The organism is Kineococcus sp. NPDC059986 (genome assembly GCF_040702905.1).
Classification (GTDB): Bacteria; Actinomycetota; Actinomycetes; order Actinomycetales; family Kineococcaceae; genus Kineococcus.
Map to the genome: position 1 here is coordinate 113548 of NZ_JBFBND010000009.1, position 44430 is coordinate 157977.

44 protein-coding genes (1 of these 44 only partly in view) are annotated in these 44430 nt (G+C 74.3%); 24 read left to right on the top strand and 20 right to left on the bottom strand.

The window, feature by feature from the left end:
* On the bottom strand, nucleotides 1-474 hold the 5' portion of the coding sequence (locus tag AB0637_RS09375) for a methyl-accepting chemotaxis protein (protein ID WP_366171587.1). The gene continues 1134 nt to the left of window position 1, outside the view; only the first 474 of its 1608 coding nucleotides appear in the window; it begins with the start codon at nucleotides 472-474; its stop codon lies beyond the left edge, outside the window.
* A 176-nt stretch (nucleotides 475-650) separates the two neighbouring features.
* On the opposite strand from AB0637_RS09375, the gene AB0637_RS09380 reads away from it, so the two are divergent.
* Genes AB0637_RS09380 through AB0637_RS09390 form a run of 3 tightly spaced genes read left to right on the top strand, consistent with a single transcriptional unit; the run spans nucleotide 651 to nucleotide 4835 of the window.
* Nucleotides 651-1844: a CoA transferase gene (locus tag AB0637_RS09380; protein WP_366171589.1), complete on the top strand. Its 1194-nt coding sequence runs from the start codon at nucleotides 651-653 to the stop codon at nucleotides 1842-1844.
* Nucleotides 1841-3025, top strand: coding sequence for an acyl-CoA dehydrogenase family protein (locus tag AB0637_RS09385; RefSeq protein WP_366171591.1), 1185 nt, complete (start codon nucleotides 1841-1843; stop codon nucleotides 3023-3025). Before AB0637_RS09380 ends, AB0637_RS09385 begins: the two co-directional genes overlap by 4 nt.
* 40 nt (nucleotides 3026-3065) lie before the next feature.
* Nucleotides 3066-4835 (top strand): DNA polymerase, encoded by a 1770-nt coding sequence (locus AB0637_RS09390; protein ID WP_366171593.1) that lies wholly within the window; start codon nucleotides 3066-3068, stop codon nucleotides 4833-4835.
* 126 nt (nucleotides 4836-4961) lie between these two features.
* On the opposite strand, the gene AB0637_RS09395 is transcribed toward AB0637_RS09390, so the two are convergent.
* The 3 genes from AB0637_RS09395 to AB0637_RS09405 form a co-directional block, all read right to left on the bottom strand.
* Nucleotides 4962-6359 carry an ATP-dependent 6-phosphofructokinase gene (locus tag AB0637_RS09395; RefSeq protein WP_366171595.1) on the bottom strand — a complete coding sequence of 466 codons (1398 nt, stop codon included), beginning with the start codon at nucleotides 6357-6359 and terminating at the stop codon, nucleotides 4962-4964.
* Nucleotides 6360-6487: 128 nt separating this feature from the next.
* Nucleotides 6488-8503 carry a bifunctional copper resistance protein CopD/cytochrome c oxidase assembly protein gene (locus AB0637_RS09400; RefSeq protein WP_366171597.1) on the bottom strand — a complete coding sequence of 672 codons (2016 nt, stop codon included), beginning with the start codon at nucleotides 8501-8503 and terminating at the stop codon, nucleotides 6488-6490.
* Between the two features lie 90 nt (nucleotides 8504-8593).
* Entirely contained in the window at nucleotides 8594-9013 is a 420-nt protein-coding gene (locus AB0637_RS09405) for an ATP-binding protein (RefSeq protein ID WP_366171599.1), read from the bottom strand.
* 323 nt (nucleotides 9014-9336) lie between these two features.
* Between AB0637_RS09405 and AB0637_RS09410 the strand changes: the two genes are divergently transcribed.
* The 6 genes from AB0637_RS09410 (at nucleotide 9337) to AB0637_RS09435 (ending at nucleotide 15428) form a co-directional block, all read left to right on the top strand.
* Nucleotides 9337-9894 (top strand): MarR family transcriptional regulator, encoded by a 558-nt coding sequence (locus AB0637_RS09410; protein ID WP_366171601.1) that lies wholly within the window; start codon nucleotides 9337-9339, stop codon nucleotides 9892-9894.
* Nucleotides 9891-11921 carry an MDR family MFS transporter gene (locus tag AB0637_RS09415; protein WP_366171603.1) on the top strand — a complete coding sequence of 677 codons (2031 nt, stop codon included), beginning with the start codon at nucleotides 9891-9893 and terminating at the stop codon, nucleotides 11919-11921. The genes AB0637_RS09410 and AB0637_RS09415 overlap by 4 nt, the downstream gene beginning before the upstream one ends.
* 185 nt (nucleotides 11922-12106) lie before the next feature.
* A complete protein-coding gene (locus AB0637_RS09420; protein WP_366171605.1) occupies nucleotides 12107-12595 on the top strand; it encodes a transcriptional repressor in 489 nt (162 codons plus the stop codon).
* On the top strand, nucleotides 12592-13107 hold the full coding sequence (locus AB0637_RS09425) for a DNA starvation/stationary phase protection protein (RefSeq protein ID WP_366171607.1): 516 nt from the start codon (nucleotides 12592-12594) through the stop codon (nucleotides 13105-13107). Before AB0637_RS09420 ends, AB0637_RS09425 begins: the two co-directional genes overlap by 4 nt.
* A 43-nt stretch (nucleotides 13108-13150) precedes the next feature.
* Nucleotides 13151-14506, top strand: a complete 1356-nt coding sequence (locus tag AB0637_RS09430) for an 8-oxoguanine deaminase (protein ID WP_366171609.1) — start codon at nucleotides 13151-13153, stop codon at nucleotides 14504-14506.
* 70 nt (nucleotides 14507-14576) lie between these two features.
* Nucleotides 14577-15428: an aldolase/citrate lyase family protein gene (locus AB0637_RS09435; RefSeq protein WP_366171611.1), complete on the top strand. Its 852-nt coding sequence runs from the start codon at nucleotides 14577-14579 to the stop codon at nucleotides 15426-15428.
* A 56-nt stretch (nucleotides 15429-15484) separates the two neighbouring features.
* On the opposite strand, the gene AB0637_RS09440 is transcribed toward AB0637_RS09435, so the two are convergent.
* The 4 genes from AB0637_RS09440 to pdhA form a co-directional block, all read right to left on the bottom strand.
* Nucleotides 15485-16573: a ScyD/ScyE family protein gene (locus tag AB0637_RS09440; protein WP_366171613.1), complete on the bottom strand. Its 1089-nt coding sequence runs from the start codon at nucleotides 16571-16573 to the stop codon at nucleotides 15485-15487.
* A 115-nt stretch (nucleotides 16574-16688) separates the two neighbouring features.
* Nucleotides 16689-17978 carry a dihydrolipoamide acetyltransferase family protein gene (locus AB0637_RS09445; protein ID WP_366171615.1) on the bottom strand — a complete coding sequence of 430 codons (1290 nt, stop codon included), beginning with the start codon at nucleotides 17976-17978 and terminating at the stop codon, nucleotides 16689-16691.
* 30 nt (nucleotides 17979-18008) lie between these two features.
* Nucleotides 18009-18992, bottom strand: a complete 984-nt coding sequence (locus AB0637_RS09450; RefSeq protein WP_366171617.1) for an alpha-ketoacid dehydrogenase subunit beta — start codon at nucleotides 18990-18992, stop codon at nucleotides 18009-18011.
* The gene (gene pdhA / locus AB0637_RS09455) at nucleotides 18992-20098 is read right to left on the bottom strand and encodes a pyruvate dehydrogenase (acetyl-transferring) E1 component subunit alpha (RefSeq protein ID WP_366171681.1); all 1107 of its coding nucleotides are present in this window, start codon (nucleotides 20096-20098) and stop codon (nucleotides 18992-18994) included. Before pdhA ends, AB0637_RS09450 begins: the two co-directional genes overlap by 1 nt.
* Nucleotides 20099-20438: 340 nt before the next feature.
* On the opposite strand from pdhA, the gene AB0637_RS09460 reads away from it, so the two are divergent.
* Entirely contained in the window at nucleotides 20439-21275 is an 837-nt protein-coding gene (locus tag AB0637_RS09460; RefSeq protein ID WP_366171619.1) for an NmrA family NAD(P)-binding protein, read from the top strand.
* A gap of 4 nt (nucleotides 21276-21279) precedes the next feature.
* A complete protein-coding gene (locus AB0637_RS09465) occupies nucleotides 21280-22209 on the top strand; it encodes an AraC family transcriptional regulator (RefSeq protein WP_366171621.1) in 930 nt (309 codons plus the stop codon).
* On the opposite strand, the gene hisC is transcribed toward AB0637_RS09465, so the two are convergent.
* Nucleotides 22190-23293 (bottom strand): histidinol-phosphate transaminase, encoded by a 1104-nt coding sequence (hisC, locus tag AB0637_RS09470; RefSeq protein WP_366171623.1) that lies wholly within the window; start codon nucleotides 23291-23293, stop codon nucleotides 22190-22192. The genes AB0637_RS09465 and hisC overlap by 20 nt on opposite strands.
* Before the next feature lie 180 nt (nucleotides 23294-23473).
* Between hisC and AB0637_RS09475 the strand changes: the two genes are divergently transcribed.
* Nucleotides 23474-23962, top strand: coding sequence for a flavin reductase family protein (locus tag AB0637_RS09475; protein ID WP_366171683.1), 489 nt, complete (start codon nucleotides 23474-23476; stop codon nucleotides 23960-23962).
* Entirely contained in the window at nucleotides 23959-24495 is a 537-nt protein-coding gene (locus AB0637_RS09480; RefSeq protein WP_366171625.1) for an NAD(P)H-dependent oxidoreductase, read from the top strand. The genes AB0637_RS09475 and AB0637_RS09480 overlap by 4 nt, the downstream gene beginning before the upstream one ends.
* On the opposite strand, the gene AB0637_RS09485 is transcribed toward AB0637_RS09480, so the two are convergent.
* The 4 genes from AB0637_RS09485 to AB0637_RS09500 are packed head-to-tail and all read right to left on the bottom strand — an operon-like array spanning nucleotide 24492 to nucleotide 26918.
* Nucleotides 24492-24866 (bottom strand): type II toxin-antitoxin system VapC family toxin, encoded by a 375-nt coding sequence (locus AB0637_RS09485; protein ID WP_366171627.1) that lies wholly within the window; start codon nucleotides 24864-24866, stop codon nucleotides 24492-24494. The genes AB0637_RS09480 and AB0637_RS09485 overlap by 4 nt on opposite strands.
* Entirely contained in the window at nucleotides 24863-25108 is a 246-nt protein-coding gene (locus AB0637_RS09490; RefSeq protein WP_366171629.1) for a type II toxin-antitoxin system Phd/YefM family antitoxin, read from the bottom strand. Before AB0637_RS09490 ends, AB0637_RS09485 begins: the two co-directional genes overlap by 4 nt.
* A gap of 32 nt (nucleotides 25109-25140) precedes the next feature.
* Nucleotides 25141-26676, bottom strand: coding sequence for a hypothetical protein (locus AB0637_RS09495; RefSeq protein WP_366171631.1), 1536 nt, complete (start codon nucleotides 26674-26676; stop codon nucleotides 25141-25143).
* On the bottom strand, nucleotides 26673-26918 hold the full coding sequence (locus AB0637_RS09500) for a hypothetical protein (protein WP_366171633.1): 246 nt from the start codon (nucleotides 26916-26918) through the stop codon (nucleotides 26673-26675). Before AB0637_RS09500 ends, AB0637_RS09495 begins: the two co-directional genes overlap by 4 nt.
* A 174-nt stretch (nucleotides 26919-27092) precedes the next feature.
* Between AB0637_RS09500 and AB0637_RS09505 the strand changes: the two genes are divergently transcribed.
* The 8 genes from AB0637_RS09505 to AB0637_RS09540 all read left to right on the top strand — a co-directional run bounded on the left by AB0637_RS09505 (nucleotide 27093) and on the right by AB0637_RS09540 (nucleotide 35357).
* A complete protein-coding gene (locus AB0637_RS09505) occupies nucleotides 27093-27869 on the top strand; it encodes a fructosamine kinase family protein (protein ID WP_366171635.1) in 777 nt (258 codons plus the stop codon).
* Nucleotides 27866-28435, top strand: a complete 570-nt coding sequence (locus AB0637_RS09510; RefSeq protein WP_366171637.1) for a molybdenum cofactor biosysynthesis protein — start codon at nucleotides 27866-27868, stop codon at nucleotides 28433-28435. Before AB0637_RS09505 ends, AB0637_RS09510 begins: the two co-directional genes overlap by 4 nt.
* Nucleotides 28436-28471: 36 nt before the next feature.
* Nucleotides 28472-28672 (top strand): DUF2945 domain-containing protein, encoded by a 201-nt coding sequence (locus AB0637_RS09515; protein WP_366171639.1) that lies wholly within the window; start codon nucleotides 28472-28474, stop codon nucleotides 28670-28672.
* A gap of 61 nt (nucleotides 28673-28733) precedes the next feature.
* Nucleotides 28734-30143, top strand: coding sequence for an adenylosuccinate lyase (gene purB / locus AB0637_RS09520; RefSeq protein WP_366171641.1), 1410 nt, complete (start codon nucleotides 28734-28736; stop codon nucleotides 30141-30143).
* A gap of 3 nt (nucleotides 30144-30146) precedes the next feature.
* Nucleotides 30147-31175, top strand: coding sequence for a zinc-binding dehydrogenase (locus tag AB0637_RS09525; protein ID WP_366171643.1), 1029 nt, complete (start codon nucleotides 30147-30149; stop codon nucleotides 31173-31175).
* A 93-nt stretch (nucleotides 31176-31268) separates the two neighbouring features.
* Nucleotides 31269-32732 (top strand): aldehyde dehydrogenase family protein, encoded by a 1464-nt coding sequence (locus tag AB0637_RS09530; RefSeq protein ID WP_366171645.1) that lies wholly within the window; start codon nucleotides 31269-31271, stop codon nucleotides 32730-32732.
* 92 nt (nucleotides 32733-32824) lie between these two features.
* On the top strand, nucleotides 32825-34708 hold the full coding sequence (locus AB0637_RS09535) for a cation:proton antiporter (RefSeq protein WP_366171647.1): 1884 nt from the start codon (nucleotides 32825-32827) through the stop codon (nucleotides 34706-34708).
* A 28-nt stretch (nucleotides 34709-34736) separates the two neighbouring features.
* Nucleotides 34737-35357 (top strand): hypothetical protein, encoded by a 621-nt coding sequence (locus tag AB0637_RS09540; protein ID WP_366171649.1) that lies wholly within the window; start codon nucleotides 34737-34739, stop codon nucleotides 35355-35357.
* On the opposite strand, the gene cls is transcribed toward AB0637_RS09540, so the two are convergent.
* The 4 genes from cls to AB0637_RS09560 are packed head-to-tail and all read right to left on the bottom strand — an operon-like array spanning nucleotide 35338 to nucleotide 38954.
* Nucleotides 35338-36810, bottom strand: coding sequence for a cardiolipin synthase (gene cls, locus AB0637_RS09545; RefSeq protein ID WP_366171651.1), 1473 nt, complete (start codon nucleotides 36808-36810; stop codon nucleotides 35338-35340). The genes AB0637_RS09540 and cls overlap by 20 nt on opposite strands.
* Before the next feature lie 12 nt (nucleotides 36811-36822).
* Complete coding sequence (locus AB0637_RS09550; RefSeq protein ID WP_366171653.1) at nucleotides 36823-37473, bottom strand: VOC family protein; 651 nt, start codon at nucleotides 37471-37473, stop codon at nucleotides 36823-36825.
* A gap of 13 nt (nucleotides 37474-37486) precedes the next feature.
* On the bottom strand, nucleotides 37487-38512 hold the full coding sequence (locus AB0637_RS09555; protein WP_366171655.1) for a 2-dehydropantoate 2-reductase N-terminal domain-containing protein: 1026 nt from the start codon (nucleotides 38510-38512) through the stop codon (nucleotides 37487-37489).
* Nucleotides 38513-38555: 43 nt separating this feature from the next.
* Nucleotides 38556-38954 carry a pyridoxamine 5'-phosphate oxidase family protein gene (locus AB0637_RS09560; RefSeq protein ID WP_366171657.1) on the bottom strand — a complete coding sequence of 133 codons (399 nt, stop codon included), beginning with the start codon at nucleotides 38952-38954 and terminating at the stop codon, nucleotides 38556-38558.
* A 54-nt stretch (nucleotides 38955-39008) separates the two neighbouring features.
* Here AB0637_RS09560 and AB0637_RS09565 point away from each other — a divergent pair, with 54 nt between their 5' ends.
* A complete protein-coding gene (locus AB0637_RS09565) occupies nucleotides 39009-41153 on the top strand; it encodes a RecQ family ATP-dependent DNA helicase (RefSeq protein ID WP_366171659.1) in 2145 nt (714 codons plus the stop codon).
* A gap of 19 nt (nucleotides 41154-41172) precedes the next feature.
* Here AB0637_RS09565 and AB0637_RS09570 read toward each other — a convergent pair whose 3' ends face one another.
* Nucleotides 41173-42351 (bottom strand): alpha/beta hydrolase, encoded by a 1179-nt coding sequence (locus AB0637_RS09570; protein WP_366171661.1) that lies wholly within the window; start codon nucleotides 42349-42351, stop codon nucleotides 41173-41175.
* Nucleotides 42352-42505: 154 nt separating this feature from the next.
* Between AB0637_RS09570 and AB0637_RS09575 the strand changes: the two genes are divergently transcribed.
* The gene (locus AB0637_RS09575) at nucleotides 42506-42892 is read left to right on the top strand and encodes a hypothetical protein (RefSeq protein WP_366171663.1); all 387 of its coding nucleotides are present in this window, start codon (nucleotides 42506-42508) and stop codon (nucleotides 42890-42892) included.
* 26 nt (nucleotides 42893-42918) lie between these two features.
* On the opposite strand, the gene AB0637_RS09580 is transcribed toward AB0637_RS09575, so the two are convergent.
* On the bottom strand, nucleotides 42919-43383 hold the full coding sequence (locus tag AB0637_RS09580) for a hypothetical protein (RefSeq protein ID WP_366171665.1): 465 nt from the start codon (nucleotides 43381-43383) through the stop codon (nucleotides 42919-42921).
* A complete protein-coding gene (locus AB0637_RS09585) occupies nucleotides 43380-43949 on the bottom strand; it encodes a sigma-70 family RNA polymerase sigma factor (protein WP_366171667.1) in 570 nt (189 codons plus the stop codon). Before AB0637_RS09585 ends, AB0637_RS09580 begins: the two co-directional genes overlap by 4 nt.
* Before the next feature lie 290 nt (nucleotides 43950-44239).
* Between AB0637_RS09585 and AB0637_RS09590 the strand changes: the two genes are divergently transcribed.
* A partial coding sequence (locus AB0637_RS09590; protein ID WP_366171669.1) for an Asp23/Gls24 family envelope stress response protein occupies nucleotides 44240-44430 on the top strand: 191 nt, incomplete at its 3' end.

Here is a 44430-nt window from a genome sequence, read left to right on the forward strand (position 1 = left end):
GTTCTGGATCGTGTTCTCGGCCCCGGCCAGATCCCCGGCGCCGTACTGGGCGACGGCGCGGTCGTCGGAGGCGAAGTAGTCCGTCCACTTCTGCGCGATCTGGGCGTTGACGGCCTTCTCGTCGGCCGTCATGGACTGCACGGGTGCGGCCTGCAGGGCGGCCAGCAGCTTGGCCTTGTCGGCGAGGAACCCGGCGCGGTTGGCGGAGTCGGGCTTCACGGCCGCCGCTGGGCCCACCCGGTAGGTGTCCCAGGCGTAGGCGGCCTGCCAGCCGGAGACGTCGGCGTCGTAGTACTTCTGGTCCGCCACGTAGGCCGTCAGGACAGCGAGGTCGGCCGTGCGGTCCGCGGCGCGGCTCTGGGCCCGCCCACCGAGCAGGGCCGCCGTCCCGGTCAGTCCGAGCAGGACCAGCACGACCCCGAAGGCCACCGCGAGGCGAGCCCCCACTCCCATGCGTCGAAGCACCGCGGTCATGTCCGTCTCTCCCTGTTCCGATCGGTCGGCCTGGTGCACCGGTCTGCCACCCCTGATGTCGGCGGATGCGCGGCCGGTGTGGACGGACAGCGCACCGACGTCCCTCGTTCGGAGCAACGCGGCGTGCTCGAGGCCGGACCGTTGCCACGCAGCACAGGAGAGGGCACGATGCGCCCGTGGGGTCCCGCAGCGACGCGCCCCCCTCGGACGTCGGCCGCCGGCCGCTCGAGGGGGTCCTCGTCGCGGACTTCTCCCGGGTCCTCGCCGGACCGCTCGCCACCCTCCACCTCGCCGACCTCGGCGCCCGCGTCGTCAAGGTCGAGCGCCCCGGCGCGGGCGACGAGACCCGGCGGTGGGGACCGCCGTTCAGCCCCACGGGCACGACGTACTTCGACAGCGTGAACCGCAACAAGGAGTCCGTCTGCCTGGACCTCGCCGATCCGGGCGACCGGGACCTGGCCCGTGAGCTCGTCCGGCGCGCCGACGTCCTCGTCGGCAACTTCCGGGCCTCCTCGTCGGCGGGGTTCGGCCCCGACGAACTCGCCACGCTCAACCCGCGGCTCGTGACGGTGTCCATCACCGGGTTCGGCAGCGACGGCGGTGCGGACCGCCCCGGCTACGACTTCGTCGTCCAGGCCCTCGGCGGACTCATGAGCATCACCGGACCGCCCGGGCACCCGACGAAGGTGGGGGTCGCGCTCGTGGACGTCCTGTGCGGCAAGGACGCGACCATCGGGATCCTCGCGGCGTTGGCCCGCCGCGCGGTCGACGGCCGCGGCAGCCACGTCGAGGTCGACCTGCTCTCCAGCCTGCAGGCCGGTCTCGTCAACCAGGTCCAGGCCTACCTCGGCACGGGCGTGGACCCCGAGCCGCTCGACGACGCGCACCCCTCGATCGCGCCCTACGAGCTGCTGACCTGCGCCGACGGTCCCGTCGCCGTCGCCTGCGGCACCGACGGCATGTTCGCGCGGCTGGTCACCGCCCTCGGCGCCCCGACGCTCGCACAGGACCCGCGGTTCGCCACGAACGCCGACCGCGTCCGGCACCGGGCCGCCCTGCGGACCGCGCTGGAGGACCTGCTGCGGACGACCTCGGCGGCCGGCGCCGAGACCCTGCTCGTGCGGCACGGGGTCCCCGCCGGCCGCGTCGGGACGATCGGCGACGGCCTGCGCCTCGCCGCCTCCCTCGGCCTGGAACCGCTGCTCGACGTCGTCGACGCGGACGGACGGACCGTCGGGCGGCAGGTGCGCAGCCCCGTGCGCATCGACGGGACCGGCCCACCCCGGCGGGACGCCCCGCCCCGGCTCGGCGAGCACGACGAGGCCGTCCGCCACTGGCTCAGCACCCCCACCGACGAGGAGACCCCGTGACCGACCTGCCGGACGTGCCCGACCTGCCGGACCAGGACCTGCTCGCCCTCGACACCCTGCTGTCGGAGGACGAACGCGCCGTCCGCGACCGCGTCCGCGCCTTCGTCGACGAGCACGTCCGCCCGCACGTCGCCCGCTGGTACGAGGACGCCCACTTCCCCCGCGAGCTCATGCCCGAACTCGGCCGCCTCGGCGTCCTCGGGATGCACCTGCACGACGCGGGCTGCCCCGGGCGCAGCGCCGTCGAGTACGGCATCGCCGCGCTGGAGCTGGAGGCCGGCGACTCCGGGCTCCGCACGGCCGTCAGCGTCCAGGGGTCGCTGGCCATGAGCGCGATCTCGAAGCACGGCTCGGACGAGCAGAAGGCGCGGTGGCTGCCGGAAATGGCCGCGGGACGGGCAGTCGGCTGCTTCGGCCTCACCGAACCCGGCGCCGGCTCCGACCCCGGCAGCATGACAACGACGGCGCGGCGGGACGGCACGGACTGGGTCCTCGACGGTCGCAAGCGGTGGATCGGCTTGGCCAGCCTCGCCGACGTCGCCGTCGTGTGGGCCCGCACCGAGGAGGGCGTCCGGGGTTTCCTCGTCCCCACGGACTCCCCCGGCTTCGCCGCCCGACCCATCACGCCGAAGCTGTCGATGCGCGCCTCCGTCCAGTGCGACGTCGACCTCGACGGCGTGCGGCTGCCCGCCGACGCGCAGTTGCCGGGTGCCCGTGGGCTCAGCGGTCCGTTCGCCTGCCTCAACGAGGCGCGCTACGGGATCGTCTGGGGCGTGCTCGGCGCCGCCCGCGACAGCTACCTCGACGCCCTGCGGTGGTCGTTGACCCGGCGGCAGTTCGACCGGCCGCTGGCGGGTTTCCAGCTGACCCAGCGCAAGCTCGCCGACATGGCCGTGGCGATCGGCAAGGGGCAGCTGCTCGCGCTGCACCTCGGGCGGCTCAAGGACGCGGGGCGGCTCGAACCCCACCAGATCTCCGTCGGCAAGCTCGACAACACCCGTGTCGCCCTCGACGTCTGCCGGGAGGCGCGCACGGTCCTCGGCGGGAACGGGGTGACGCTGGAGCACTCGCCGCTGCGGCACGCCTCGAACCTGGAGAGCGTGCGGACGTACGAGGGCACCGACGAGGTGCACACCCTCGTCATCGGCCAGCGGCTCACCGGGATCGCCGCGTTCCGCTGACAGGTTCGGTCGTGTCCGAACCCTCGGCCAGACTGACCCGGTGCACGTCGTCGACCAGCCCCTCCTCACCGCGCTCCGCGGTCTGCCCGCGGTGCCCCGGCTCGGACTGGCCGTCGTCCCCGGCGGAGTGGGACTGGCTGTGCCGCAGGGGCACTGGGGCGTGCCCACCGACGACCCGGCCGGTCTGGTATACGCGCTCGAGGCGGAGTTCGCGCCGCGCTGGACGTGGTGGTCGGCCGCGTCGACGCTCGGCCGGACCGCACCCGTCCACCTGGCCCGCTGCCACGACCTCGCGGCCGTGCACCGCGTCGTCGAGGGCGGCCACCGCGAGGACCCGGGGGCGGTCTGGGCCGCCGCGCACGGGCGGCCCGTCCCGCCGCCGCCGTCGCGCCGGCCCGCGCCCACCCACGGCACGGGGTTGCTCGACCTCGACGGTGCGGGCACGGCCGACGACCCGGTCACGGACGGCGGGCTGTCCCCCGCGTGGGCCGACGGCCGGGCGTTCGACCCGGGTGAGACCGGAACCGCCGAACGCCTCGACCGCGCCGGCCGGTGGGCCGCGCTCGCGCTCGACGTGGCCGACGCCCAGGACGCCCGGCTCGCGGCCCTGCCGGACCGGCGCGCCGAACCCACCGGTCCCGCGTTGCCCGTGCAGACGGGGTTCGCCGAGTCCGCGGCCGCGGCGCTGGCGGTCGAACTGTCCCGCACCGGGTTGCCCCTGGACCGCGCGACGGCGGAGGAGATCGTGGGGGCCGCCGTCGGACCGCGCCCCGTCGACGCGGCGGCCGAGCGGCAGGCCCGCGCCGACCGGGACGCCCTCGTGCGCGAGCACCTCGGACCGGGCGGCGCCGGCGTCGACCTGCGCAACCCCGCCCACGTCCTCGCGGCCCTGCGCGGTCTGGGTTTCGACCTGCCCGACACCCGCGCGCACCGGCTGGAACGGCTGCGCGACGCGCACCCGGCGGTCGCCGCCCTCCTGCTGTGGCGCAAGGCCGAACGCCTCGCGACGACGTACGGGTACCCGTGGCTGGACGAGCACGTCGGCCCCGACGGCCGGTTGCGCGGCGCGTGGTCGTCGGCCGACGCGGCCGCGGGCCGGATGACGGCGCAGGCGGGGTTGCACAACCTGCCCGCGGAACTGCGGCCCGCGGTGGCCGCCGAACCCGGGCACGTCCTCGTCCGGGCCGACCTCGGGCAGGTCGAACCCCGCGTCCTCGCCGCAGTCTCCCGCGATCCCGGTCTCGTCGCCGCGACCCGCGACGAGGACCTCTACGCCCCCGTCGCCGCCGCCCTCGGCGCCGACCGCCCCACGGCGAAGATCGCCGTGCTCGCCGCGATGTACGGCCAGACCTCGGGAGCGGCCGGAGAGGCGTTGCGGCGCATGGAACGTGCCTACCCGCGGGCCCTGGCGTACCTGCGCGCGGCGGAGGAGGCCGGCAAGGAGGGCCGCGACGTCCGGACGTACGGCGGCCGGCTCGTGCGGATCTCCGACCTCGCCCCGGTCGAACCCGGAGCGGCGACCGCCGCCCGCGGCCGCTTCGCGCGCAACGCCGTCGTCCAGGGCGCCGCCGCGGAACTGTTCAAGGCGTGGGCCGCGACCGTGCGCGCCGGTCTCGCGGGGACGGACGGCCGGATCGTCCTGTGCCTGCACGACGAACTCCTGCTGCACGTCCCGGAACCCGACGCCGACCGCGCGGCCGCGCTGCTGGACTCGGCGTTGCAGCAGACCGCGGCGCGGTGGGCGGCGGGGTCGGGCGTGCGGTTCGTCGCGGACGTCTCCGTCGTGCGGCGGTGGTCGGAGGCGAAGTAGCCCCGGCCCACGGCTGGGTGCGCGCCGCCTCCCCGGGGCCGATCACCGGCCGCGTGGAGGCGACGAGGCCGAACCCCCGGACGTGCGCAGTGCCGGACGGTCAGCGGGGCGGCACCGGGAGCGACGTCACTGTCCGCCGAAGGCCGTGACCTGCTCGGCGGAGAACTCCCCGAACGACCACGGCTGCCCCGTCGCCTCGAGCACCGACCACCAGAGGTCGCCGTGCGGGTCGACCTGGTTGCGGGCCGAGACGGCGAGGGCGATCGGGATGTGCACGAACCGGCGGCGCCAGCGGCCGACGACCATGTTCGTCCGTCCGGCCATCGCCGCGTGCACCGCGGCGTGCGCCAACCGGATGCAGTACACGGCGTCGTACGGGTTCGCCGGAACGCTGCGGATGACGTAGCTCGGGTCGATGTACCGCATGTTGAGTTCGAGGTCGTGCTTGGCGAAGTCCTCGGTGATGGCGTGCCGCAGCAGGCTCCCGACGTCCTGGAGCCGCTTGTTGCCCGACGCGTCCTTGAGCGTGGCCGCGGCGTCGGCCGGGTCGAACAACTCCTGGCCCGCCCCCTCGGCCGCCACGACGAGCGCGTGCCCCTGGGAGGCCACCTTCTCGCGCAACCGCTCCAGGAAACCCCCCGGTCCTTCGAGCATGAAGGGCACCTCGGGGATGAGGACGAAGTCGGCGTCGTTCTGGGCCAGGGCCGCGTAGCACGCGATGAACCCCGAGTGCCGTCCCATGAGCTTGACGACGCTCACGCCGTTCGGCGCCGTCCGCGCCTCGACCTTGGCCGAACGGATCGAGCGGGAGGCCTCGCTGAAGGCGGACTGGAACCCGAAGCTCTGGTCGATGAAGGGGATGTCGTTGTCGATCGTCTTCGGGATGCCGACGACGGCGATCTTGAGGTCGCGCGCCTTGATCTCCGCGGAGATCTTCTGCGCCCCGCGCATCGTGCCGTCCCCGCCGACGACGAAGAGGATCGAGATGCCCATGCGCTCGAGGCAGTCGACGACCTCGACGAAGTCCTGCTGACCGCGGGAGGTCCCCAGGATCGTGCCGCCCTCGCCGTCGATGTTCTCCACGACCTGCGGCGTGAGGTCGATGACGTCGTGCCCGTAGCGCGGGATGAAACCCTGGTACCCGTTCTTGAAGCCGTGGATGCGGCGGACCCCGTAGTGGGTCGTCAGCTCCGAGACCAGGCCGCGGATGACGTTGTTGATGCCGGGGCACAGCCCACCGCAGGTGACGATGCCGACGCGCGTCTTGGACGGGTCGAAGAAGATCTTCTTGCGGGGACCGGTCGGCTCCAGGCTGGGCAGGTCCGTGAGGTCGCCGTCGCGCCGGGACACCTTCGACAGCGTGTCGTCGAACAGCACGCGGTCGTTCTCGTCGATGTAGTGGTGGGTGGTGCGGCGCGCCTGCAGCCGCGGCGAGAGGGGCGAGTCGACGGTGCACGGACCGAGCGTCTCAACGGTGAAGTCGATGGGCTCACGGCTCGTGGGACGGTCGGTGGGCTCGGCCATGAGCGCGCGGTCCTTTCCTGACGGGGGAGGGCGAGCCCCCATCATCGGGCAGACCCGTGACGGGGATCACCCCGGGGTCCGGGCCGGCCTTTCCGGTCCGCGGTCCTGAGCCGCGGGCCGGCGACCCGTCAGCTCCGGGGACCCTCGCGGTCCGCGATCCGCTGGAGCATCGCGTTGTACTCGGCCAGGTCGGCGTCGCCGTCGCGCGCGGCCTGGCGGTCGCGGCGCTTGTTCTCCCGGTCGTCCGAGCGCGACCAGCCGATGGCCGTCCCGAGGACGAGGATCAACGTCGGCACCTCACCGATGCCCCACGCGATGTCGCCGCCCTCCTGCTGGTTGGCGAGGAGGTTGGCCCCGGGGGTCATGGCCTCGAACCACGTCGGGGCCAGCAGGGTCTGGCCCTGCATGAGGGCGACGCCGAAGAAGGCGTGGAACGCCATCGTCGCGAGGAGCAGGAGCAGGCGCAGCGGGTAGGGCGGTCGCACGCCGCCGGGGTCGACCCCGATGAACACCGAGGCGAACAGATACCCGGTCCCGAGGAAGTGGACCATCATCAGCTCGTGCCCGACGTGGGTGCGCAGCGCCAGCTCGAACAACGGCGAGTAGTAGAAGACGATGAGGGAGCCGGCGAAGAGGGCGGCCGCCACGAGCGGGTGCCCGACCACGGCGAGGTAGCGCGAGTGGACCACCGTGAGCAGCCACTCGCGGGCGCCGCGGGAGTGGTCCCGGCGAGCCGGCAGCACCCGTAGGGCGAGCGTCACGGGGGCGCCGAGGACGAGCAGCGGCGGCACGGCCATCGTCAGCAGCATGTGCTGGAGCATGTGCGCGCTGAAGGTGATGCGGCCGTAGGCGGCCGGACCACCGCTGGTGACGAACAGCAGCGCCACGCAGCCCGCGACCCACCAGATCGTGCGGCCCACGGGCCAGGAGTCCCCGCGCGCCCGCAGCCGGCGGACGCCGACCAGGTAGGCGACGAGGGCCACCCCGCCGACGGCCAGCCACAACAGGTCCGGGCTCAGCTGGGTGAAGTAGCGGCCCCAGGTCAGGGGCGGCGGCAGCGGTTCCCCGAGCAGGGCCTCGGCGCGGCCCGTCCCGGGCACGTCGTCGGGCACCGGCGTGGGACTGCGGCTGAGCGCGACCCCCAGACCCGTCGCGGCCCCCATGAGGACGAGCTCGCCGGCGGCGATGCGGACGAAGGCCGCGGGGCGGCTCGCGAGCAGCGGGATCGTCCGGCGGCGGTGCCAGAACCCGAAGGCGCCGAGGGCCACGAGGGCCACGACCTTGCCGACGACGAGCGCGCCGTAGGCCGTCGCGAGGCCGGACCAGCTGCCGAGGCGGACGGAGGCGTTGAGGACGCCGGACAGGGCCACGGCCGCGAAGCACCACAGCGCGACCGTCGAGTACCGCGAGGCCAGCGTCGTGAGGTCGACGGGCCGCTGGCCCTTGGCCGTCCCCGCCCCGCGGCCCGTCAGGGGCGCGACCAGCAGGACGGCCGCGAGACCGCCCACCCACACGGTGACGCCGACGAGGTGCATGGCCAGTGAGCTGACGGCCGTCTCGTGCGAGGAGGACCCGGAGGCGTGCCCCGACAGCGACAGCGGCATGAGTGCGAGGACGCCGAGGGCGAAGCCCCACGCGGCCCCGGCGGGGGTGGCGGCCGCCGCCCCGACGGTCGCGACGACGGCCGCGAGGACCGTCGTGACGAGCAGGGCCCGCCCGAGGTCGATCGACTGGGCGAACTGGGCGAACTGGGCCCCGAAGCCGGGCGCACCGGGGGCGGCGCCGATGACGTCCATCGCCGTGAGGACGAGGACGAGCAGCGCGGTGACCGCCCAGACGCCTCCGGCGACACCGGCCACGCGCACGGCGCGGTTCCAGGCGGCGCTGGGGTGCGGCAGCAGGAAGGTCGCGACGGCGAAGCCGCCGACGGCGAGCGCGGCCGACAGGTCGTGGACCGTGCGGGCGACGGGCAGGCCGTAGCGGACGAGGGCGCCGGGGTCGCCGAGGACGGACGGGTCCAGTCCGCCGGCGAGGGCGAGGGCGGTGAGCAGGACCGCGAGCGCGGCGAGGAGGACGGCCGAGCTGGTGAGCAGGACGCCGCCCGTGCCGGATGCGCTGCGGGCCGTGCGGGTAGGTGCGGCCACGGCTCCAGGGTAGGTCGCCGGGCTGGGAGGACGGTCCGTCGGGAGGGGGTCCTCTGCCGGGAAGGCCAGGGGGAGGGTCGGGCGGAAGGTTCAGGCGGAGGCGCGGGCGGAGCGCACGGGGGCCAGCGCGGTCGCGACGTCGAACCAGACCGTCTTGCCGAGGGGGTCCACCTCGACGCCGTGGGCGTCGGCGAGGGCCTCGACGAGCGCGATGCCGCGACCGTTGAGGGCCTCGGGGTCGGATTCGCGGCGCATCGGCAACCGGGTGTTCTCGTCCCCCACGGCGATGCGCACCCGGGAGCCGACACGTCCGACGCGCAGGCTGACGTCGCTGCGGCCGTGCAGCACGGCGTTGGTGACGACCTCCGCGGTCAGCAGCAGGAGGGTGTCGACGACGTCGCCGATGACGCCCTCGGCGATGCACCAGTCGGCCACGAAGTGGCGGGCCGCCCGCGAGGACAGCGGCACGGGTGCCAGCGTCGTCTCGCGCGACCAGTCCGTGAACGACACAGAGTGACTCTCCCGATACGTAGGGTTGTCAAGCACGGTAGCGCAGCGTCCCTCGGACGGCGCATTCCACGACGGGACGACCCGGGGCCGGGGCTGGCCCGCCGGGCGGCGTCCCCGTACTGCGCGATCCGACCCCACGTTCGACCCCCCGGTCCGTGCTTGCGCCTGGTAACTTCTTCCATGTCGTTGCATGTAGCACTCAAGGATCGTCCCGACCGGGCCGATGTCCCGGGGAGTACTTCGGCGGACGACCTTGCACCGTTACAGCACGCGACGGCCGATCGGCTGAGCGACACACCAGACAGACCCGTGGGAGAACCCGGATGACCCCCAGCACGACCCTCGAGGAGCCGGCCGGCTCCTCGACCGGCCCCCTCGAGGAGCCGCCCGTGGGCGCCCCCCAGGACGACCTCGTGGCGGCCGTGGCCGACCAGGTCAGTCGTCAGATGCGCGCCCTGCACTCCTTCAAGGCGCAGATCGCGCGCGGTGAGAACGACGTCGAGCGCGCCATGCACGTCGTCCTCTACGTCCTCGCCGACACCGGTCCGTTGCGCGTCAGCGCCCTCGCGGAGCGGCTCGGCACCGACCCCTCGACGACGAGCCGGCAGACGGGCGAGCTCGTCCGCCGCGAGCTCCTGCGCAAGCTGCCCGACCCCGACGACCGCCGCGCGAGCCTGCTGGACGTCACCGAGACCGGCCACCAGGTCGTCGCCCAGATGAAGCAGCGGCGGCACGAGCACCTCGCCCGCGCCGTCGACGACTTCGCCGCCGACGAGCTGGTCGCCTTCACCACCCTGCTGTCCCGCTTCGCCGACGGGCTCGAACGAGCCCGCACCGACTGCCTCCGGACCACCACGCCCGCCCCTGGGGAGAACGCATGAGCAGCTCGACCGCCGGCACCGCGCCGGCACCGGAGGCCCCGGTCTTCAGCCACCGCCAGATCATGGCGATCCTGTCCGGCCTGCTGCTGGGGATGTTCCTCGGCGCCCTGGACCAGACGATCGTCTCCACGGCGATCCGCACGATCGCCGACGACCTGGACGGGTTCTCGCTGCAGGCCTGGGCGACGACCGCCTTCCTCATCACGTCGACGATCTCGACGCCGCTCTACGGCAAGTTGTCCGACATGTACGGCCGGCGGAAGTTCTTCATCGCCGCCATCCTCATCTTCATCATCGGGTCGGCCCTCTGCGGGATCTCGACGTCGATGTACGAGCTCGCCGGGTTCCGCGCCCTGCAGGGCCTCGGCGCCGGCGGACTGATGTCGCTGGCCCTGACGATCATCGGCGACATCGTCCCGCCGCGGGAACGCGCCAAGTACCAGGCCTACTTCATGATGGTCTTCGGCACCTCGAGCGTCCTCGGCCCCGTCGCGGGCGGGTTCTTCTCGGGCCTGGACTCCCTGCTGGGCCTGGCCGGCTGGCGCTGGATCTTCTGGCTCAACGTGCCCATCGGGATCTTCGCCCTGTTCGTGGTCTCCAAGAACCTGCACCTGCCCAAGCGCTCCAGCCACCACCGGATCGACTGGCCCGGTGCGCTGACCCTCATCACGACCCTCGTCCCGCTGCTCATCGTGGCCGAGCAGGGCCGCGAGTGGGGCTGGGACGACACGAAGTCGATCGCCTGCTACGTCATCGGGGCCGTCGGCCTCGTCGGGTTCATCCTCGCCGAGCGCGCCTACGGCGACGAGGCGCTGCTGCCGCTGCGGATGTTCCGCGGCCGCACCTTCGTCGTCGGGTCCCTGGGCTCGTTCATCCTCGGGATGGGGATGTTCGGCGTGTTCGCCGTCCTGCCGCAGTACCTGCAGGTCGTGAAGGACCTGAGCCCGACCCGCGGCGGTCTGGCGATGCTCCCCGTCGTCGTCGGGATCATGTCCGGCAGCATGTTCTCCGGGCGGTTCATCGCCCGCACCGGCAAGTACAAGGTCCTGCCCGTCGTCGGGACCGCCTTCATGGTGATCGCACTGTTCTTCTTCTCGCGGGTGAACGCCGACACCCCGATCTGGCAGACGATGATCATCATGCTCGTCATGGGCTGGGGCCTCGGCGGCAACATGCAGCCGGTCATCCTCGCCGTGCAGAACGCCGCCAAGCGCAGCGAACTCGGTGTCGCGACGAGCTCGGTCACGTTCTTCCGCCAGATGGGCGGCACGCTCGGCACGGCCGTGTTCCTCTCCATCCTGTTCTCCACCCTGGGCGACAAGGTCTCCAGCTCCTACGAGTCCGCGGGGCGCACCCCGGAGTTCGGCCAGGCGCTGCAGACGTGGGGCGGGAACCTGCAGTCCACGCTGGCCCGCGCCACCGACGACACCTCGGTCCTCAAGGAGCTGCCGAGCGTCCTGGCGCACCCGTTCAAGGTCGGGTTCACCGAGTCGACGAGCACGATCTACCTCGTCGCGACGTTCGTCATGCTGGCCGGTCTGGTCACCATGCTCTTCCTGCCCTCCCTGCCCCTGAAGGGCCCGGGCGCGCCCGCCGCGCAGGCCCCCGAGGGCACGGACGGGACGACCGCCGGCACCGCGGTGGCCGCCGCCGCGGCACCCGCCGAGGCCGCGGGGGCACCCCTCGTCGGCAGCGGTGGCGGGAGCGGCACCGGGGTGGCTACCGTCGATCCCGTGAACGGATCGATGGCGCCCGGGGAACTGGCCGAACGCCTCCGCAGCGGGGTGCAGCAGGCGAAGGCCGCGCAGCAGGCCATGGCCGACCTGGCCCTGGAGGCCGAGCGCCGCGAGGCGGCGTTCGACGCGGCCGTGGAGAACCTGCGCGACCTCGGTCTGGACGAGGCCTCCATCGAGGCCGCGCTCGGCGAGGACGCGGCCGCCCCGCGCGGCCGGCACGCCGGTGCCGCAGATGCGGCCGACGCGCCGGACGAGGCGCGCGTGGGCGAGGAGCTCGGCGCGCAGAACTGACGCCGCCGGCCGACGCGTGACCCGATGGGCCCCGGAGCGACCGCTCCGGGGCCCATCGACGTTCCCCGCCGTGGTTCCGACGCCCTGTGCCGCAACGCCTCCGGCGGTCGTGTGGTGAGGCTGTCCGAACGAAAGCGAGGCTCACCTTCTTTTGACAGAGTCCAAAGAAGGCGTACTCTCGGATCATGACCTCGACCGACCGGACCTCCCCCGAGGAGGTGCTGCACGACGTGGGACTGCGCAGCACCGCCCCGCGGCGGACGGTCCTGGAAGTCGTGGCCGACCACCCGCACGTGACCGCCGCGGGACTGGCCGAACTGCTCGGGACGGCGGGTCACCGCATGTCCCGGCAGAGCCTCTACAACGTGCTCGAGGACCTCACCCGGACGGGCCTCCTGCGCAGCATCCAGCCGACGGGTTCGGCACCCCGGTACGAGACGGCGGTGGCGGGCGACCACCACCACCTCGTGTGCCGCGGGTGCGGGACCGTCGTCGACGTCCCGTGCGCCGTCGGGACGAGCCCCTGCCTGACCCCCGCGCAGGCACCGGGTTTCCCGGTGCTCGACCGCGCCGAAGTCACCTGGTGGGGGTTGTGCACCGACTGCAGCGCCCCGTCCGGAACCAGCCCAGCCACAGCACCCCACCCAGCATCCGACTCATGGAGGACACCGTGACCACGATCGACGACATCACCACCGCCGGCCTGACCCAGACCGCCGTCGCCGGCTTCGACGCCAGCTCGCGCCTGAACTCGGGTCTGCAGGAGGTCCTCGTCGACCTCACCGCGCTGCACCTGCAGGGCAAGCAGGCCCACTGGAACATCGTCGGGGCGAACTTCCGCGACCTGCACCTGCAGCTCGACGCCCTCATCGACGACGCCCGCACCTACGCCGACGACGCCGCCGAGCGCATGCGCGCCGTCGGCGGTGTCCCCGACGCCCGCCCGGCGACCGTCGCGGCGAGCACGACGATCGGCGACTTCGGCGCCGAGGAGATCGACACCAAGGCCGCCGTCGAGGCGATCGTCGCGATGACCCGCCGCACCGTCGACACCATCCGCCGCGTGCACGACCCGATCGACGCCGAGGACCCCTCGACCGCCGACCTGCTGCACGGCTTCGTCCTCGGCCTGGAGAAGCACGCCTGGCTGATCGGTGCGGAGAACCGCGCGCCTCGTCGTCGCTGACGAACCCGCACCACCCGCGGCCCCGGTCGGGCAGGATCAGCGCATGCCGACCCTGCTGATCACCGGGGCCGCCGTGGCCACCGTCGACCCCTCCGGTACCGAGCACCGGAGGGGTTTCGTCGTCGTGGACGACGGCGTCGTCACCGCCGTCGGCGCCGGCGACCCACCCGAGGGCGCCACGGCCGACCGTGTCGTCGACGGCCGCGGGCACCTGCTGACGCCGGGGTTCGTCAACACCCACCACCACCTCTACCAGTGGGCCACCCGCGGTTTCGCCGTCGACGCCGGCCTCTTCGAGTGGCTCACGACGCTGTACCCGGTGTGGGCGCGGCTCGACGCGACCGACGTCGAGGCCGCCGCCCGGGCGGGTCTGGCGCGGCTCGCGCTCACGGGCTGCACGACGACGACCGACCACCACTACCTGCACCCGCGGGGCGGCGGCGACCAGCTGGCCGCGACCGTCGAGGCCGCGCGCACGGTGGGCCTGCGCTTCGCCCCCACCCGCGGCTCGATGGACCTCGGCGCCTCCGCGGGCGGACTGCCGCCGGACTCGGTCGTCGAGACGGTCGACGCGGTCCTGGCCGCGACGGCCGACGCCGTCACCCGCTTCCACGACCCCTCCCCCGGGTCGATGGTCCGCATCGGCGCCGCGCCCTGCTCGCCGTTCTCCGTCTCGCCCGACCTGCTGCGGCAGACCGCCGCGCAGGCCGCCGAGCTCGGCATCCGCCGGCACACCCACCTCGCCGAGACCGACGACGAGGAGGAGTTCTGCGCGCGCACCTTCGGCCGCCGGCCCGTCGAGGTGCTCGAGGACCTCGGCTGGCTCGGCCCCGACGTGTGGCTCGCGCACTGCGTCCACCTGTCCGACTCCGACATCGCGACCCTGGCCCGCACCGGGACGTCGGTGGCGCACTGCCCCAGCTCGAACGCGCGCCTCGGCGCGGGCATCGCCCGCACCCGCGACCTCCTCGCGGCCGGCGTCCCGGTCGGGCTCGGCGTCGACGGCGCCGCCTCCAGCGAACAGGGCAGCCTCGCCGACGAGCTGCGGCAGATGCTCTACGTCGCCCGCGCCGTCGGCGGGGCCGGCGCCGTCTCCGCCCGCGACGCGCTGCGCGCCGCGACCGCCGGCGGGGCGCACTGCCTGGGCCGGGCCGACGAGATCGGCTCGATCGAGGTCGGCAAGCGGGCCGACCTCGCGCTGTGGGACCTCACCGGTCTGGGCCACGCCGACCTCGACGACCCGGTCGTCGCGCTCGTCGTCGGACCGACCCCGCCGCTGGCCCTGTCGACCGTCGAGGGCCGGGTCGTCGTGGAGGACGGGCAGCTGCGCACCACCGACGTGGACCGGGCGGTGGCCGACCTCGTCGCGACGCGCGGACGGGTGCTGGCCCGGGAGTGATGCACGACTCCCCGGCCGGACCGGGTCCTGGGACCGGAGCACCCACCCGGCGGCGCTACGGTCGGGTGCCATGACCGCAGAACCCGCCGAACGCCAGGTGCACATCGTCGAGCCCAAGTACGCGCGGACGTGGCTGCTCGTGAACGCGACCCGCACGGACCTCTTCGACGTGGCCGCGCGCTCGCGGGCCGACCAGGTCGTGCTCGACATCGAGGACGCGGTGGACCCCAGCCGCAAGGACTCCGCCCGCGCCGATTCCATCGAGTGGCTCGCCGCCGGCGGCCAGGCGTTCGTCCGCATCAACGACGTCACGACCCCGCACTGGCGCGACGACGTCGACGCGCTCAAGGGCGTCCCGAACCTGCTGGGCGTCATGCTCGCCAAGACGGAGGCCGGTGAGCAGGTCGAGGCGACGTGGCACGCGCTCGGCGGGTCCGTCCCCGTCGTCGCGCTGTGCGAGTCGGCGCTCGGCATCGAGGCCGCCCGCGAGATCGCGTGCGCCAAGGGCACCTTCCGGCTCGCGTTCGGTTCCGGTGACTACCGCCGCGACACCGGCGCCAGCGCCGAGGACATGGCGATGGCCTACCCCCGCACCAAGCTCGTCGTGGCCAGCGCCATCGGCAAGCTGCCCGGCCCGATCGACGGCCCGACCACGGGTGGTGGTCACCCCGCGCTGCGCGAGGCCTCCGGCGTCGGCGTCGCGATGGGCATGATGGGCAAGCTGTGCCTGGACGCCGAGCAGGCCTACGTGATCAACGAGGTCATGAGCCCGAACGTCTCCGACGCCACGTGGGCGCGCGACTTCATCGCCGACTTCGAGCGTTCCGGCGGCGTCGTCCGCGACGGGTCGGACCTGCCGCGCCTGGGCCGCGCCCGCCGCATCCAGGAACTCGCCGACGCCTACGGCATCCGGCCGCTCTGACGTGACGGTGACGTGACGGGGGCGGGTCCGACCGGACCCGCCCCCCGCACCACTCGTCAGTCCAGCGGCTCGAACGCCCCGGCGTCGACGCGGACGACCTGGCCGAGCCCGGGCTGACCCAGGATCGACCCCGCCACGCTGAACGCGGTGGAGTACAGGTGGCCCTGGGCGAACCGCAGCCCCAGCGGCATCGTCACCTGCGCCGCCGAGCGGTCCCCGTCCGGCGCGACCGCGACGATCCGGCCGACCGTCGTCGGGTCGAAGCCCGTCGGCGGCGGACCCTCACCGGCCGGGGCACCATCGAGGAGTTCGGAGACGTAGAGGGTCCCGTCGTCGCCGACGGCCACCCCCGTCGGAGCGGTGAACCCGCTCGTCACGTCGAGGACCTTCCCGTCGCGCGGGTCGAGTTCGTAGACCCGGCCCTCGTCGGGCGCCTCGCCCGACAACGTCGAGACGTACAGGTGACCGTCCGGTCCCCACGCCAACCCGGTCGGCACCGGGTCGCACCCGGTGTGCTGCGGGTCGTTGTTCGGGGCGCCCTCGCACGCCCCGGTCGTGACGACCGGCGGTACGAAGAACGTGCTGACCTTCCCCGACGGGCTGACGGCCAGGACGTCGTTCGCTCCGGCGTCGGCGACGAACACGCGCTGGTCCGACCCCTTGCCCGCGAGCACCGCGAAGGGGTTGCTCAACGCGTCGAGCGGGGCTCCGTCCGGGCCGAACTGGGTCTGCCCGTCCGGGTTGTTCGCGAGCTCGTAGGCCATGAGGTCCGCCAGCACGCGACGGGGTTCTCCACGCCGGGACGACCACAGGGTCGACCCCCCGGTGGTGCCGGGGCCCTGCGCCTCCCCCGTGACGACGTACAACGTCCCCGCCCGCCGGTCGACGCCGGCCGGGGCGGCGAAGTCGGCGAGCCGGACGGTGGGTCTGCCGCCCGGGACGAAACCGCTGATCTCGCCGGCCGAACTCTCGGCGACGTAGAACTTGCCGCCCTCGGCCGCGAGGCCGAAGGGGTCGTCGAGCCCCTGCGCGACGACCGTGACGGGCCCGCCCGGCGGTGCCGCGGCGTGGGCGGGGGCGGCCACGACGGCCGTGGTCGTGGTGGCGGCGAGGACGAGTGCTGCGGTGCGGAGCCGGTGCGCCATGGCGTTCTCCTCCGAACAGGGAAACCTCAGCGTTCCCCGAGGCGCCGCACAGTAGTCCCGCGGCGACCGGGTCGGAAGTCCCCCGGACGGTGGTTGCGCCACCACGCTCGGTCGGTCAGCTCCAGGTGAGAGCGCGCGCCGGGTCCTCGAGCACGGCCGCGATGTCGGCCAGGGCCCGCGACCCGCTCTCCCCGTCCAGCATGCGGTGGTCGAACGACAGGCTGAGCTGGGCGAGGTACCGGGGCTTGATCTTGCCCTTGTGCACCCACGGCCGCTGGGAGATCTTGCCGACCGCGAGGATCGCCGCCTCACCGGGGTTGAGGATCGGGGTCCCGGTGTCGATCCCGAACGTCCCCACGTTCGTGATGGTGATCGTGCCCTCGGCCAGGTCTCGGGGTTTCGCCTTCCCCTCCCGCGCCGTCGCGGTCAGCTCCCCGAGCTGGACGGCGAGGTCCTTCAGCGTCAGGTCGTCGGCGTCCTTGACGTTCGGGACGAGCAGCCCGCGCGGGGTCGCCACGGCGATGCCGAGGTTGACGTAGTTCTTCACGACGATGACCTGGTTGGCCTCGTCCCACGTCGCGTTGATGTCGGGGTTGCGCTTGCAGGCGACGATGAGCGCCTTCGCCACGAGCAGCAGCGGCGAGACGCGGACACCCGCGTACTCGGGGTCGGTCTTGAGGCGCTGCACCAGTTTCATGGTGCGCGTCGCGTCGACGGTCGTGAACACCGTGACGTGCGGGGCGGAGAACGCGCTCTCGACCATGGCCGCGGCCGTCGCCTTGCGGACCCCGCGGATCGGGACGTGCCGCTCCCGCTCGTGGTCGACGAACCGGCGCTCGGGTTCGGCGGGCGGGGCGGGCACGAGGGCGAGGACGTCGGCGCGGCTGACCGTGCCCCCCGGACCCGTGGGCGTCGCCGCGGTGAGGTCGACCCCGAGGTCGCGGGCGAGCTTGCGGACCGGGGGTTTGGCCAGGACGTGCACCTCGGCGGGGGTGGTCGCCGCGACCGGCGCGGGGGCCGTTGCCGGGGCGGGTGCTGCCCCGCGGCGGCGACGGGGCGCGCTGTCCTTCGTGCCGTACCCGACGAGCGTCGCGCCGGACCCGCTGTCGGCCGGAGGCTCCGCGGGCTCGGGGGCCGTGGGTTCGGCGGTGGCGGGTTGCGCCGGCGAACCGTCGCTGACGACGACGATGTCGGCACCGACCTCGACGGTGTCCCCCTCGGCCACGAGGAGTTCGGCCACCGTCCCGGCCCACGGGCTGGGCAGTTCGACGAGCGACTTCGCCGTCTCGATCTCGACGAGGACGTCGTTCACGGCGACGGTGTCACCGGGTTTGACCTTCCAGGAGACGATCTCGGCCTCGGTGAGGCCTTCACCGACGTCGGGCAGGGCGAACCGCTGGTTCAACGGAGTCCTTCGGGGTGTGGGGAGGGTTTCTCAGGCGGCCAGCGACTGCTCGACGGCGTCCAGGACGCGGTCGAGCGACGGCAGGTAGTGCTCCTCGACCCGGGCGGCCGGGTACGGCAGGTGCCACCCGCCGACGCGCTTGACGGGAGCCTCCAGGGAGTAGAAGCACGACTCCTGGATCCGGGCGGCGAGCTCGGCCATCGGTCCGTGGAACGTCGGGGCCTCGGAGACGGTGACGAGGCGCCCGGTGCGGCGCACCGACTCCGCGACCGTCTGCACGTCGAGCGGGGAGATCGACCGCAGGTCGACGACCTCGAGCTCGGTGCCCTCCTGAGCGGCGGTCTCGGCGGCGTCGAGGGCGAGCTTGGTCGTCGGCCCGTAGGCGACGAGGGTCGCGTCCGTGCCCGGCCGCAGGACGCGGGCCTTGTGCAGCGGCGTCACCTGGCCCGGCGCGAGCTCGGTGTCGACCTCGCCCTTCTGCCAGTAGCGGCGCTCGGGTTCGAGGAACAGCACCGGGTCGGCCGAGGCGATGGCCTGCTGGATCATCCAGTAGGCGTCGTGGGGCGAACTCGGGGCGACGACGCGCAGCCCGGCGGTGTGGGCGAAGAGGACCTCGGGGCTCTCGGAGTGGTGCTCGACCGACCCGATGCCACCGCCGCTGGGGATGCGCAGCACGACGGGCACGGACAGCCGCCCGCGCGAGCGCGCCCGCAGCTTGGCCAGCTGCGTCGTGATCTGGTTGAAGGCCGGGTACACGAACCCGTTGAACTGGATCTCGCAGACGGGCCGGAACCCGCGCAGCGCCATCCCGATCGCCGTGCCGACGATGCCGGCCTCCGCGAGGGGGGTGTCGACGACGCGGTCCTCGCCGAAGTCCTTCTGCAGACCGTCGGTGACGCGGAAGACCCCGCCGAGGGCGCCGATGTCCTCGCCCATGAGCAGCACCCGCGGGTCGCGGTCCATCGCCGCGCGCAGGCCGGCGTTGATCGCGCGGCCGATCGCCATGGTCTCCATCAGGCGTCCCCTCCGTGAGGTCCAGCGTGCAGATCGGCGTCGTGCTGCTCCCACGCGGCGAGGAACTCGTCGCGCTCGGCGGTGACCTGGGGGTGGGGTTCGGCGTAGGCGTGCTCGAACATCGAGACCGGATCGGGGTCCTGCATCGCCGAGACCCCCTCCCGCAACCGCACGGCGAGCGCCTCGCTCTCGGCCGCGAGCTCCGCCTCGAACTCCTCGTCGAGCAGACCCTCGGCGGTCAGGTACGTGCGCAGCCGGTCGATCGGGTCCTTCTCGCGCCAGGCGTCGACCTCGGCGGCGAGCCGGTAGCGCGTCGGGTCGTCGGACGTGGTGTGCGCGCCCATGCGGAAGGTGAACGATTCGACGAAGGTCGGACCGCCGCCGGCCCGGGCCCGGTCCAGCGCGCTGCGGACGACCGACAGGACGGCCAGGACGTCGTTGCCGTCGACGAGGACACCGGGCATCCCGGCACCCTCGGCCCGGCGGTGCAGCGGCACCGGGGACTGGCGGGACACCGGCTCGGAGATGGCCCACTGGTTGTTCTGGCAGAAGAAGACGACGGGTGCGTTGAAGACGGCCGCCCAGTTGAGGGCTTCGGCCGCCTCGCCCTGGGAGGTCGCCCCGTCGCCGAAGAAGGCGACGACCGCGGTGTCGCGGTCGGGGTCGCCCGTGCCGACGGCACCGTCGCGCTGCACGCCCATGCCGTACCCGACGGCGGGCAGCATCTGCGCGGCGATGACGAGCGTGTAGGGGTGCACGTTCATCTCGACCGGGTCCCAGCCGCCGTGGTCGATGCCGCGGAAGATGCTGAGGATGTGCAGCGGGTCGACCCCGCGGGCCAGCAGCGCGCCGTGGTCGCGGTAGCTGGGGAAGAGCTGGTCCTGGCGGCGGGCCGCGCGGCCGGCACCGACCTGGGAGGCCTCCTGGCCGCGGCTGCCGGCCCACAGGCCGAGCTGGCCCTTGCGCTGCAGCGCCTCGGCCTCGCTGTCGAAGCGGCGCATGAGGACCATCTCGCGGTAGAGCCCGCGCAGCTCCTCGGGCGTCAGGTCCAGGTCGTGCTCGGGGTCGTGGTGGCGCACCCCGTGCTCGTCGAGGAGCTGGACCATCCCGGGCTGCCGGGTGGTCGGGTGCTGCTCGTCGGCCCGTGCCGGGCCGTCCGCGTGGGCCCGTACCGGGCCGACCGCCGTGTCGGTCACGTGCGTTCCTCCGTGGGTCGTCGGGTGCGGGCGCTCTGACGATCGTCGCCAACCTACGGTTCCGTAGGCGACGCGAGCGTACGTTACGCAACCGTAGGTTGGGAACCGCCACGCGGGGGGATCCGCCGTCGACGGCCGGACGCGCATGCCCTCGGGTCGGCGGGACATGGTCCCGGCGGGTGTGGGCGGGTGGACTGGCACCACAGCCGAGGGGCACAGACACCCCACCGCGGACCACCTGGAGGACATCGTGATCGTCGTCATCGGAGGAACCGGCAAGACCGGCCGGCGCGTGGCGCAGCGCCTGGCCGAACGCGGGGAGCAGGTCCGGGCCGTGTCCCGCTCCACGTCCCCCCGCTTCGACTGGGACGACGCGGGCACGTGGGAGGCCGCCCTCGCGGGTGCCGACGCGGCCTACGTCACGTACCACCCCGACCTCGCCTTCCCCGGCGTCCCCGAACTCATCGCCCGGTTCTCGGCCACCGCCCGCGCCGCGGGCGTGCGCAAGGCCGTCCTCCTCTCCGGCCGCGGCGAGGAGGGGGCCCTGGCCAGTGAGCGTGCGCTGCAGGAGTCCGGGCTCGCCTGGACCGTCGTGCGCTGCAACTGGTTCGACCAGAACTTCTCCGAGAGCTTCTTCCTCGGGCCCGTGCTGGCCGGCGTCCTGTCGATCCCCGCGGGCGAGGCCCGCGAACCCTTCGTGGACGCCGACGACATCGCCGACGTCGCGACGGCGGCGCTGCTGGACGCCCGCCACGACGGCGAGGTGTACGAACTGTCCGGCCCGCGCCTGCTGAGCTTCACCGAGGTCGCGCACGAGCTGTCCGCGGCGACGGGCCGCGAGGTCCGGTACGCCCCCGTGAGCCACCGGGACTACGTCACCGAGCTCGAGCGCGAGGGACTGCCGGCCGAGTTCGCCGACCTCTTCGCGCTGGTCCTCGACGGCCGCAACGCCTCGGTCACCGACGGCGTCCAGCGCGCCCTCGGCCGCCCGCCGCGCGACTTCACCGACTACGCCCGCCGCGCGGCGGCCACGGGGGTCTGGACCCCGGCACCCGCCGACCGGCCGGTCGCGACCTCGCTACGGTGAGCGGGTGGACGCGTGGCTGGGCGCCGTCGACGGCCCCCGCGCCCGCGACGCCTTCCTCCTGCAGGTGGTGATGTCCCCGCCGTGGTCGGTGCACGTCGCCGACGAGGCCCCGCTCACCGTCGTGGCCGTCCTCGACGGCGGGGCCTGCGCCACGACCGCCACCGGCGTCCACGCGCTGGCCCGGGGTGACGTGCTGCTCGTGCGGGACACGGCGCCCTACGTCCTGGCCGACGACCCGGCCACGACCACCGGCGCCGTCGTGGGTCCCGGTCAGCGGTGCGCCGGACCCGACGGCCACGACCTGTCGGAGCGCTGGGACGCGGGTGTCCGGTCGTGGGGCAACGACCCGTCCGGACCGGACCGCCTGCTCGTGGGCACCTACGCGGGGCGCGGACACGTCGGGCGCCTCCTGCTCGAGGCGCTGCCCGCAGCCCTCGTCGTGCGCGGACCCGACCCGGCCCTGCTGGGCCTGCTCGCCCGCGAGGTGACCGTCGAGGCCCCCGCCCAGCCGCTCGTCCTCGACCGGCTGCTCGACCTCCTGCTGCTGGCGTCGTTGCGGGCGTGGGAGGCGGGGGAGGCCGGGGTCGGGCACGTGGTCCTGGACCCCGTCGTCCGGGAGGCGCTGCGGCTGCTGCGGAGCGCCCCCGAGGCTCCGTGGACGCTCGACGTGCTCGCCCGCCGGACCGGGTCGTCCCGGTCCGCGCTCACCCAGCGCTTCGCGGCCGCGACGGGCACGTCCCCCATGGCCTACCTCACCGACTGGCGGCTGGCCCTGGCCGCGGACCTCCTCGCCGACCCGCGCCTCACGCTCGCGGCCGTCGCCGGACGTGTCGGGTACGCCTCCCCCTTCAGCCTGTCGGCCGCCTTCAAGCGGCGGTACGGCGTCAGCCCGGCCCGCTACCGGCAGCAGCCGGTCAGGACCGCCCGGCCCTGAGCGCGCCGGCGACCTCGAGGAAGCGCGCGCCGCCCGCCTCCTCGGCGACCGTCACGCGCACCCCGGCGCCGGCGAAGGCCCGCACGACGAGGCCCTCCGCGGCGAACGCCTCCGCGAGCGCGACGGCGTCGTCCCCGACCGGCAGCCAGAGGAAGTTGCCCTGCGCGTCGGGGACGTCCCAGCCCTGGGCGCGGAGCCCGTCGACGAGCACGCGGCGCTGCGCGACGAGCGCGCGGACGCGCTCCATCAACTCCGCCTCGGCGGCCGTCTGGAGGGAGGCGACGACCGCGGCCTGCGCGATGGCCGAGACGCCGAACGGGGTCGAGGCCTTGCGCAGCGTCCCCGCGACCTCGGGGTGCGCCACGGCGACCCCGGCACGCAGACCGGCCAGGCCGTACGCCTTGGAGAACGTGCGCAGGACGACGACGTTCGGGTGGTCCCGGAAGACGTCGATCCCGTCGGGCACGTCGGGGTCGTCGACGAACTCGCGGTAGGCCTCGTCGAGCACGACGAGGACGTCACCGGGCACCTGCGCCAGGAACCCGGTCAGCTCGTCGCGGCGCAGCGCCGGACCCGTCGGGTTGTTCGGGGAGCACAGGACGACGAGGCGCGTCCGCTCGGTGATCGCGGCGAGCATGGCGGGCAGGTCGTGGCGGGCGTCGGCCGTGAGCGGCACCTCGACGGGGACGGCGTCGGAGATCGCGGCGGTGATCGGGTACGCCTCGAAGGACCGCCAGGCGTAGACGACCTCGTCGCCGGGGGCGCAGGTGATCTCGGCCAGCTGGGCCAGCAACCGGACGCTGCCCGTGGCCGCGGCGAGGTTCTCGGGCTCGACGCCCCACTTCTGCGCGATGGTCGCGACCATCTGCGTCGCCATCGGGTCGGGGTAGCGGTTGACCGTGGCCGCGGCCCGCGTGATCGCCGTCAGGACGCTGGGCAGGGGCGGGTACGGGTTCTCGTTCGAGGACAGCTTGAAGACCTCCAGACCCTCACGGGCCACGGCCGGCTTCCCCGCGACGTACGCCGGGACCTTGGCCATGTTCGCCCGCAGCCGCGGGGCCAGGGGGGTGCTGGGAGTCGTCATGCGCGCCAGCGTACGGACCCGTGCGCTGCGACATCCGTCACGTCCCCGGAAGGCGCGACGGGGGTGTGCGGTTGACTCTGACGCCACTGACTCCGACGCCCCGTCCCGTCCGCTGGAGGCCCGACCGTGTCCGAACTCCCCACCGCCGCACCCGACCTGGTGGCCGTCGACGCCGATCCCATGGCGCTGCGCACCACCTTCGCCCTCTTCCCCACCGGCGTCGCGGCCCTGTCCGCGGTGGTCGACTCCGGCGAGGGCCCCGAACCCGTCGTCCTCGTCGCCTCCTCCTTCCAGGTGGGCATCTCCCTCGACCCGCCGCTGGTGCTGTTCGCCGTCCAGCACACCTCCACCAGCTGGCCCAAGCTCAAGACCGCCCCGCGCATCGGCGTCTCCGTCCTCGGTGAGGCCCACGACCTCGCCGCCCGGCAGCTGGCGAGCAAGGCCGCCGACCGCTTCGCCGGCATCCAGACGACGACCACCGACAGCGGCGCCCACTTCATCCACGGCGCCCCCGTCTGGATCGAGGCCTCGATCCACTCGCAGTTCCCCGCCGGGGACCACGACGTCGTCCTCCTGCAGGTCCACGCCGCCGGGACCGCCCCGGACACCGAACCCCTCGTGTGGCACTCCTCGGGGTTCCGCACCCTCACCCCCAAGGCCGACGCGTGACCGCACTCCGCACCGTCGTCGTCGTCGGCAACCCCAAACCCGCCTCCAGGACGCTGACCGCCGCCGTCACCGCCGCCGAACTCCTCGCCCAAGGCCCCGTCGACCACGTCCTGGACGTCACCACCCTGGGCCCCGGACTCCTCGGCTGGGGCGACCCCACCGTCCAGCAAGCCGTCACCGACGTCGCCACCGCCGACCTCCTCGTCGTCGCCTCCCCCACCTACAAAGCCACCTACACCGGACTGCTCAAACTCTTCCTCGACCAGTTCGCCGGCGGCGAAGGCCTGCGCGGCGTCACCGCCGTCCCCCTCATGCTCGGCGCCGCCCCCACCCACGCCCTGGCCCCCGACCTGACCCTCAAACCCGTCCTGGCCGAACTCGGCGCCGCCTGCCCCGCCCCCGGGCTCTACCTCATCGACAAGGACGCCGAGGCGAACGGCGCCGACACCCCCGCCCTGGCGGCGTACGTCGAACGCTGGGGCGCCACGGTGCGCGCGACGGCGAGCGCTGGCCGCGAGACCCGGTCGGCCTAGGCGAACAGCCGGACGTCGTAGGCGCCGAACCGGTGGTCGACCGTGAGCAGGGTGAGGTCACGCCGGACGGCCTGGGCGATGAGCATCCGGTCGAAGGGGTCGGCGTGGTGGCGCGGGAGGGCTCCCGCGACGAGAGCGTCCTCCGCGGTGACCGGGAGCTCGGTCAACCGTTGCTCCCGGACGTGCTCCCACCACCGGTCCGGCAGGGTCAGCTTGCCCACCGCGCTCTTGATCGACGCCTCCCACGCGGAGGCCGTCGAGACGTGCACCTCGACGTCCGCGTCCCGGACCGCGGCACGCATGCGGTCCGGGAGTCGCTCGTCGTCGGTGAGCCACCACAGCAGGACGTGGGTGTCGAGGAGGAGGCTCACGACGGTTCGAGGTCGTCGTAGAACCCGGCGACGACGTCCGCGGGGGTCTCGTCGAAGTCGTCGGCGATGACCACCTGTCCCTTCAACGTTCCCGGGACCCGCGCCACCCGCGCGGCGACGGGCACCAGGCGGGCGACCGGCTTGCCCGCCCGCGCGATGACCACGTCCTCGCCCCGCTCGACCGCTTCGAGGAGACGCGACAGGTGCGTCTTGGCCTCGTGCACGTTCACCGTCCGGGTCACCGGACCAAGTTTAGCTAAGTCCACCGAGCTGCTCACGGGACACGCTCCGCCGTGAAGTCGAAGGCCTCCACGCGCGCGCCGGGGGCGTCGAAGAACGCGCTGCCGCTCTCCCGGAAGTCGCGCACGGCGGGGTCCCCCGAGGCGTCGGCGACCGCCGCCGTCTCCAGGTACTGCGACCAGCCGTGGGCGGCCACGGGGTCCTCCCGCACCTCCCGGTCGTCGGAGACGTCCCGCCGCACGACCGTCCGGTCCGGGGACCCCTGCGCGTCGCTGCCGTCGAGGGCGGGGACGAGGTCGCCGGTGTGCTCCAGGGAGAGCGTGCGGACCCCCGGGGCCGCGGGCAGGCCGTCCGTGGGCGACCCCGCCGTCAGCACGTGCGTGACGTGGAACTCCGCGACGACGTCGGGGTCGGCGGCCATCGCGGCGGCGGTCAGACCGCCCTGGCTGTGGCCGGCCAGCAGCACGGGTTCGTCCGGCCGCACCCCCGCCTGCCGCAGGGCGTCGACGACGGCGGTCCCGGTCGCCGTGGGCTCCCCCGCGACGGCGCGCAGGTTCGTCGTGAGGTCCATCGGGGTGCGGGTGCTGCCCGGCAGCGGCGTCCAGTCCTGGGTGCCGGGGACCTCGACGATCCAGGCGACCCGACCGTCGGCCTGCGTGACGCGTTCGAGGCGGAGACCACCGGGTGCGGGTTGGCCGGCCGGGGCGAGCCGCCCACCCACCGACCCCGCTGAGGCCGTGTAGCCCGTGGACTGGTGCGCGACCCCGTCCAGGACCTCGGCCAGCCCGCGGGGCGGGCGGGCGGGGACGGCCCGGGGCACATTTTGGGGTGCGACGCGGACCGCGGTCTCGCGGAACAGCGGGGTCACCGCGCCGGCGGAGGTCAGGAGCCCGGCGACGTCGGCCACGTCGTGCACGCCCGGGACGCCCGCCGCGCTCGCGACGTACGGGGTCGTCGCGGCCAGTTCGCGGACGACGTCCGGGTGCGCCGCCAGCAGGGTCCCCGCACCGCGCAGGTCGCCCAGGACGCGGTCGTCGACCGCGCCGACCTCCTCGGCCGCCGTGGCCGCCAGCGCCCCGAGGTCGACGTCCCCCTCGACGGCCTGCGCGACGGCCGCGACGAGCACGCGGAGCTCGACCTCCCGCAGCCGGAGGAGGACGTCGGCCGCGACGAGCGTCCCGGCCACCCCGGCCAGCACGGGGGCGGCCCGCACGACAGCCCCCGCCACCGTCCGCCGCGCCAGGGCCACGACGGCGTCGGCGGCCTCGTCACCCACCCGGTAGCGCAGGGACGCGACCTCGAGCCGTCCCGCCAGGGCGAGCACCTGCGCGGCGACCGCGGGAGCCGAGGCCCCGCCGGCGACGATCCGGCCGAGATCACCGGCCACCCGGGCCGCCGTCGCCGGGGCCAGCGGCGCGCTGAGGGGCAGGACGGGGTCGGCGGCCGTCCGGACGGCGGCGGCCCCCACCCCGGCCACGGTCGCGGCCACCCCCGCCAGCTGCGCCGCGACCGCGTCGAGCTGGTCGGGGTCCACCGCCAGCCCGACGTCGACGGTGATCGCGCCGCTCACGCCGGGCCGGCCATCGCCGCGGCGTGGGCCCGCAGGCTGCCCGCGGCCTCCTCGACCGTCCGCGCCAGCCGGTCGACCTGCTGCCCCGTGCGCCCGAGCTCGGCGCGGAACCGGGCCGCCGCCAGTCCGCTCCAGGCCACGTCCGCGGACGCGAGCAGGTGACGCTGCACCGAGCGGACGTCCTCGGCCTCCGCGGCGAGGCGGCGGGCCAGGGTGTCGACGTGGGCCTGACCGGGATCCATGTTCAGCTCCTGCCGTGACGGGACACGTCGTGGTCGACGCCGGGCGACCGTAGGTCGCACGGGGCGGAGCCGGCCGGGCCGATGGACCGGGCTGTGGACCGGCGGGAGTCGTGAGGCCCTGTGGAGACCGCGGCGTCGTCTGCGCGCCGTCGTCCCCAGGGCGAGGATGGCGCCGTGAGCGAGACCTTCCTCAAACGCCACGACCACCCGGGACCGCGGGACGCGGAGGCGGCGGGCCTGCGCTGGCTGGCCGCGACGGACGGTGCGGCGGTGTGCCCGGTCCTCGCCGTCCGGGACGACGGCCTCCTGCTGCAGCGCATCGAGGAGGTCCCGCCGACCGCGCAGGCCGCGGAGGCGTTCGGGCGCGACCTCGTCCGCACCCACACCGCCGGGGCGGACCGCTTCGGCGCCCCGCCGCCCGGTGTCGACGGCGACACCTGGATCGCCGCCCTGGTGCTGCCCGGCACGACGACCACCGCGACGACGGGCCCCACGACGTGGTCCACGTTCTACGCCGAGCTGCGCGTGCGGCCCTACCTGCGCGCCGCGCGGGACGCGGGGCACCTGTCCGCCGCCGACGCGGCCGTCGTCGAGGCCGTGTGCGACCGTCTCGTCGCCGGGGACCTGCCCGGTGGACCGTCCGCGCCGGCCCGCCTGCACGGGGACCTGTGGTCGGGCAACGTGCTCTGGTCCCGGGACGGTGCGGTGCTCGTCGACCCCGCTGCGCACGGCGGCCACCCCGAGACGGACCTGGCGATGCTCGCGCTGTTCGGGCTCCCGCACCTGGACCGGGTGCTCGCCGCCTACACCGAGGCCGCGGCCACACCACCCGGCTGGCGGCGGCGCGTCCCGCTGCACCAGCTGCACCCGCTGCTCGTGCACACCGTCCTCTTCGGCGGTGGGTACGCCGGGCAGGCGGTCCGCGCCGCGCGCGAGACGCTGGCCCTGTGACGCACCACGAGTACCCGGTCGAGGTCGTGCACCTCCTCGTCTCCCCCGAGCACGCCTACTTCGGCCGGCCCCGTGAGGGCGCCGCCGACGTCCCCACGCACACGCCCGACGTCGTGGAGGTCGTGGCCGGCAAAGGCCTGCGCGGGGACCGGTTCTTCGGCAAGGCCGCGCACATGGACGCGGCCGTCACGTTCCTGGCCCTCGAGGCGTGGGAGGCCGTGGCCCGCGACCTGGAGCTGCCCGCCGTCCCGGACCCGTTGCTGGCCCGGCGCAACGTCGTCGTCCGCGGGGTCGAGCTGGACCCGTTGCGCGGCCACGACTTCGACGTGGTGACGTCCGCCGGCTCGGTGACGTTCCACGGCGGCCGGCCGGCGAACCCGTGCGCCTGGATGGACCGCGTCGCGGCGCCGGGGGCGCACCGGGCGCTGCGCGGGCGGGGCGGTCTGCGGTGCACCCCGGTGACGGACGGCCGGATCGCGCTGGGGGCGGGCGTGCTCCGCTCGCCGGTCCCGCTCGACCCCGCGCGGGCGGGCGAACCCGTGCTGCGCCGGCACCCGCTCCCCTGACGTGCGGGACCCCGGGACCGACCCGACGCTGGACCCATGGTGAAGAAGGGCGATCACGTCGAGTGGAACACCCCGCAGGGCACGACCGAGGGGACGGTCACGGAGAAGAAGACCGACGACTTCGAGCTGTACGGGAAGGAGCGGAAGGCGTCGAAGGACGACCCGCAGCTCGTCGTCGAGAGCGAGAAGTCCGGCAAGAAGGCCGCGCACAAGGAGTCCTCGGTCGAGAAGGCCTGACGCGCTCGGCCCGACGCACGGCGCACGGGAGCGGTGGTGACGGCGTGGGACCATGTGGCCCGTGACCGACGAGCTGGACGCCGCCACCACCCTCACCCCCGCCGACCTGGGCGACCCCGCGCTGGGCCCCCTCGACGGGCGGTACCGCCGTTCCGTCGCGCCCCTGGCCGCGCACCTGTCGGAGGCCGCGCTGAACCGCCGGCGCATCCACGTCGAGGTCGAGTGGCTGGTGTTCCTCGGCACGCACGACGTCGTCCCCGGCGTCCGCCGCCTCACCGCCGACGAGACCGCGTTCCTGCGAGAGCTGCCCCTGCGGTTCGACGCCGCGGCCGTCGCGGAACTCGGTGAGATCGAGCGCGTCACGGTGCACGACGTCAAGGCCGTCGAGTACTGGATCAAGCGGCGCCTCGAGGGCACCTCGATGGCGGACGTCGCCGAACTCACCCACCTGTTCTGCACGAGCGAGGACGTCAACAACCTCTCGTACGCGCTCATGGTGCGTGACGCCGTGCAGCAGGTGTGGCTGCCCGCCGCCACGAGCCTGGTGGACGACGTGGTGACCATGGCGCACGACCTGCGCGACGTGCCGATGCTCTCGCGCACGCACGGCCAGCCCGCGACCCCGACGACCCTGGGCAAGGAACTCGCCGTCCTCGCCCACCGGATGCGCCGCCAGCTCCGGCGCGTCGCGGCCGCGGAGTTCCTCGGCAAGTTCAACGGCGCCACCGGGACCTACGCCGCGCACCGCGCGGCCGTCCCGACGACGGACTGGCCCGCCGTCTCCCGCGAGTTCGTCACGGGCCTCGGCCTCACCTGGAACCCGCTGACGACGCAGATCGAGTCGCACGACTGGCAGGCCGAGCTGTACGCCGACGTCTCGCGCTTCGGCCGGGTGCTGCACAACCTGTGCACCGACGTCTGGACGTACATCTCCTACGGGTTCTTCGCCCAGGTCCGAGGCCAGGGCACCGTCGGGTCGTCCACCATGCCGCACAAGGTGAACCCCATCCGCTTCGAGAACGCCGAGGCGAACCTCGAGGTCTCCGGCGGGTTGTTCCGGGTGCTGGAGGAGACGCTGACGACGTCGCGGATGCAGCGCGACCTCACCGACTCCTCGATGCAGCGCAACATCGGTGTCGCGTTCGGGCACTCGCTGCTGGCGATCGAGAACGCCCAGCGCGGGCTCGCCGGCCTCGACGCCGTCCCCGCGAACCTCGCGGCCGACCTGGACCAGAACTGGGAGGTCCTCGGCGAGGCCGTCCAGTCCGTCATGCGCGTCCACGGGCTGCCCGAACCCTACGAGCGCCTCAAGGAACTCACGCGCGGCCGCAAGGTCGACCAGGCCAAGCTGCAGGAGTTCGTCGCCGGGCTCGGTCTGCCCGACGGTGAGGCGGCGCGGTTGTCGCTGCTGACGCCGGCCGACTACACGGGCGACGCGTCCGCGCTGGTGTCCGTCCTCGACGAGGACTGAGGAGTGCGCGCCGTCCTGGTCGAGCAGTTCGGTGCGCCCGCGCGACTGGCCGACGTCGAGGACCCCACGCCGGCCCCGCACGGGGTCGTCGTGGCGGTCGAGGCGACCGGGGTGTGCCGCAGCGACTGGCACGCCTGGCAGGGCCACGACGACGACGTCGTCCTGCCGCACGTGCCGGGGCACGAGCTCGCCGGGACGGTCGCGGCCGTCGGCGCGGACGTGCGGAACTGGCACGTCGGCGACCGTGTGACGACGCCGTTCGTCACCGCGTGCGGGACGTGCCCGGAGTGCGCCGCGGGGGCGCAGCAGGTCTGCCGCGCGCAGACCCAGCCGGGGTTCACCGGGTGGGGTTCCTTCGCCGAGCTCGTCGCGCTCGACCACGCCGACGTCAACCTCGTGGCGCTGCCCGAGGGGTTCTCCGCGTCGTCGGCGGCCGCGCTCGGCTGCCGGGTGGCGACGGCGTTCCGCGCCGTCACCGACGTGGGGGCCGTGCGCGCCGGGGAGTTCGTCGCCGTCCACGGCGCCGGCGGGGTCGGCCTGTCGGCCGTGGCCGTCGCGGCGGCGGCCGGTGCGCGCGTCGTCGCCGTCGACCCCTCCCCCGCCGCCCGGGAGCTCGCGCTCACGTTCGGGGCGGAGCACGCCGTCGCGGCCGAAGGCGCGGTCGAGGCGGTCCGCGAGCTCACCGGCGGCGGCGCCCACGTCTCCCTCGACGCCGTCGGGCTGCCCGCCACGTGCGAGGGGTCGGTCCGGTCCCTGCGCCGGCGCGGGCGGCACGTCCAGGTCGGGTTGCTGCCGGCCGCCGCCGGGAGGCCGTCGGTGCCGATGGACCTCGTCATCGCCGGGGAGCTGCAGGTGCTCGGCAGCCACGGCATGGCGGCCCACGACTACCCGCGCCTCTTGGCGCTCGTGGCGTTGGGACGCTTCCCGCTCGCCGAGCTCGTGACCCGGGAACTGCTGCTCGAGGCCGGACCCCGCGCCCTGGCCGAGGTCGGCGCCGCGACGACCGCCGGGATCACCGTCCTGCGACCCTGACGGGGCCGGGGCTTCCGACAGGCGGAACCGGCCGTCCGCCCGTCGGGACCGTCAGGCACGATGGGAGCGCCCCGCACCTGTCGAGGAGGACACGTGACTCTGCTGGACCCGCAGGACTTCGCCGGCCGCATCCACGTCGACGGGGCCTGGGTCCCCGGTGGCGGCGGCACGACCCCCAGCGTCGAACCCGCCACCGGCGCGACGCTCGTCGACGTCGGCCTGGCCGACGAGGCCGACGTCGCCCGTGCCGCCGAGGGTGCCGCCACCGCGCAGCGCGCCTGGGCCGCGACCCCGCACCCCGCCCGCGCCGCGGTGCTGCGCCGGGCCGGGCAGCTCTGGGAGGAGCACGCCGAGGAGATCGCCGGCTGGAACGTGCGAGAGGTGGGGGCCGTCCCACCGCTGGCCGGTTTCGCCCTGCACGTGACGGCCGCGGAGTGCTACGAGGCGGCGGCCCTGCCGTCGGCGACGCTGGGCTCGGTGCTGTCGAGCGAGGAACCGCGGCTCTCGTTCGCCCAGCGCGTGCCGGTCGGTGTCGTGGGCGTCATCTCGCCGTTCAACGTGCCCCTCATCCTCGGCATCCGCGCCGTCGCGCCCGCGCTGGCCCTCGGCAACGCGGTGCTGCTCAAACCCGACCCCCGCACGGTCGTCACGGGCGGCGTCACGATGGTCCGCATCTTCGAGGAGGCGGGTCTGCCGCCGGGGCTGCTGCAGCTCGTGCCCGGCGGCGGTGACGTCGGCCAGGCCCTCGTCACCGAACCGCGCGTGCGCGTCATCGCCTTCACCGGCTCCACCCGCGCGGGTCGCAGCGTCGGTGAGCTGGCCGGCAAGCACCTCAAGCGCGCCCACCTCGAGCTCGGCGGGAACTCCGCCTTCCTCGTCCGGCACGACGCCGACGTCGACGAGGCCGTGAACCTCGCGACGTGGGGCTCGTTCCTGCACCAGGGGCAGATCTGCATGACCGTGGGCCGCCACCTCGTGCACGAGTCGCTCTACGCGTCCTACGTCGACAAGCTCACCGCCAAGGCCGAGTCGATGCACGTCGGCGACCCCGCGGCGGGTCAGGTCCACCTCGGCCCGCTCATCGACGAGACGCAGCGCGACCGGGTGCACGGCCTCGTCGAGGACGCCGTCGCCAAGGGCGCCGAACTGCGCGCCGGGGGGACGTACGAGGGGCTGTTCTACCGGCCGACGGTGCTGGCGAACCCGCCGCGGGACGCCGCCGCCTACTGCGACGAGGTGTTCGGCCCGGTCGCCTCCGTCGTCCCCTTCCGCGACGACGACGAGGCCGTCCAGCTCGCCACCGACACCGAGTACGGCCTGTCGCTGGGGATCGTGACGGCCGACGCGATGGCCGGGTACGAGCTCGCGCAGCGCATCCCGACCGGCATCGTGCACATCAACGACCAGACCGTGAACGACGAGGCGAACGCGCCGTTCGGCGGCGTCGGGTCGTCGGGGACGGGCTCGCGGCACGGCGGGGTCGAGGCCAACGTCGAGGCCTTCACCGAGACGCGCTGGATCACGGTGCGCCGCCGGCCGGGGTCCTACCCCTTCTGAGGCCGTGACCCCCGGGACGCCCACGTCGACCGGGACGTGGGTGTCCCGGGACCCGGTCCCACCGCGGTCCGCCGCGCCGTAGTCTCCCCGCCGTGGAGATCGCGATCGCGCTGGTGGCGCTGACCGTCGGGGTGTGCGTCGTGGCGGCGGTGTCCGACCGCTTCGGCTGGCCGACACCGCTGGTCCTCGTCGTGGTGGGCGCGGTCGTCGCCCTCGTCCCGGGGGTCCCGTCCTTCACCCTCGGCCCCGAACTCGTCCTCAACGGGCTGCTCCCCCCGCTGCTGTACGCCGCGACGGCGTCCACGTCCCTCGTCGACTTCCGGCGCAACAAGACCGCCACGCTGCTCCTGTCGGTCGTCCTCGTCGTGTTCACGACGCTCGCCGTCGGGTGGGCGACGGCGTGGCTGCTGCCGGGGGTGGCGCTCGCGGCGTGCATGGCCCTCGGCGCGGTCGTCGCCCCGCCGGACGCGGTCGCCGCCACCGCCATCGGGCGGCGCCTCGGACTCCCCCGCCGCGTCGCGACGATGCTGGAGGAGGAGAGCCTGCTCAACGACGCCTCCGCCCTCATCGCCCTCGCCGCGGCCACCTCCGCCCTCACGACGGAGCTGTCGCCGTGGCACATCGGCGGGGAGTTCCTCCTCGCCGTCGTCGGGGCCGTCCTCATCGGCGGGGTCGTGGCGGCCGTCCTCGCCGTCGTCCGGCGCCGCATCGAGAACCCCGTCCTCGACACGGCGCTGTCGTTCGTCGCGCCCTACCTGGCGTTCCTGCCCGCCGAGGCCGTCCACGTCTCCGGGGTCCTCGCGGTGGTCGTCACGGGGCTGGCGATGGCCCACGTCTCCCCGAAGGTCCAGACGGCGGCCTCGCGGGTGGCCGAGACGCTGAACTGGCGGACCGTGGCGTTCCTCCTGGAGAACGCCGTGTTCCTGCTCATCGGGCTGCAGTTCCCGCTGCTGCTGGCCGGGGCCGCCGAGAGCGGGTACTCCGGCGGACGCGTGCTGGCCGTCTGCCTGGGCGTCCTGGTCGCCACGATCGCGGCCCGGTTCGTCTTCGTCTTCGCGGCCTCGGGGTTCTTCCACGCCGTGCCGGGGTTGCGGGCGCGCGCCTGGTCCCCGGGGGTGTCCCTGCTGCTGTCCTGGGCCGGGATGCGCGGCGTCGTCACCCTCGCCGCCGCCCAGCTCATCCCCGAGGGCGTGCCCGGCCGGGACGTGCTGCTCCTGGCCGCGTTCACGACCGTCGTCGGGACGCTGCTCGTGCAGGGGCTGACCCTGCCGACGGTGGTGCGCCGGCTCGCCATCCCCGGCCCCGACCCCGCGCAGGACGCGTTGGCGGCCGCCGCCCTCGGGGACGCGGCGGCCGCGGCGGGCTTGCGGCGGCTGGACGACCTGCTCACCGGTGACGAACCGAAGCACCTCGTCGTGCAGCTGCGCGGCCGCTCGAAGTCCCGCTCGCACGCCGCCTGGGAACGGCTGGGTCGTCCCCTCTCCGACGTCATGACGCCGTCGGTCCTCTACTCCAAGCTGCGGCTGGAGATGCTCGCGGCCGAACGCACCGTCGTCGTCGAGGCCCGCGACCGCGGCACCGCCAGCCCGGAGGTCCTGCAGCGGGCGCTCGCGGACGTCGACTTCGAGGAGGCCCTGCTCGACCGGCTGGAGGACCTCGAACCGCTGGCGGCCGACCGCGCCCTGGCCCCCCGCAAGGCCGGTGACGGCTGCGACCACCTGCGCGTCTCGGTCGGCCGGGACGAGGCGACGGAGCGCTGGGGTGTCCCACCCACGGCGTGCGCCGAGTGCGTCGCCGAGGGCAAGGCGTGGGTCCACCTGCGGACCTGCCTGCACTGCGGCTACACGGGGTGCTGCGACTCCTCCGAACTCCGGCACGCCCGCGCCCACTTCACCGCGACGGCGCACCCGACGATGGTCAGCGCCGAACCCGGTGAGGCGTGGCGCTGGTGCTGGGTGGACTCCCGGCTCGGCTGAACCCCCGCGCCGGAACCAGACTGGGGTGGTGCCCCTCCTCTACGCCGACCTCCCCGCCCGCCGGACCCGGCAGGTGCTGGCCGACGTCGGCTGCCTGCTGGTCGTCGTCGCCTCGGTGCTCGCGGGGCGTGCGGTCCACGCGGCCGTGGCGGGGGTGGCCGGCCCGGCGGGCCGGTTCGAGGACGGGACGGCGGCGCTGGCCGAGGGGCTGCGCTCGAGCGGTGGTCCGCTCGCACGGGCACCCCTCGTCGGCGACGACGTGGCGCGGTTGTTGGACCGCTCCGCCGACAGCGCCGCGTCGCTGGCCCGGGCGGCGGGTGAGCAGCGCGACGCCGTCCTGCACCTCGCCACCGTCCTCGGCGCGGTGACGGTGCTGCTCCCCGTCCTGCTGGTCCTCGGCGTCCGCGGGGTCCAGCGGGTGCGGTGGGCGGCCCGCGCGCAGGACGGGCGCCGGCTCGCCGGGACCGCCGCCGGGGAGCGTGTGCTCGCGCTGCGGGCGTTGCAGCGCAGGCCGGGTCGCGTCCTGCTCGCGGTGGACCCCGATCCGGCCTCCGCCTGGCTCGCCGGGGACACGGCGGTCGTGCGGTCGCTGGCGGACCTGGAACTCGCGGCGCTGGGGGTGCGCCGGGTCACTGCAGCGCGGACGTGAGCCGCGAGACGTTCTCCTTGATGACCTGCGTCCGCGAGCGCGCCAGCCACTGCTCCAGCGTCAGCTCGGTGCACTTGGCGCGGTACTCGTCCTCGACGCGGCGCAGGTCGTCGGCGAACTCCCGCCCGCAGACCATGAGGGTGAGTTCGAGGTCGAGCAGGAACGAGCGCATGTCCATGTTCGAGGAGCCGATGACGGCGATCTCCTCGTCGACCGTCATGTGCTTGGCGTGCAGCACGTACGGCGCGGGGTAGCGGAAGATCCGCACGCCGGCGCGCAGCAGGTTCTCGTAGTAGGAGCACTCGGCGTAGTGCACGAGGGCCTGGTCGCCGAGCTCGGAGACGAACAGCTCGACGTCGACACCGCGTTCGGCCGCCGTCGTGATGGCCGAGAGCATCGACTCGTCCGGGACGAAGTACGGGCTCGTGATGGAGATCCGGCGCTGCGCGGAGTAGAAGAGCGCGTTGAACAGCTTGAGGTTGTTCTCGCCGTCGAACCCCGGACCGCTCGGCACGACCTGGCACTCCAGCCGTCCGGGCGACCCCACGGGCGACACCTCCGGCCGCTCGGACTGCAGCAGCTCGTCGGTCTCGGAGTACCAGTCGGTGATGAACATGGCCTCGACCCCGGACACGACGGGTCCCTCGAGGCGGACCATGAGGTCCTGCCACTGCAGGCCGCGCTTGAGGTTGCCGCGCTTGTTGTAGCTGCGGTCCAGCACGTTCTGCGAGCCCAGCCAGGCGACGTCCCCGTCGACCACGAGGAGCTTGCGGTGGTTGCGCAGGTCGGGGCGCTGGTACTTCAGCTTGTGCAGCTGAACGGGCAGCATGGGGTGCCACTCGACGCCGATGTCGTCGAGGAACCGGATGGTGCGCCGGTACCCGGGGTAGCGCAGGGACCCCATGTGGTCCAGCAGGAGCCGGACCTTCACCCCGCGCTCGACCGCCCGTTCCATGGCCGTGAAGAACGGTTCGCTCGTCGGGTCCTTGGTCATGATGTAGAACTCGACGTGCACGTACTCCCGGGCGCCGTCGATGCTGCGGGCCATGGCGCGGATCGCCTCGTCGTACTCCCCGCACAGCACCGCCGAGTTCCCCCCGACGAGCGGCATCGACCCGAGGTTGCGGTTCAGCTCCACGATCCCCCGCAGCCACGGCGGCCAGGGGTGCTCGGTGGAGACGAGGTCCATGCCCTTGGTGGAGTCGAGGATCAGCTGGTTGATCTCGCGCTGCTTGCGGCGGCGGGCGCGCGGCAACTTGGGGTTGCCGATGAGCAGGAACGCGACGACCCCGACGTAGGGGACGAAGAAGATGGTCAGCAGCCAGGCCAGCGCGGAGCTCGGGCGCCGGTTGACCGGGACGACGGCGATGGCCGTGACGCGGATGACGAGGTCGACGACGAGCAGCGCGATGGCCGACGCCGTCAGCGAGGGGAGCCAGTCGGGCCAGTCCATCCGGGTGGGCGCTCAGATCTCGACGGTGCCGCGGGTGGTCTCGAACCTCACCGAGCGCAGACCCGTCGCGCGGGGGGTGCCGACGACGTCGAGCCAGGTGAACTCGACGTGGTCGGAGGAGAACTCCGGCGACAGTCCGAGCCAGTTGCGGACGCGCGAACGCTGCCCGGCGATGGTCAGCCCCACGAGCCGGGTGCCGCCGGCGAGCGACAGCGCCGACGGGTGCTGGGTGCTGGGGCCGTCCCACTCGATGAGGAGGGGCAGCTGGGGTTCGGTGTTGAGGGCGGGAGCCCCGATCTGCCGCCAGCGCAGCTCGACACCGTCGGGGCGTCGGCGGACGCCCTCCTCGATGTCCTCGCCCAGGCGGTCGCGGTAGCTCTCGATGTCGTCGACCAGGACGCTCCAGGCGAACCAGCCGCCACCGGCCTCCGTGCGCTCGCGGACCGCGCGACCGAAGAGCGCCTTGTCCGCGACGGGGTGGTCGAGCACCTCGACGACCTCGACGTACGTGCCCCCGGACAGCGGGAGGACGACGTTCCGGGTGCCGAAGCGGGGGTGGGGACCGCCGTCGACGACGCGCACACCGAGCTGCGCCGCCAGCGACCGGGCGGTCTCGGCCAGACCCTCCGGTCCGGCGGCGAAGCCGACGTGGTCCACGCGCATGCCGGTCAGCCTCTCAGGCCTGCTCGGCGCCGACCGTCGCGGCCCCCTGTGCGCACGTGCCGGTGCGGGCCAGGACGTCCGCGACGTCGAAGGCCCGCGGGCCCAGTCCCTCGCGCACGGACGTCGCCGCCAGCAGCTGCAGCGCCTCGTTGACCGGCGTGGGGACACCGTGCTGACGCCCCAGGTGGACGATCTCGCCGTTGAGCCAGTCGGTCTCGATCGACCCGCCGCGGTGCAGGCTCTGCCAGGTCGAGGACCCCAGGCGCTCGGCACCGGCCACGGGCGCGGTCTCGAAGCCGAGCTCGGCCAGCTGCGGCAGCGCCTCCCCGCGGGCCAGGGCCGGGGTGCCGGCGGCGGCGAGGACGGCCTCGCCCTCGGCGCGCGCCCGGCCGCGCAGCTCCTCCCAGCCCGGTCCCGGCCGGCAGACGGCGTCCAGGGCGTTGCCGCTGTTGTCGAGCAACTTGCCGCGCTTGGCGGCCATGACGTCGTCGCTCACGGCGGTGGCGAAGCCCGCCGCGGCCAGGTCGGCGGCGATGCGTTCGACGAGCTCGTCGCGTCCGTGCGGGTACCGGCCCAGGACGAAGCCACCGGAGACGGGGGTGCCCTCGGAGATGACGACGCCGGGTTCGAGGTGGCTGGCCGGCAGGAAGACGCAGGCGCCGACGACGCGCCGGAACCACCGCAACGCCAGCCGTTCGCCCTCGACGCCGTTCTGCGCGCACACGACGGGCAGCGTCTGCCCCGCCGTGGAGTCCCCGACGGGAGCCGCGGCCCAGTCGGCGAGGAGGCCCGCCGCGTCCTGCACCTTCACCGCGAGCACGAGGACGTCGTCCGCGGTGAGCTCGACGTCCGCCGGCGAGTTCGCCACGGGGGCGTGCATCTCGACCGGCCCCGTCGGGGTCAGCAACCGCAGACCCCGGGCGCGCAGGCGGTCGGCGTGCGCTCCGCGGGCGACGAGGACCACCTCGTGACCGTGCTGCCCCAGCCGGCCCCCGAGGGTCCCGCCGATGGCTCCTGCTCCGATCACCACGTAGCGCACCGAGGCAGTCAAGCACCACCTCGGCGGACCAACCCGGTGGGGCTCAGTGCGCCGCGCCCGCCATGAGCCAGCGCCGCACCGGCACCTCCAGCAGCGCCCCCGGCGTGCCGTCCCCCAGCGGGTCCCGCACGTCCCACCCGTCGTACTTCGCGGCGAAGGCCGTGACGACGTCCTCGGGGTACGCGTCCGCGAGCAGTCGCGCGCTGCCCTCGGCCACGACCGGGGCGTCGCCGTCGGGCAGGGCGAGGCTGACGCGCGGGTCGGCCCGCACGTTGCGGACCTTGACGCTGTGGGCCGCCGTCCCGATCCAGAACACCCCTTCCCGGTGCACGAACCACACCGGCGTCAGGTGGGGCGAGCCGTCGGGCCGCAGGGTGCAGCACCAGAGCGTGCGCTCCGTGGTGAGGCGGGGCAGCAGGGAGGAGGAGACGGTGTCGTCCACAGCCCGCAGTCTGCCGGTCCCGCGGTGTCGGAGGACGGTGGCAGCATCCAGGGCATGCCCGCCCCCGCCACGAGCCCCGCGCCCACGACCGACCGCGCCGCCCTGCGCGCCGAGGCCGAGGAGGTCCTGCGCCGCCTCGTCGGGGACCCGTCGGCCGCGTTGCGCGAGGACCAGTGGACGGCGATCGAGGCCCTCGTGGCGGACCGGCGCCGCGCCCTGGTGGTCCAGCGGACGGGGTGGGGCAAGTCGGCCGTGTACTTCGTCGCGACGGCGCTGCTGCGGGCCCGGGGGGCCGGGCCCACGGTCATCGTCTCCCCGCTGCTGGCCCTCATGCGCAACCAGATCGCGGCCGCCGAACGCGCCGGCGTGCGGGCCGTGACCGTCAACTCGACCAACGGTGACGACTGGGGGCAGGTGTACGAGGAGGTGCGAGCGGGCGCGGTCGACGTGCTCCTCGTCTCCCCAGAACGCCTCAACAACCCGGGGTTCCGCGACGAGGTGCTGCCCCCGCTGGCGGCCACGACGGGTCTGCTCGTGGTCGACGAGGCGCACTGCGTCTCGGACTGGGGGCACGACTTCCGCCCGGACTACCGCCGCATCCGGACGTTGCTGGCCGACCTGCCCGACGGGATCCCGGTCCTGGCCACGACGGCCACGGCGAACGCCCGGGTGACCGAGGACGTGGCCGAGCAGCTGTCGGTGACGGGGACGCGCACCCTCGAGGACGTCCTGGTCCTGCGGGGGTCCCTGGACCGCGAGTCGCTGCGGCTGGCCGTGGTCCGCCTGCCCTCCCACGCCCACCGGCTCGCCTGGCTCGTGCAGCACCTGCCGGAGCTGCCGGGGTCGGGCATCGTCTACGTGCTGACGGTCGCGGCCGCGACGGACGTGGCCCAGCACCTGCGCGGCCACGGCATCGAGGCCGTCCCGTACACGGGGCAGACGGAGGCGGCGGAACGGCTGCAGGCCGAGGACGACCTCGTCAACGACCGCGTCAAGGTGCTCGTGGCGACGAGCGCGCTGGGCATGGGGTTCGACAAGCCCGACCTGGGGTTCGTGGTGCACCTGGGCGCCCCGAGTTCGCCGATCGCGTACTACCAGCAGGTCGGGCGCGCCGGCCGTGGCATCGACAACGCCGAGGTGGTCCTGCTGCCGGGGGCGGAGGACCGGGACATCTGGCGGTACTTCGCCTCGATCGGGTTCCCCGCCGAGGACGACGTGCGGGTGGCGTTGAGCGTGCTCGGCGACGCGGGCGAACCGCTGTCGACGCAGGCGCTGGAGACCCGGGTCGCCCTGCGCCGCAACCGGCTCGAGCTCATGCTCAAGGTCCTCGACGTCGACGGCGCGGTGCGCCGGGTCCGGGGCGGGTGGCAGGCCACCGGCCAGGAGTGGGCGTACGACGCCGAACGCTACGCACGGGTCAGCGCGACCCGCGAGGTCGAGCAGCAGGCCATGGTCGAGTACGTCACGACGGGCGGGTGCCGGCTGGAGTTCCTGCGCCGCGCCCTCGACGACCCGGACGCCGCACCCTGTGGCCGCTGCGACAACTGCGGGGGTTTCGACGTCCCGGTCTCGGTGGACGAGTCCGCCGTGGCCCAGGCGGGGGCGGACCTGGACCGTCCCGGGGTCCCGTTGGAACCGAAGAAGGTGTGGCCGACGGGCATGAAGGGGCTCGACGTCGCGCTGTCGGGGCGGATCGCCCCGGCCGAACAACCGGGGACGGGCCGGGCCGTGGCGCGCACGACCGACCTCGGCTGGGGCGGGGCCGTGCGGGAGTTGTTCGCGGCCGGCTCCCCCGACCAGGAGACCCCCGTCCCGTTGCGGCACGCGGCAGCCGCCGTGCTCGACGACTGGGCCCGCGGGCTCGGCCTCGACGGGATCGTGGCGATGTGCTCCGCCTCGCGCCCGCAGCTCGTCGCCCACCTCGCAGACGGGCTCGCGCGCTACACGGGGCTGCCGCTGGTGACGACGTTCCGGCTGCTGGACGACTCCCCCACCCGGACGGACGTGAACTCCGCGCACCGGCTCGCCCAGGTCGTGCGACGGTTCGAACTGCCCGACCCGGACCTCGTGCGCGGGCGGAACCTGCTGCTCGTGGACGACCGCGCCCGCAGCGGCTGGACGCTGACGGTCGCCGCCCGCCAGGTGCGGCGGGCCGGGGCGGACTCCGTGTGGCCGTTCGTGCTCGCCGACGGGGAGTGAGCCGACGGGGAGTGAGCCGTCAGCCGCCGACGGCGACCGCGGCCCGCACGGCCGTGCCCAGCCACCGCGACGCCCCTCGCCGGGGCAGCGCGGCGATGCGACCGCCCAGTGCGGGGAGTCGGTGCGCCGCACCGGCACGCGTCGCCGCGGCCACGAGCACGGCGGCCCGCTGGTGGGTGTCCATGGCGCTGTGCCCGAGGCCGGGCAGGTCCAGCAGGACGCCGTCCGGCAGCAACCCGGCCAGACGCGCGGCGACGGGTCGCGGGGTCCGCAGGTCCAGGTCGCCGGAGACCACGGCGGTCGGCCACGAGAACCCGGGCACGAGCGCGGGCAGGTCGTACGGTTCCCCGCGGTAGGCCGGTCGTTGCGCGGCGACGCGGGCGAACGCGACCTGCGGGTCCAAAGGCCCCCCGTCGGGCGGCAGTCCGTACCCGAGCTGACCGAAGCCGATGCCCGCGACGAGGTCGGGTTCGGTGACGTGCCGGACCCCGCGACCGTCGAGCTCCCCGTCGCCGAGGCGCACGAGCTGCCGCCACACCGCGCCCAGCCGCCCCTCCCGCCGGCCCTGCAGCAGGCGCAGCAGGGCCTCGGGCCCGGCGAACTCGTAGACGGTGGGCACCACGGCGGCGACCTCGTCCGGCGGTGCGTCCACCGACCGCACGGCCGCGGCCAGTGCGGTGTCGGCGTCCCACAGCAGGGTCCGGCGGTGCGCCCGGACGGCGACGAGGTCGTCGACGACCGAGAGCAGGGGCGAGTCCAGGACCATCGCCGCGACCCGGTGCGGGTGGCGGACACCGAACGCCTGGGCGAGGTACGTGCCGTAGGAACTGCCGTGGACGACGACCCGCTCGGTGCCGAGGTGGTCCAGGACGGCGGCCAGGTCGTCGGCCGCCGCTTCGACGGTCACCTCCTCGACCGGCAGGTCACGGCCGCGGGAGTCCTTGCGCGACAAACCGACACCGCGGTGCTCGACCATCACGGTGCCGACCCCGTGCGCGGCGGCCGTCGCCCGCAGGCGTTCGTAGGGCAGCACGGTGGCCATGCCCGGTCCGCCCGGGACGAAGAGCACGGGGACGTCCTGCCTCGGCCCGGAGCGGATCCACGTCAGGGGGAAGGAACCCCCGCCGGCCAGGGGGCGGTCGACCGTGCCGCCCTGCCGGTCGCGCAGCGCCCGGGCGGGCACCTCGAGTACGTCCACCCCGGGTCAACGTGGCACCCGCGCGCGAGTTCCCGCCGCTGGGCCCCGACGTTGCGCCGGGGCAACCCGACGGTTGCCCTCCGGACCAGGGGGTAGGGGACCGGAGGCGCGGGCAGGACCGCCCGCGCACACGACCGAGGAGGAGCAGGACACCGTGGGAGAACGTCAGACCGTCATCCGTTCGCTGCACGACATCGGGCTCGCGGCCTGGTTCGGCGGCTCGCTGTTCGGGGCGGTCGGCCTCAACGGTGCGTCCGCCGCCGTCGGCGACCCGTCCGACCGCACGCACGTGGCGGCCTTGGGCTGGGCCCGCTGGGCCCCCGTCAACGCGGCCGCGCTCGCCGCGCACTCGGTGGGCGCGATCGGCCTGCTCTCGGCGAACCGCGGGCGGGACGTCGCCGCGGCGATGAAGAAGCTCAAGGTGCTGCAGTGGACGATCCCCGCGCTCACGGGCGTCCTGCTCGTGCTGACGGCGCAGCAGGGTGAGCAGCAGAAGGCGTCGCAGGTCGTGAAGGGTCTGCTGCCGTCGCCGTTGCGCTGACGCTCGAGGGGGACGGACCCCGCACCTCAGCCGAGCGTGCGGGGCGGTCCTTCCTGGAACACGTCGCCGACGTGCACGTGGACGCGCACGCCCTCGACCTCGCCGAGCAGCTCCCGGACGGTGGCGACGACGGCGGTCCGGACCTCCTCGGCCGTGGTCGGCACGTGGGCGCCGTAGCGCACGCCCGTCTCCACGGTCAGCAGTTCGAGGTGGTCGTCCTCGTCGGTGACGCACCGGACCGCGGTGACCTCCGCCTGCGGCAGGCGGTCCACGGCCTCACGGACGTCCGCGGTGAGGACGTCGCACGAGACGACGAACTCGCCCTGCTCGTGCCGGCCCCGGATGGGGGCGGACGGACGGTAGGCGCGGCGCACCGTCTCCAGGAGGTTGACGCGGAACACCTGCCAGCCCGAGGGGGTGTGCAGCCGGAGGGCCTCGGTCGCCTGGGCGAGCACCTGCTCGCCGTGCGTCTGGTCGGGGGTCGTGGTCACCGCCATTCCTCCAGGGTCGTGGCCAGGGTGGTCCGGGAGCGTTCGAGGAGCCCGCGCACGGCGGTCGAGGTGGTGCCGAGCACCGAGGCGACCTCCTCGTAGCTCAACCCCTCCACCTCACGGAGCAACCACGCGGTCCGCTGACGAGGGGGCAGGAGCTGCAGGGCGAGTTCGAGGGCTTCCCGCAGAGCGCTCTCCACGCTGGACCGCTCGGGGTCCTCGCGCAAGTCACGCAGCCGGTCCTGCACCTCTTCGACGGGGATGAAGGGCCGGCTGCCGGCGTTCGGCCAGCGGCGCAACCGCGCGAAGGCTGCGTGCCGGGCAAGGGTGAAGAGCCAGGTGCGCAGCGAGGAGTCGCCGCGGAAGGTGGGCAGGCCGCGCCAGGCCGCGAGGAACGCGTCCTGGACGCAGTCCTCGACCTGGTCGCTGCGGTGCAGGAGGTTCCCCGCGTACCGCAGCAGCGCCGGGCCGTGGCGGTCCACGATGAGCGCGAAGGCATCACGGTCGCCGAGACCTGCTCGCCGGGCGAGCACGTCGTCGGGAACCTCCGCGCGTTCTGCATCCACGAGGTCTTCTCCACAGGTCTTCCCGGTCGCTGGTGCGGGTGGTGCGGTTGAAGCGCACCACGTCACCCCTCGTGCCGCGAGTCGAACGAATCGGCCGGCAGAACCGGAAAACCGTTGTCTAGAAGCGGTTCCGGGAGACGCAGTGCTCGACGGACGACACCCGTCCACCACTCCCTGTGACACAGGTCACAGGGCGGCGACCGTGACGATCGGCGGCTCCTGGGCTCCAACCCCACGAACCGGCTGCAGCACGACGGCCGGACCCACCGACCGGAGGAAGCAGGAGAACAGTGACCGACACGACCACCACCCCCCGCCCGACCGTCACCACCACGAACGGCGGCGCCGGCAGCAAGGCCTCGGGCCTCAGCAGCGACCACGGCGCGACGACCATCGCCGACACCGTCGTCTCCAAGATCGCCGGCATCGCCGCCCGCGACATCTCCGGCGTCCACGCCCTCGGCGGCGGCGCCGCCCGCGC

Coding starts and splice junctions, on each gene's coding strand:
- AB0637_RS09395 (WP_366171595.1), bottom strand. CDS start 6,359: ATGGCCGAGCCCACCGACCGTCCCACGAGCCGTGAGCCCATCGACTTC.
- AB0637_RS09410 (WP_366171601.1), top strand. CDS start 9,337: ATGACCCCCAGCACGACCCTCGAGGAGCCGGCCGGCTCCTCGACCGGC.
- AB0637_RS09415 (WP_366171603.1), top strand. CDS start 9,891: ATGAGCAGCTCGACCGCCGGCACCGCGCCGGCACCGGAGGCCCCGGTC.
- AB0637_RS09420 (WP_366171605.1), top strand. CDS start 12,107: ATGACCTCGACCGACCGGACCTCCCCCGAGGAGGTGCTGCACGACGTG.
- AB0637_RS09430 (WP_366171609.1), top strand. CDS start 13,151: ATGCCGACCCTGCTGATCACCGGGGCCGCCGTGGCCACCGTCGACCCC.
- AB0637_RS09435 (WP_366171611.1), top strand. CDS start 14,577: ATGACCGCAGAACCCGCCGAACGCCAGGTGCACATCGTCGAGCCCAAG.
- AB0637_RS09440 (WP_366171613.1), bottom strand. CDS start 16,573: ATGGCGCACCGGCTCCGCACCGCAGCACTCGTCCTCGCCGCCACCACG.
- AB0637_RS09450 (WP_366171617.1), bottom strand. CDS start 18,992: ATGGAGACCATGGCGATCGGCCGCGCGATCAACGCCGGCCTGCGCGCG.
- pdhA (WP_366171681.1), bottom strand. CDS start 20,098: ATGGTCCAGCTCCTCGACGAGCACGGGGTGCGCCACCACGACCCCGAG.
- hisC (WP_366171623.1), bottom strand. CDS start 23,293: ATGACGACTCCCAGCACCCCCCTGGCCCCGCGGCTGCGGGCGAACATG.
- AB0637_RS09475 (WP_366171683.1), top strand. CDS start 23,474: ATGGCGCTGCGCACCACCTTCGCCCTCTTCCCCACCGGCGTCGCGGCC.
- AB0637_RS09500 (WP_366171633.1), bottom strand. CDS start 26,918: ATGGATCCCGGTCAGGCCCACGTCGACACCCTGGCCCGCCGCCTCGCC.
- AB0637_RS09515 (WP_366171639.1), top strand. CDS start 28,472: ATGGTGAAGAAGGGCGATCACGTCGAGTGGAACACCCCGCAGGGCACG.
- cls (WP_366171651.1), bottom strand. CDS start 36,810: ATGGACTGGCCCGACTGGCTCCCCTCGCTGACGGCGTCGGCCATCGCG.
- AB0637_RS09550 (WP_366171653.1), bottom strand. CDS start 37,473: ATGCGCGTGGACCACGTCGGCTTCGCCGCCGGACCGGAGGGTCTGGCC.
- AB0637_RS09565 (WP_366171659.1), top strand. CDS start 39,009: ATGCCCGCCCCCGCCACGAGCCCCGCGCCCACGACCGACCGCGCCGCC.